Source organism: Anoxybacillus flavithermus, from assembly GCF_002742685.1.
Taxonomy (GTDB): domain Bacteria; phylum Bacillota; class Bacilli; order Bacillales; family Anoxybacillaceae; genus Anoxybacillus; species Anoxybacillus flavithermus_E.
This window is the reverse complement of sequence record NZ_PEDM01000001.1, coordinates 57,672-115,342: the sequence shown is the minus strand read 5'-3', so window position 1 is coordinate 115,342 and position 57,671 is coordinate 57,672. Positions and strand designations below refer to the sequence as shown.

61 protein-coding genes (2 of these 61 cut by a window edge) are annotated in these 57,671 nt (G+C 43.4%); 59 read left to right on the top strand and 2 right to left on the bottom strand.

Annotated features, from left to right (window positions below; genetic code table 11):
- Positions 1–257: the beginning of an Rqc2 family fibronectin-binding protein gene (locus tag CS060_RS00610; protein WP_035046615.1), read on the bottom strand. The gene continues 1,456 nt to the left of window position 1, outside the view; 257 of the gene's 1,713 nt are visible here — the first part of the coding sequence; its start codon is at positions 255–257; its stop codon lies off the left edge, out of view.
- A 101-nt stretch (positions 258–358) separates the two neighbouring features.
- On the opposite strand from CS060_RS00610, the gene CS060_RS00605 reads away from it, so the two are divergent.
- From CS060_RS00605 to spoVM, 16 genes are all read left to right on the top strand, one after another.
- Entirely contained in the window at positions 359–3,028 is a 2,670-nt protein-coding gene (locus CS060_RS00605; RefSeq protein ID WP_035046617.1) for a calcium-transporting P-type ATPase, PMR1-type, read from the top strand.
- A 102-nt stretch (positions 3,029–3,130) separates the two neighbouring features.
- Positions 3,131–4,009, top strand: coding sequence for a YicC/YloC family endoribonuclease (locus tag CS060_RS00600; protein WP_099668581.1), 879 nt, complete (start codon positions 3,131–3,133; stop codon positions 4,007–4,009).
- Between the two features lie 24 nt (positions 4,010–4,033).
- Positions 4,034–4,654 (top strand): guanylate kinase, encoded by a 621-nt coding sequence (gene gmk / locus CS060_RS00595; protein WP_180271030.1) that lies wholly within the window; start codon positions 4,034–4,036, stop codon positions 4,652–4,654.
- 1 nt (position 4,655) lies between these two features.
- Positions 4,656–4,865 carry a DNA-directed RNA polymerase subunit omega gene (gene rpoZ / locus CS060_RS00590; RefSeq protein ID WP_021094260.1) on the top strand — a complete coding sequence of 70 codons (210 nt, stop codon included), beginning with the start codon at positions 4,656–4,658 and terminating at the stop codon, positions 4,863–4,865.
- Between the two features lie 69 nt (positions 4,866–4,934).
- Positions 4,935–6,137 carry a bifunctional phosphopantothenoylcysteine decarboxylase/phosphopantothenate--cysteine ligase CoaBC gene (gene coaBC / locus CS060_RS00585; RefSeq protein ID WP_099668580.1) on the top strand — a complete coding sequence of 401 codons (1,203 nt, stop codon included), beginning with the start codon at positions 4,935–4,937 and terminating at the stop codon, positions 6,135–6,137.
- Positions 6,134–8,548 (top strand): primosomal protein N', encoded by a 2,415-nt coding sequence (priA, locus tag CS060_RS00580; RefSeq protein WP_099668579.1) that lies wholly within the window; start codon positions 6,134–6,136, stop codon positions 8,546–8,548. The genes coaBC and priA overlap by 4 nt, the downstream gene beginning before the upstream one ends.
- Before the next feature lie 17 nt (positions 8,549–8,565).
- Positions 8,566–9,039 (top strand): peptide deformylase, encoded by a 474-nt coding sequence (gene def, locus CS060_RS00575; RefSeq protein WP_035047149.1) that lies wholly within the window; start codon positions 8,566–8,568, stop codon positions 9,037–9,039.
- On the top strand, positions 9,036–9,980 hold the full coding sequence (gene fmt, locus CS060_RS00570; protein ID WP_035047143.1) for a methionyl-tRNA formyltransferase: 945 nt from the start codon (positions 9,036–9,038) through the stop codon (positions 9,978–9,980). Before def ends, fmt begins: the two co-directional genes overlap by 4 nt.
- Positions 9,973–11,319 carry a 16S rRNA (cytosine(967)-C(5))-methyltransferase RsmB gene (gene rsmB, locus CS060_RS00565; RefSeq protein WP_035047139.1) on the top strand — a complete coding sequence of 449 codons (1,347 nt, stop codon included), beginning with the start codon at positions 9,973–9,975 and terminating at the stop codon, positions 11,317–11,319. The genes fmt and rsmB overlap by 8 nt, the downstream gene beginning before the upstream one ends.
- Positions 11,316–12,365, top strand: coding sequence for a dual-specificity RNA methyltransferase RlmN (gene rlmN, locus CS060_RS00560; protein ID WP_035047134.1), 1,050 nt, complete (start codon positions 11,316–11,318; stop codon positions 12,363–12,365). The genes rsmB and rlmN overlap by 4 nt, the downstream gene beginning before the upstream one ends.
- A 55-nt stretch (positions 12,366–12,420) precedes the next feature.
- On the top strand, positions 12,421–13,170 hold the full coding sequence (locus tag CS060_RS00555; protein ID WP_035047130.1) for a Stp1/IreP family PP2C-type Ser/Thr phosphatase: 750 nt from the start codon (positions 12,421–12,423) through the stop codon (positions 13,168–13,170).
- Between the two features lie 6 nt (positions 13,171–13,176).
- Entirely contained in the window at positions 13,177–15,105 is a 1,929-nt protein-coding gene (gene pknB, locus CS060_RS00550) for a Stk1 family PASTA domain-containing Ser/Thr kinase (protein ID WP_035047127.1), read from the top strand.
- Positions 15,106–15,117: 12 nt separating this feature from the next.
- Positions 15,118–15,999 (top strand): ribosome small subunit-dependent GTPase A, encoded by an 882-nt coding sequence (gene rsgA / locus CS060_RS00545; RefSeq protein WP_035047125.1) that lies wholly within the window; start codon positions 15,118–15,120, stop codon positions 15,997–15,999.
- 2 nt (positions 16,000–16,001) lie between these two features.
- Positions 16,002–16,658 (top strand): ribulose-phosphate 3-epimerase, encoded by a 657-nt coding sequence (rpe, locus tag CS060_RS00540; RefSeq protein WP_035047122.1) that lies wholly within the window; start codon positions 16,002–16,004, stop codon positions 16,656–16,658.
- Between the two features lie 31 nt (positions 16,659–16,689).
- Positions 16,690–17,328, top strand: coding sequence for a thiamine diphosphokinase (locus tag CS060_RS00535; protein WP_035047120.1), 639 nt, complete (start codon positions 16,690–16,692; stop codon positions 17,326–17,328).
- Positions 17,329–17,401: 73 nt separating this feature from the next.
- Positions 17,402–17,482 carry a stage V sporulation protein SpoVM gene (gene spoVM, locus CS060_RS00530; RefSeq protein ID WP_003394991.1) on the top strand — a complete coding sequence of 27 codons (81 nt, stop codon included), beginning with the start codon at positions 17,402–17,404 and terminating at the stop codon, positions 17,480–17,482.
- A gap of 30 nt (positions 17,483–17,512) precedes the next feature.
- On the opposite strand, the gene rpmB is transcribed toward spoVM, so the two are convergent.
- Positions 17,513–17,698 carry a 50S ribosomal protein L28 gene (rpmB, locus tag CS060_RS00525; RefSeq protein WP_003394988.1) on the bottom strand — a complete coding sequence of 62 codons (186 nt, stop codon included), beginning with the start codon at positions 17,696–17,698 and terminating at the stop codon, positions 17,513–17,515.
- 220 nt (positions 17,699–17,918) lie between these two features.
- Between rpmB and CS060_RS00520 the strand changes: the two genes are divergently transcribed.
- From CS060_RS00520 to fliJ, 43 genes are all read left to right on the top strand, one after another.
- Positions 17,919–18,281, top strand: a complete 363-nt coding sequence (locus CS060_RS00520) for an Asp23/Gls24 family envelope stress response protein (RefSeq protein WP_032099757.1) — start codon at positions 17,919–17,921, stop codon at positions 18,279–18,281.
- 17 nt (positions 18,282–18,298) lie between these two features.
- Entirely contained in the window at positions 18,299–19,957 is a 1,659-nt protein-coding gene (locus tag CS060_RS00515) for a DAK2 domain-containing protein (protein WP_035047118.1), read from the top strand.
- Positions 19,958–20,040: 83 nt separating this feature from the next.
- Positions 20,041–20,703: an L-serine ammonia-lyase, iron-sulfur-dependent subunit beta gene (gene sdaAB / locus CS060_RS00510; RefSeq protein ID WP_035047116.1), complete on the top strand. Its 663-nt coding sequence runs from the start codon at positions 20,041–20,043 to the stop codon at positions 20,701–20,703.
- 24 nt (positions 20,704–20,727) lie between these two features.
- On the top strand, positions 20,728–21,615 hold the full coding sequence (sdaAA, locus tag CS060_RS00505; protein ID WP_035047115.1) for an L-serine ammonia-lyase, iron-sulfur-dependent, subunit alpha: 888 nt from the start codon (positions 20,728–20,730) through the stop codon (positions 21,613–21,615).
- On the top strand, positions 21,608–23,656 hold the full coding sequence (recG, locus tag CS060_RS00500) for an ATP-dependent DNA helicase RecG (RefSeq protein ID WP_099668639.1): 2,049 nt from the start codon (positions 21,608–21,610) through the stop codon (positions 23,654–23,656). Before sdaAA ends, recG begins: the two co-directional genes overlap by 8 nt.
- A 75-nt stretch (positions 23,657–23,731) precedes the next feature.
- Positions 23,732–24,316 carry a transcription factor FapR gene (gene fapR, locus CS060_RS00495; protein ID WP_035047113.1) on the top strand — a complete coding sequence of 195 codons (585 nt, stop codon included), beginning with the start codon at positions 23,732–23,734 and terminating at the stop codon, positions 24,314–24,316.
- A complete protein-coding gene (plsX, locus tag CS060_RS00490) occupies positions 24,313–25,302 on the top strand; it encodes a phosphate acyltransferase PlsX (RefSeq protein WP_035047111.1) in 990 nt (329 codons plus the stop codon). The genes fapR and plsX overlap by 4 nt, the downstream gene beginning before the upstream one ends.
- 11 nt (positions 25,303–25,313) lie before the next feature.
- A complete protein-coding gene (gene fabD / locus CS060_RS00485; protein WP_099668578.1) occupies positions 25,314–26,255 on the top strand; it encodes an ACP S-malonyltransferase in 942 nt (313 codons plus the stop codon).
- A 2-nt stretch (positions 26,256–26,257) separates the two neighbouring features.
- The gene (gene fabG / locus CS060_RS00480) at positions 26,258–26,995 is read left to right on the top strand and encodes a 3-oxoacyl-[acyl-carrier-protein] reductase (RefSeq protein WP_035047109.1); all 738 of its coding nucleotides are present in this window, start codon (positions 26,258–26,260) and stop codon (positions 26,993–26,995) included.
- Between the two features lie 58 nt (positions 26,996–27,053).
- Positions 27,054–27,290, top strand: coding sequence for an acyl carrier protein (acpP, locus tag CS060_RS00475; protein WP_003394967.1), 237 nt, complete (start codon positions 27,054–27,056; stop codon positions 27,288–27,290).
- 69 nt (positions 27,291–27,359) lie between these two features.
- Entirely contained in the window at positions 27,360–28,076 is a 717-nt protein-coding gene (gene rnc, locus CS060_RS00470) for a ribonuclease III (RefSeq protein ID WP_035047107.1), read from the top strand.
- Between the two features lie 60 nt (positions 28,077–28,136).
- The gene (gene smc / locus CS060_RS00465; RefSeq protein WP_099668638.1) at positions 28,137–31,697 is read left to right on the top strand and encodes a chromosome segregation protein SMC; all 3,561 of its coding nucleotides are present in this window, start codon (positions 28,137–28,139) and stop codon (positions 31,695–31,697) included.
- 6 nt (positions 31,698–31,703) lie between these two features.
- Positions 31,704–32,702: a signal recognition particle-docking protein FtsY gene (gene ftsY, locus CS060_RS00460; protein WP_035047105.1), complete on the top strand. Its 999-nt coding sequence runs from the start codon at positions 31,704–31,706 to the stop codon at positions 32,700–32,702.
- Between the two features lie 71 nt (positions 32,703–32,773).
- Positions 32,774–33,106 carry a putative DNA-binding protein gene (locus tag CS060_RS00455; RefSeq protein ID WP_035047103.1) on the top strand — a complete coding sequence of 111 codons (333 nt, stop codon included), beginning with the start codon at positions 32,774–32,776 and terminating at the stop codon, positions 33,104–33,106.
- Between the two features lie 12 nt (positions 33,107–33,118).
- Positions 33,119–34,459, top strand: a complete 1,341-nt coding sequence (gene ffh, locus CS060_RS00450) for a signal recognition particle protein (protein ID WP_035047101.1) — start codon at positions 33,119–33,121, stop codon at positions 34,457–34,459.
- Between the two features lie 95 nt (positions 34,460–34,554).
- Positions 34,555–34,827 carry a 30S ribosomal protein S16 gene (gene rpsP, locus CS060_RS00445; RefSeq protein WP_004891099.1) on the top strand — a complete coding sequence of 91 codons (273 nt, stop codon included), beginning with the start codon at positions 34,555–34,557 and terminating at the stop codon, positions 34,825–34,827.
- A 3-nt stretch (positions 34,828–34,830) separates the two neighbouring features.
- Complete coding sequence (locus CS060_RS00440) at positions 34,831–35,058, top strand: KH domain-containing protein (RefSeq protein ID WP_035047099.1); 228 nt, start codon at positions 34,831–34,833, stop codon at positions 35,056–35,058.
- A 48-nt stretch (positions 35,059–35,106) separates the two neighbouring features.
- Complete coding sequence (locus CS060_RS00435) at positions 35,107–35,490, top strand: YlqD family protein (protein ID WP_035047097.1); 384 nt, start codon at positions 35,107–35,109, stop codon at positions 35,488–35,490.
- Positions 35,490–36,011 carry a ribosome maturation factor RimM gene (rimM, locus tag CS060_RS00430; RefSeq protein ID WP_304413192.1) on the top strand — a complete coding sequence of 174 codons (522 nt, stop codon included), beginning with the start codon at positions 35,490–35,492 and terminating at the stop codon, positions 36,009–36,011. Before CS060_RS00435 ends, rimM begins: the two co-directional genes overlap by 1 nt.
- A complete protein-coding gene (trmD, locus tag CS060_RS00425; protein WP_035047092.1) occupies positions 36,008–36,745 on the top strand; it encodes a tRNA (guanosine(37)-N1)-methyltransferase TrmD in 738 nt (245 codons plus the stop codon). The genes rimM and trmD overlap by 4 nt, the downstream gene beginning before the upstream one ends.
- Positions 36,746–36,870: 125 nt before the next feature.
- Positions 36,871–37,215: a 50S ribosomal protein L19 gene (rplS, locus tag CS060_RS00420; RefSeq protein ID WP_003394943.1), complete on the top strand. Its 345-nt coding sequence runs from the start codon at positions 36,871–36,873 to the stop codon at positions 37,213–37,215.
- Positions 37,216–37,287: 72 nt separating this feature from the next.
- Positions 37,288–37,839, top strand: a complete 552-nt coding sequence (gene lepB / locus CS060_RS00415; protein ID WP_035047090.1) for a signal peptidase I — start codon at positions 37,288–37,290, stop codon at positions 37,837–37,839.
- A gap of 13 nt (positions 37,840–37,852) precedes the next feature.
- Complete coding sequence (ylqF, locus tag CS060_RS00410) at positions 37,853–38,707, top strand: ribosome biogenesis GTPase YlqF (protein WP_180271029.1); 855 nt, start codon at positions 37,853–37,855, stop codon at positions 38,705–38,707.
- A 57-nt stretch (positions 38,708–38,764) separates the two neighbouring features.
- Positions 38,765–39,544, top strand: a complete 780-nt coding sequence (gene rnhB, locus CS060_RS00405) for a ribonuclease HII (protein ID WP_180271028.1) — start codon at positions 38,765–38,767, stop codon at positions 39,542–39,544.
- 1 nt (position 39,545) lies between these two features.
- On the top strand, positions 39,546–40,712 hold the full coding sequence (locus CS060_RS00400) for a TP0910 N-terminal domain-containing protein (RefSeq protein ID WP_035047086.1): 1,167 nt from the start codon (positions 39,546–39,548) through the stop codon (positions 40,710–40,712).
- Positions 40,709–40,972, top strand: a complete 264-nt coding sequence (locus CS060_RS00395) for an EscU/YscU/HrcU family type III secretion system export apparatus switch protein (RefSeq protein ID WP_006323029.1) — start codon at positions 40,709–40,711, stop codon at positions 40,970–40,972. Before CS060_RS00400 ends, CS060_RS00395 begins: the two co-directional genes overlap by 4 nt.
- Before the next feature lie 121 nt (positions 40,973–41,093).
- Positions 41,094–42,254, top strand: coding sequence for an ADP-forming succinate--CoA ligase subunit beta (gene sucC / locus CS060_RS00390; RefSeq protein WP_035047085.1), 1,161 nt, complete (start codon positions 41,094–41,096; stop codon positions 42,252–42,254).
- A 19-nt stretch (positions 42,255–42,273) separates the two neighbouring features.
- Entirely contained in the window at positions 42,274–43,176 is a 903-nt protein-coding gene (gene sucD, locus CS060_RS00385; protein ID WP_035047083.1) for a succinate--CoA ligase subunit alpha, read from the top strand.
- A gap of 61 nt (positions 43,177–43,237) precedes the next feature.
- Complete coding sequence (gene dprA, locus CS060_RS00380; RefSeq protein WP_035047081.1) at positions 43,238–44,125, top strand: DNA-processing protein DprA; 888 nt, start codon at positions 43,238–43,240, stop codon at positions 44,123–44,125.
- 104 nt (positions 44,126–44,229) lie between these two features.
- Positions 44,230–46,299 carry a type I DNA topoisomerase gene (gene topA / locus CS060_RS00375; RefSeq protein ID WP_099668577.1) on the top strand — a complete coding sequence of 690 codons (2,070 nt, stop codon included), beginning with the start codon at positions 44,230–44,232 and terminating at the stop codon, positions 46,297–46,299.
- A gap of 45 nt (positions 46,300–46,344) precedes the next feature.
- Positions 46,345–47,643 (top strand): FADH(2)-oxidizing methylenetetrahydrofolate--tRNA-(uracil(54)-C(5))-methyltransferase TrmFO, encoded by a 1,299-nt coding sequence (gene trmFO, locus CS060_RS00370; RefSeq protein WP_099668576.1) that lies wholly within the window; start codon positions 46,345–46,347, stop codon positions 47,641–47,643.
- Between the two features lie 60 nt (positions 47,644–47,703).
- A complete protein-coding gene (gene xerC, locus CS060_RS00365) occupies positions 47,704–48,606 on the top strand; it encodes a tyrosine recombinase XerC (RefSeq protein WP_035047077.1) in 903 nt (300 codons plus the stop codon).
- Positions 48,607–48,620: 14 nt separating this feature from the next.
- Positions 48,621–49,163: an ATP-dependent protease subunit HslV gene (gene hslV / locus CS060_RS00360; RefSeq protein WP_035047074.1), complete on the top strand. Its 543-nt coding sequence runs from the start codon at positions 48,621–48,623 to the stop codon at positions 49,161–49,163.
- A 15-nt stretch (positions 49,164–49,178) separates the two neighbouring features.
- Entirely contained in the window at positions 49,179–50,561 is a 1,383-nt protein-coding gene (gene hslU, locus CS060_RS00355; protein ID WP_099668575.1) for an ATP-dependent protease ATPase subunit HslU, read from the top strand.
- A gap of 12 nt (positions 50,562–50,573) precedes the next feature.
- Positions 50,574–51,353 carry a GTP-sensing pleiotropic transcriptional regulator CodY gene (codY, locus tag CS060_RS00350; protein WP_035047072.1) on the top strand — a complete coding sequence of 260 codons (780 nt, stop codon included), beginning with the start codon at positions 50,574–50,576 and terminating at the stop codon, positions 51,351–51,353.
- Between the two features lie 141 nt (positions 51,354–51,494).
- Positions 51,495–51,875, top strand: a complete 381-nt coding sequence (gene flgB, locus CS060_RS00345; RefSeq protein ID WP_032099727.1) for a flagellar basal body rod protein FlgB — start codon at positions 51,495–51,497, stop codon at positions 51,873–51,875.
- Positions 51,876–51,878: 3 nt separating this feature from the next.
- Positions 51,879–52,316, top strand: coding sequence for a flagellar basal body rod protein FlgC (gene flgC, locus CS060_RS00340; protein ID WP_035047069.1), 438 nt, complete (start codon positions 51,879–51,881; stop codon positions 52,314–52,316).
- A gap of 12 nt (positions 52,317–52,328) precedes the next feature.
- Entirely contained in the window at positions 52,329–52,622 is a 294-nt protein-coding gene (fliE, locus tag CS060_RS00335) for a flagellar hook-basal body complex protein FliE (protein ID WP_035047067.1), read from the top strand.
- 29 nt (positions 52,623–52,651) lie between these two features.
- Positions 52,652–54,238: a flagellar basal-body MS-ring/collar protein FliF gene (fliF, locus tag CS060_RS00330; protein ID WP_099668574.1), complete on the top strand. Its 1,587-nt coding sequence runs from the start codon at positions 52,652–52,654 to the stop codon at positions 54,236–54,238.
- A 13-nt stretch (positions 54,239–54,251) separates the two neighbouring features.
- Complete coding sequence (gene fliG / locus CS060_RS00325) at positions 54,252–55,262, top strand: flagellar motor switch protein FliG (protein WP_006323055.1); 1,011 nt, start codon at positions 54,252–54,254, stop codon at positions 55,260–55,262.
- Positions 55,246–56,025, top strand: a complete 780-nt coding sequence (fliH, locus tag CS060_RS00320; RefSeq protein WP_035047065.1) for a flagellar assembly protein FliH — start codon at positions 55,246–55,248, stop codon at positions 56,023–56,025. The genes fliG and fliH overlap by 17 nt, the downstream gene beginning before the upstream one ends.
- The gene (gene fliI, locus CS060_RS00315; RefSeq protein ID WP_035047063.1) at positions 56,022–57,335 is read left to right on the top strand and encodes a flagellar protein export ATPase FliI; all 1,314 of its coding nucleotides are present in this window, start codon (positions 56,022–56,024) and stop codon (positions 57,333–57,335) included. The genes fliH and fliI overlap by 4 nt, the downstream gene beginning before the upstream one ends.
- 7 nt (positions 57,336–57,342) lie before the next feature.
- Positions 57,343–57,671, top strand: partial view of a flagellar export protein FliJ gene (gene fliJ / locus CS060_RS00310; protein ID WP_035047061.1) — the 5' portion only. Its footprint extends 115 nt past the window's final position; 329 of the gene's 444 nt are visible here — the first part of the coding sequence; it begins with the start codon at positions 57,343–57,345; its stop codon lies beyond the right edge, outside the window.

Here is a 57,671-nt window from a genome sequence, read left to right as displayed (position 1 = left end):
CCCCCTTCCATATGTTTGCGCAAAAGCATACAAAACATCGGCGGTTCAGGCGGGTTGTCGTACGTCTCATTTGTTAAATGAACGCGAGCGTAAGTCGGATGTGCACATAATAACAATTTATAGTTACGTCCGTACAAGCGAACATGAAATACTAATTCATATGAAGATGGTTGATAAATTTTAGAAATACGCCCCCCGACAAGCGTTCGTTGTAATTCTTTTGTCATCGCATATGTAAATACTCCATCAAACGACATGGAAAACACCTTTCTCTTTTTTCTTTTCATTATACCATATCATTTTTTTGTACATGCCTGAATAAGCTGTCATAGATAAGATAAGCGGAAGGGGGAAAGAAATGAGCTGGCACGGACTGCGTGTTGAACAAGTCGAACAACAAGTAAACACAACAATCGGTTTCGGATTAACGGAAAAAGAAGCGAAAAAGCGATTAAAACAATTTGGAAAAAATGAGCTGTCAGAAGAAAAAAAGCCGTCTGCGTTCAAACAATTTATCGGACAGTTTCAAGATTTTATGGTGCTCGTCTTATTGGCGGCAACGGCGATTTCTGCCGTATTAGGGGAATACATCGATGCGATCGCCATCGTAGCGATTGTGATCATTAACGCATGCTTAGGATTTATACAAGAGCGCCGAGCGGAAAAGTCGCTTGAGGCGTTAAAAAAACTATCTGCCCCTGAATCGCTCGTTTTGCGTGAAGGTGAATGGATGAAAGTGCCGTCCGCCGACCTTGTCGTTGGCGATATTGTTAAATTTACAAGCGGTGATCGCATCGGGGCTGATGTTCGCATCGTGGAAGCGAAAGGGCTGTATATCGAAGAATCGTCTTTGACAGGGGAGTCGCTTCCTGTTGAAAAACAGACGGCGCCACTTGCGCCAGACGTTCCGTTAGGCGATCGTACAAACATGGCGTTTATGGGGACGCTTGTGACAAAAGGAAGCGGGATTGGGATCGTTGTGGCGACAGGAATGCATACAGCGATGGGGCAAATTGCTCATTTAATCCAGTCGGCGCCAACGATGACGACACCGTTGCAGCGGAAGCTCGAACAGCTCGGCAAAATTTTAATCGTCATCGCTTTAGCGCTCACAGCGCTCGTTGTCGTGCTTGGCGTATGGCAAGGACATGCGGTATACGACATGTTTTTAGCCGGTGTGTCGCTTGCGGTCGCCGCCATTCCAGAAGGGTTGCCAGCGATCGTCACCGTTGTATTGGCGCTCGGTGTCCAACGAATGATGAAGCGAAACGCCATCGTGCGCAAACTGCCGGCCGTTGAAACGCTCGGTTGTGCCTCTGTCATTTGTTCTGATAAAACAGGAACGATGACGGAAAATCAAATGACCGTCACGCACGTATGGGTGAATAACCAGTTATGGACAGTAAGCGGGACGGGCTATGAACCGAAAGGAACGTTTTTATATAACGGCAAACAAGAAAGAATAGACACATCGTTGCAACAAATGTTACTGTTCGGTGCTTTATGCAATCATGCCGTGCTGAAGAAAAAAGGCAGAACATATATGATTGACGGCGACCCGACTGAAGGTGCACTCGTTGTCGCGGCAGCGAAAGCCGGATGGACAAAAGAAAAAATCGCCGCTGAGTTTACGATTGAACATGAATTTCCGTTTGATTCGACGCGCAAAATGATGACGGTCATCGTGAAAGATCGCGCGAGTCGGCGCTTTATTGTCACAAAAGGTGCGCCAGATATGTTGCTAGAACGTTGTCGTTTCATATATATCGACGGTCAGGCGAAACTTATGCGCGACCAAGAGCGGAAACTGGTGCAACAAACCGTCAATACGCTCGCCTCCCAAGCGTTGCGAACGATTGCGATCGCGTATCGTCCACTTCCGCTTACCGAAGCGATCAACGATGAAACGAAAGCGGAAAGCGACTTAACGTTTATCGGTTTACAAGGGATGATCGACCCGCCTCGAAAAGAAGTGAAACAAGCGATAGCCGAATGTAAAAAAGCAGGCATTAAAACAGTGATGATTACAGGGGACCATATTTTAACGGCGAAAGCGATTGCCCAACAACTGCACATGTTGCCGCCAAACGGAAAAGTGATGGATGGAAAGACGTTATCACAGCTGTCTGTCGATGAATTAGAAGACGTTGTGGAAGATGTGTATGTTTTTGCGCGCGTATCGCCAGAACATAAACTAAAAATCGTACAAGCGTTACAAAAAAGAGGACATATTGTCGCAATGACAGGCGATGGCGTCAACGATGCTCCGGCCATTAAAACAGCAAACATCGGCATCGCGATGGGAGTGACAGGAACAGACGTATCGAAAGAAGCTGCTTCGCTCGTTTTGTTAGACGATAACTTCGCGACGATTAAAGCCGCCATTGAAGAAGGACGAAACATTTACGAAAACATTCGCAAATTTATTCGCTATTTGCTTGCCTCGAACGTCGGGGAAATTTTAGTCATGTTATTTGCGATGATATTGGCGCTCCCTCTCCCGCTTGTACCGATTCAAATTTTATGGGTGAATCTCGTCACAGACGGACTACCTGCCATGGCGCTCGGATTAGACCCAGCCGAAGAAAACGTCATGAAACGGCCGCCGCGTCATCCGAAAGAGGGGGTTTTCGCCAGAGGGCTCGGCTGGAAAATCATTAGTCGCGGTTTTTTAATCGGCATAGTGACGTTGATCGCTTTTCTCGTCGTGCATACGAGACATCCGGAAAACTTAACGTATGCGCAGACGGTCGCCTTTGCGACACTCGTGCTCGCTCAACTCATTCACGTATTTGATTGCCGAAGCGAACGATCGGTGTTTGACCGCAATCCGTTTGAAAATATGTATTTAGTGCTCGCTGTGTTGTCGTCACTTTTATTGTTGCTTGTCGTCATTTACTATCCGCCGTTACAGCCGATTTTCCATACCGTTTCGCTGCCACTGACCGATTGGTTGTTGATTGTTGGCTTATCGGCTATTCCGACATTTTTACTGGCAGGTTCACTATTTACTCGCCGCCGTTCATGAAATGTTTTCGCCATATAGTGATATATGCTATAATGAGGGAAGGTAATGGAGCGAATCTATTACCTTCTTTTATTGTCGATAACACATAATGGATGTGAGAGTATGATCGTAAGTATGACAGGATTTGGACGGGGAAAAAAAGAAGGCGAAAACGTAAGCATTACGGTGGAAATGAAATCAGTCAATCACCGTTTTTGTGAAATTTCGATCCGCATGCCTAGACAGTGGATGATGTTTGAAGATAAAATAAAAAGAGTCATTACCGAACATATTGCACGTGGACGTGTCGAAGTGTTTATTACAATTGAAGGAGAACAGCTCGTTGAACGAACGCTTCACGTCGATTGGCAGCTTGTTGATGCGTATTACCGAATGCTTACCGATGTGCGTCGTCGCTTTCATTTTGCCGATGATGTATCGCTTCGAGATGTTGTACATATGCTGTCGGATGCGGTTGAAATGACGGAACAGCCGATCGAAAACGATGCGCTTCTTTCTTTACTTTTAGAAGCGACAAAAGAAGCGGTTGAACAGCTAAAATATATGCGCGAACAAGAAGGAAAAGCGCTATTAGCAGATATGCTTACACAACTTGAGACGATCGAAAAAAGTGTGCGTCGCATTGAACAGCTTGCACCAACGGTCGTCGCTTCTTATCGCGATCGCATACATAAACGAGTGCATGAATTTGTGCAAGGCATCGTCGATGAACAACGGCTATTGACGGAAGTCGCTCTATTTGCGGAAAAAGTCGATATTCATGAAGAATTAAAACGCATATATAGCCATATCGAGCAATTCCGTCGCATCGTTTCCGAAGGAGGATCTGTCGGACGAAAGCTCGACTTTCTCGTCCAAGAACTCAATCGCGAAATGAATACGATCGGTTCTAAAGCAAACGATAGCCACATCGCCTCTGAAGTCGTTAACATGAAAAGCGCCCTTGAAAAAATTAAAGAACAAGTGCAAAATGTGGAGTAGTTTGTTTATTATAGAAGGGTAGGGATGAACGTGAAAGAACGAGGGTTACTAATCGTTTTATCAGGACCGTCCGGTGTCGGAAAAGGGACGGTGCGAAAAGCTTTATTTTCACAACCAGATATTCAATTGCAATATTCCATTTCTGTCACAACGCGCAAACCGCGCGAAGGGGAAGTCGATGGCGTCGATTACTTTTTTAAAACGCGTGAACAGTTTGAAAAAATGATTCGTGAAAATGAGCTGTTAGAATGGGCAGAATATGTCGGGAACTACTACGGCACGCCAATTGCGTACGTGGAAAAAACGTTGCAAGAGGGAAAAGACGTCTTTTTAGAAATTGAAGTGCAAGGAGCGATGCAAGTTCGCAAAGTGTTCCCAGAGGCGCTCTTTATTTTCCTCGCTCCGCCAAGCTTAAGCGAATTGCGTAAACGAATTGAAATGCGCGGAACGGAATCAGAAGACTTAATTCGCGATCGTTTACAAGCGGCGAAAGAAGAATTAGAAATGATGGATGCATACGATTACGTTGTCGAAAACGATCAAGTAGAACTGGCATGCGAGCGCATTAAAGCGATTGTCATGGCGGAACATTGCCGACGTGAACGCGTGGCACAACGATATAAAAAGATGTTGGAGGTGGAGTAATATGTTATATCCTTCCATTGACTTGCTTATTACAAAACTCGATTCAAAATATACGCTCGTCACAGTTGCGGCGAAGCGCGCCCGCCAATTGCAAGTGAAAAATGACTTAACGATCGAAAAACCTGTGTCGAAAAAATTTGTCGGCAAAGCGTTAGAAGAAATTGCAGCGGGTCATATTGAAGTCGTTAGCGAAGAAGAAGCAGCGCAATAAACTATTTACGACAACCTAGTTTTTAGGTTGTTATTTTTTTACAAATACCGAACGAAAGGGGCAACGTCGATGCTTCAGCAAAAAAACATTTTATTATGTGTTACAGGGGGCATTGCTGTATATAAAGCAGCAGCGCTTACAAGCAAACTTGTGCAAGCGGGGGCGAATGTCAAAGTCGTCATGACGGAAGCTGCTTGCCAATTTGTTACACCTCTTACGTTTCAAGCGTTATCAAAAAATGAAGTATACATTGATACATTCGATGAAAAAAAGCCGAATGTCATTGCACACATTGATTTAGCTGATTGGGCACATGTCGTACTCGTTGCCCCTGCGACTGCAAACACGATCGCAAAGCTTGCGCATGGTTTAGCTGACAATATGGTGACAACGATTTTGCTTGCGACAAAAGCACCGGTGTGGCTTGCACCAGCGATGAACGTTCATATGTATGAGCATCCAGCCGTCCAACAAAATATGCGCGCGTTGCAATCGTTCGGTTATCGTTTCATTGAGCCAGCGGAAGGGATGCTTGCGTGTGGTTACGTTGGAAAAGGACGATTAGAAGAACCAGAAACGATCGTCACGTTGCTTGAACAACATTTTGCAACAAATCGCATATTAAAAGGAAAAAAAGTGTTAGTAACCGCTGGTCCAACACGTGAAAAACTTGACCCTGTCCGCTTTTTCAGCAATCATTCGACTGGAAAAATGGGCTATGCACTCGCAGAAGCCGCGCGTGATTTCGGTGCGAATGTCGTTCTTATTTCGGGTCCGACAACGCTTCCTAGCCCTGCGGGTGTACAGACGATTCGCGTTGAAAGTGCGCAAGACATGTACGAAGAAGTGATGAACCATTTTCACGATAGCGATATCGTCATTAAAACAGCAGCAGTGGCCGATTATCGTCCGAAATATGTTGCCGACAATAAAATAAAAAAGCAACAAGGGGACTATACGGTCGTTTTAGAACGAACGATCGATATTTTACAAACGCTCGGTGAACAAAAAACACATCAATTTTTAGTCGGTTTTGCGGCAGAGACGAACGATGTTGAACGATATGCAAAAGATAAGCTGGCACGCAAAAATGCAGATATGATCGTTGCAAATAACGTCGTGCAAGAAGGGGCGGGATTCGGGACGGATACAAACATTGTGACGCTATTGAAACGGGACGGAACCGTTAAACATCTCCCACTTTTACCGAAGTCGGAAGTGGCAAAAGAAATTTTACGTGAAGTTCATCGTGAAATTGAGGGACGCGTATGACAATTGCTTCTGTCATTGTTGATATTCCAGCTAGTCAAACGGATCGCCCGTTTGATTATATCATCCCGCCTGAGCTCGTTGGCGTCGTACAAGCAGGTATGCGCGTCGTCGTGCCATTTGGCACTAGACTTCTACAAGGATTTGTCATAGAAGTCAAAGAAACGACGGATATGTCTATCGAGCAACTAAAGCCGATTCATTCCCTTTTTGATGTTGTTCCTGTATTAAACGAGGAATTACTTCAATTAGGGAGATGGCTAACTGAAACGACACTCTGTTTCATGGTATCTGCCTTTCAAGCGATGTTACCTGCCGCGATGAAAGCGAAATATGAGAAGGATATTCGGCTCATCGAACAGCATATGCCGCTCGTCCACGAAAACGTGCGCGCGCTGTTTCGTGACCGTCTCATCATCCCATGGAGCGAGGTTGAACAAACGCCATACGTGCGCCTATTGCAAAAAGAAATTGCAAATGGTCATATTGAAGTCGTTTACCGAGTTGAAGAAAAAGGAAAAATAAAAACAGAAAAATGGGTCGAATTATGTGCAAATGACGAACACGTCACCCATGCACTCGCATCACTTTCAACGCGCGCAATCAAACAAAAGCAAGTGCTCGAACATTTGTTGACAGCACGAGCTTTGCCTTTAAAACAGTTGTTGAGCGAAACAAATAGCACATGGGCAACTGTTCAAGCGCTCATCAAAAAACAACTTGTCGCTGTGAAAGAAAAAGAAATATATCGTGACCCGTATGCGAATCGCTCATTTCCAAAAACAAAACCGCTCGCCCTAACAGATGAACAATGCCAAGCATTGCATGCGATCGGACAAGCCATTGAACAAAACGTACACGATGTTTTTTTAATGTACGGTGTCACAGGAAGTGGGAAAACAGAAGTATATATGCAAGCGATTGACCTTGTCTTAAAAAAAGGAAAAGAAGCAATTGTGCTCGTACCTGAAATTTCATTAACGCCACAAATGGTCAGACGGTTTAAAGAACGATTTGGCTCCAAGGTAGCTGTTCTTCATAGCGGATTATCACTCGGAGAAAAGTATGATGAATGGCGGAAAATTCAACGAAAAGAAGTGCAGCTCGTCGTTGGCGCTCGCTCCGCCATTTTCGCCCCGTTTGAAAACATCGGTATCATCATTATTGATGAAGAGCATGAAACGAGCTATAAACAAGAAGAATCGCCTCGCTATCATGCCCGTGACGTTGCTATTTTTCGCGGCTGTTATCATCGTTGTCCGGTTGTACTTGGCAGCGCTACGCCATCACTTGAATCGTTTGCGCGCGCGAAAAAAGGGGTATATAAGCAAGTCACGTTAACGAGACGAATGAACGATCATGCCCTTCCACCTGTTGAAATTGTCGATATGCGTGAAGAACTGCGTGCAGGGAACCGTTCGATGTTTTCCCGCCTTTTATTTGAAAAATTAACGGAACGTTTACAAAAAGGGGAACAATCTGTTTTGTTTTTAAATCGTCGTGGCTATTCATCTTTTGTCATGTGTCGCGATTGCGGTCACGTCATTCAATGCCCACATTGTGATATTTCGCTCACATATCATCGGGTGCAACAGCAACTGAAATGTCATTATTGTGGATACGAACAGCGCATGTCTTCGCATTGTCCTGCTTGTCAAAGTGAACATATTCGCTTTTTCGGAACAGGAACACAAAAAGTAGAAGAAGAATTAACAAAGCTTTTACCTCATGCGCGCGTTATTCGCATGGACGTCGATACGACGAGTCGAAAAGGGGCGCACGAACGGCTGTTAAACGAGTTTGGGGAAGGAAAAGCGGACATTTTACTCGGTACGCAAATGATTGCGAAAGGGCTTGATTTTCCGAACGTCACATTAGTTGGCGTATTAGCGGCAGACACGATGCTTCATGTCCCTGACTTTCGGGCGGCAGAAAAAACGTTTCAGCTATTAACGCAAGTAAGCGGCCGAGCGGGGCGGCATCATTTGCCGGGAGAAGTCGTTATTCAAACGTATACACCTGAACATTACAGTATTCAACTAGCAGCCGATCATCATTTTGAAGCATTTTATGAGCGCGAAATGATCACCCGAAAAAAACACGGGTATCCACCGTTTTATTATTTAACGCTCATTACGGTTTCGCATGTCGATGCGCTGAAAGGAATAAGCATCGCTGAAAAAATCGCTGCACATGTGAAAAAGCATTTGTCTGCTGAAGCGGTCGTATTAGGACCCGTTGCTTCGCCAATTGCGCGCATGAACGATAGATATCGTTACCAATGCATGATAAAATACAAGCGGGAACCGAACTTAACGACAGCGCTCCGCACAATTGTCGAACATTATCAGCGCGAGATGGTGCGTGGCGATGTGACGATTACAATTGATTTAAATCCATATATGATGATGTAAATAAGGGAGGAACCATTTTGGCTATTTTACCGATTGTGACATATCCTGCCCCGATTTTAGAAACCGTTTGCCAGCCGGTCACTATTTTTGACCGCAAGCTGGCGAAAATATTAAACGACATGTACGATACGATGATTGCGGCCGATGGAGTCGGATTAGCCGCTCCACAAGTCGGCATCGATCAACAAATTGCAATTGTTGACATTGGTGACCGTCATGGTCGTATTGAATTAATTAATCCGATCATCGTTGCACAAAGCGGTGAACAAATCGGTCCAGAAGGATGTTTAAGTTTTCCCGGTTTATTTGGGGAAGTGAAACGTTCTCAATATGTAAAAGTACGTGCGCAAAATCGCCGCGGTCGCCCGTTTGAAATCGAAGGCACCGGCTTTTTAGCGCGTGCGTTACAACATGAAATTGACCATTTACATGGCATATTATTCACATCAAAAGTGATTCGTTATTATGAAGAAGGAGAGTTCGAACAATGAACATTGTATTTATGGGAACACCTGATTTTGCTGTTCCGGTTTTGGAACAGTTGATCAAAGACGGATACAACGTCGTCGGCGTCGTTACGCAGCCAGATAAACCGAAAGGGCGAAAACAACAATTGACGCCACCACCTGTCAAAGTGACAGCGGAATCGTACGGCATTCCGGTACTCCAACCGACGAAAATTCGTGAGAAAGAACAATACGAGCAAGTCATCGCTCTACAGCCTGATTTGATTGTGACCGCTGCATTTGGACAAATTTTACCGAAACCGCTCCTTGAAGCACCAACGTACGGTTGCATTAATGTGCACGCGTCGCTCTTGCCAGAATTGCGCGGAGGAGCTCCGATTCATTACGCTATTTTACAAGGGAAGAAGAAAACGGGCATTACGATTATGTATATGGTTGAAAAACTAGATGCAGGCGATATATTAACGCAAGTGGAAGTGCCAATTGATGAGCGCGATACGGTCGGAACATTGCACGACAAATTGAGCAAAGCGGGGGCGCAACTTCTTTCTGAGACGCTTCCAAAATTGCTTCGTGGGGAGTTGACACCAATCAAACAAAATGATGAACAAGCGACATTTGCATATAACATTAAACCTGAACAAGAGCGAATTGATTGGACAAAAACAGGGGAAGACATTTACAACCATATTCGCGGCATGAATCCGTGGCCTGTCGCTTATACGACATATGGCGATGAACGTTGGAAAATTTGGTGGGGGGAGAAAGTACAGGCTTCATCACAAGCGAACCCAGGTACCATTGTCGCCGTTGAGCAAGACGGCATCATCGTTGCGACAGGGAATGACACGGCGATTAAAATTACTGAATTGCAGCCAGCAGGGAAACGGAAAATGAGCGCTACTGACTTTTTACGCGGTGCAACGATTGAAATCGGGAAAGTATTAGGAGGAACGAATGAGTAAGAAAAACGTACGAAATTTAGCATTAGATGTGCTAATCGATATCGAAAAAAAACGAGCATATAGCAATTTATCATTACATCATGTGATCGAAACGAACGAATTATCCGCCCAAGACGTTGCGCTTTTAACAGAGATAGTGTACGGCACGATCCAACGACGCGATACGCTTGATTACTATTTACAGCCGTTTGTGAAAGGAAAAATTGAGCCGTGGGTGCGCCTGTTGCTCCGAATGTCGCTTTATCAAATGGTATTTTTAGACCGGATTCCTGATCGCGCGGTGTTATTTGAAGCGGTAGAAATAGCAAAACGTCGTGGCCATCGCGGCATCGCTTCGCTCGTCAACGGCATATTACGTTCCGTTCAGCGTCAAGGATTGCGCTCATTTGATGACATAGAAGATGAAAGCGAGCGTTTAGCCATCGCGACAAGCCACCCGTTTTGGCTTGTGCGGCGCTGGATCGAACAGTTTGGCTTCGATGAAACGAAGCAGATGTGCGAAGCAAACAACTTTCCACCAGAACAAACAGCACGAGTAAACGTGATGCGCGCGACCGTTGGAGAAGTTATCGATCGTCTAAAAGAAGAGGGAATAGAAGCTATCCCTTCTTCCGTCGTTCCGATTGGCATTAAAATGACAAAAGGAAATGCAGCGAAAACGAGCGTGTTTCAAGAAGGGCTTGTGACGATTCAAGACGAAAGCTCGATGCTTGTTGCTTACGCCCTTTCTCCAACCGAAACAGACGTTGTGTTAGATTGTTGCGCGGCACCGGGCGGAAAGACGACGCATATGGCTGAACGAATGAACAACAAAGGTCGTATCGTTGCGCTAGATATTCACGATCATAAAGTAAAACTGATTGAGCAGCAGGCAAAGCGTTTAGGTTTGTCGAATATAGAAGCGAAACAACTCGATAGCCGTCAAGCACATACGCAATTTGCTCCTGAAACGTTTGATCGTATATTAGTTGATGCGCCTTGTTCAGGGCTTGGCGTCATTCGGCGAAAGCCGGAAATTAAATATGAGAAAAACGAAAAAGATATTGCGCAACTTGCTGCTATTCAGCGAAATATTTTACGGGCGGTCGCTCCGCTTTTAAAACGTGGCGGAACGCTTGTATATAGCACATGTACCGTTGATCGCGAAGAAAATGAGCAAGTCATCGCCCAATTTTTAGATGAGCATCCCGAATATGATCGCGACGAAACGCTCGCTTCGCGCCTGCCATCGTCAGTTGCATCCTATGTGCATGACGGCATGTTACAATTGCTTCCACATCACGTATTTAGCGACGGATTTTTTATCGCAACATTGAAAAAGAAAGGTGAAATGACATGAAACCATCCATTTACTCGATGCGTTTAGAAGACTTGCAAAGTTGGGTGGAACAGCAAGGAGAAAAGCCGTTTCGCGCCACACAAATTTTTGAATGGCTATATAAAAAACGAGTGACGTCGTTTGAAGATATGACGAATATTCCGAAAGCGCTACGCGAGCGGTTAGATGAACATTTTGTCATCACGACATTAAAAACGCTTGTACAGCAAACTTCCAAAGACGGAACGATGAAGTTTTTATTTGAGCTTCATGACGGTTATTCGATTGAAACAGTGCTTATGCGCCATGATTACGGAAATTCGATTTGTGTCACGACACAAGTCGGCTGTCGGATTGGTTGTACGTTTTGTGCTTCGACATTAGGTGGATTAAAGCGCAATTTACAAGCAGGTGAAATTGTTGCCCAAGTTGTCAAAGTGCAAAAGGCGCTCGATGAAACGAATGAACGCGTAAGCAGTATCGTCGTGATGGGAATAGGTGAACCGTTCGATAACTATGATGAGCTAATCAAGTTTTTAAAAACTGTTAACCATCCGAAAGGGCTGCATATTGGCGCGCGTCACATCACCGTATCAACGAGCGGCATCATCCCAAAAATTTATCAATTTGCCGATGAAAATATGCAAATTAACTTCGCGATTTCGCTTCATGCGCCAAATACGGAATTGCGCTCGAAGTTAATGCCGATTAACCGCGCTTATAAATTGCCAGAGCTGATGGAAGCGGTGCGATACTACATTGAAAAAACAGGGCGGCGCGTGACATTTGAATACGGTTTATTTGGCGGTGTGAACGATCAAATTGAACATGCCGAAGAGCTTGCGGAGCTCATTAAAGGATTGAAATGCCATGTCAATTTAATTCCAGTCAACTACGTACCTGAACGCAACTACGTTCGTACACCGCGTGAACAAATTTTTGCGTTTGAGAAAACATTAAAAAAACATGGCATTAATGTCACGATTCGCCGCGAGCAAGGGCACGATATTGATGCCGCATGCGGACAGCTACGTGCGAAAGAGCGAAAAGAAGAAACGAAAGCGTAAACGGGATACACATACAGAAGGGAGGAAGCGATACTCGCATGAGTGTCGTGCGTGTATGAAGGCGGTGTTTCAAACGGATGTCGGCAAAATCAGGTCGCATAATGAAGATAACGGAGGTGTTTTTATCAATCAAGCAGGCAACTATTTAGCCGTTGTTGCTGATGGAATGGGTGGTCATCTTGCTGGCGACGTGGCGAGTGAAATGACGATGACACAATTAAAACAATTTTGGGAAGAAACTGATGAAATGACATCACCACAACAAGCAGAAACGTGGCTAAAAGAACATGTCATGAAAGTAAACGAATCGCTCTTTCATCATTCGCAAACGAACGATCATTGTCAAGGAATGGGGACGACAATTGTTGCCGCTATTTGTACAAAACAGTTTGCGACGATCGGCCACATCGGCGATAGTCGTTGTTATTTGTTAAACGCAAGCGGATTTCAACAAATGACAGAAGACCATTCCCTTGTTAATGAATTAGTGAAAAGTGGACAACTATCAAAAGAAGATGCGGAATATCATCCGCGTAAACATGTGCTATTGCGCGCGCTCGGAACAGAGCAAGTAATTGAACTCGATGTAAAAACGGTCGCTGTCGATGAAGGAGATATGTTATTGCTTTGCTCTGACGGCCTTTCGAATAAAGTGCCTGAACAGACGATGGTAGACGTATTAACGTCTGATCGATCACTTGAAGAGAAAGCGCAAGCGCTTATCGACGTCGCAAACGAGCACGGTGGTGAAGATAATATTACGTTAGCGATCGTACAATTTGTAGATGTGGATGAAAGTAGGTGATCGCTCGTGCTCATCGGCAAACGATTAAACGGTCGCTATAAATTGTTGCAACTCATCGGCGGCGGCGGAATGGCGAATGTTTATTTAGCTAGGGATATGATTTTAGACCGCGACGTTGCCGTCAAAGTGTTACGTTTAGATTTTGTAAACGATGAATCATTTATTAAACGGTTTCGCCGTGAAGCACAAGCAGCAACAAGTTTAAATCATGAAAATATTGTCACGATTTACGATGTTGGAGAAGATGACGGCATTTATTACATGGTCATGGAATATGTGCGCGGCTGTACGTTAAAACAGTATATTCAACAACATGCCCCTCTTCCTGTTCAAGAGGCGTTACGCATGATGGATGAATTAACAGGGGCGATTGCTCACGCTCATCAAAACGGAGTCATTCATCGTGACATTAAGCCACAAAATATTTTAGTGGCAGAAGACGGAACATTAAAAATAACAGATTTTGGTATCGCTATTGCGTTAAGTTCAACAACGATTACGCAAACGAATTCGGTATTAGGATCTGTCCATTATTTATCACCAGAACAAGCAAAAGGCGGAATAGCGACAGAAAAATCGGATATTTATTCACTCGGCATCGTCATGTTTGAGTTGCTGACCGGTCAATTACCTTTCTCTGGTGAATCAGCTGTAGCCATTGTGCTAAAACATTTGCAAACGGAGACGCCGTCTGTGCGGCGCTGGAATCCGAATATTCCACAAAGCGTAGAAAATATTGTGTTAAAAGCGACAGCAAAAAATCCGTTGCATCGTTACAATAGCGCATTAGATATGCAAAAACATATTCGCACCGCTCTTTTGCCTGAGCGCATAAACGAACAAAAATTTACGTTGCCGACCGAAGATGACGACGAAGAAACGAAAATTATCCCGATTGTGAAACCGACCGCTTCTGCACCGTCAGAAAAGAAAGAGGACGTGCCTCCTCCAAAAGAAAAGCGTTCAAAAAAATGGCTCATTTTATGGGCGACATTTCTTTTCTTGCTCGTCGGCGCTGGGGTGAGCGCAGTCACATGGATTCCTGATTTATTTTTCCCAAAAGATGTGACGGTGCCTGATGTGACAAACAAAAATTATACAGATGCGGTGACGGAATTAACGTCGTTAGGTTTAAAAATCGAAAAAACGGTCGAGGAAGAACATGATGACATCGCAGAAGGATTTGTCATTCGTACGAATCCGCAAGCCGGAAAAGTCGTGAAAGCAGGTACAGCGGTAACGATTTATAAAAGTATAGGGAAGAAAAAAGTGGAGTTTCAAAATTATGTTGGCGAGCCAATCGATGACGTCGAGCGACAATTGCGATCGGCAAACTATTTACTCATCGATAAAAAACAAGTGTATAGTGACGAACCAGCAGGTACGATTATCGAACAATTCCCGCTTCCAGGCGAAAAAGTTGTACCGGAAGAAACAGAAGTGCGTTTTACCGTCAGCCTTGGGCCAGAAAAAATTGTTTTAAAAGATTTAACAGGATATACAGAAAAAAGTGTGCGCGATTATGCTGCAGACCAACAACTGTACGTCATCGTCAAACAGCAATATTCAGATACGGTCGAAAAAGGGCTCGTCATTTCTCAAACGCCACAAGCGAACGCAAAATTAGACAAAGGAGCAACTGTAACGGTCGTCATTTCTCTTGGAAAAGAACCAGTATTAACAAAGAAAGTCATCCAAGAAATTAGCATTCCGTACGAACCGCCTGTTGATGTAAACGAACCAGTCATGGCAGAATTATATATAGAAGACGAAAACTATTCGTTTGCTCAACCGTACAAACGTTATCGTTTAACAAGTGATGTGAAAGAGCGTGTAGAATTTGTCATTCAACAAGGAAAACAAGGGCGTTATCGCGTCGTCGTCAACGGCACGACGGTGCGTGAAGGCATCGTGCCATATCCAACAACACCTTAAAGGAGGGAAGGCATGGCGGAAGGAAAAATTATTAAAGCGTTAAGCGGTTTTTATTACGTGTTAAGCGAAGGTCGAGTGTATCAATGTCGTGGTCGCGGGGTGTTTCGCAAGCGGAAAGTGACGCCGCTTGTCGGCGACTACGTTTCCTTTCAAGCGGAAAATGAACGAGAAGGGTATATATTAGACGTATTTGAGCGGAAAAATGAACTTGTTCGACCGCCGATTGCAAATATCGACCAAGCGATTTTAGTGTTTTCAGCGGTAGAGCCAGATTTTAACCCAGCATTGCTCGATCGATTTCTCGTCTTAATTGAAGCAAAGCACATTCGCCCAATTATTGTTGTGAGTAAAATGGATTTAGTCGACGATGAAACGAAGCCACGCATCGAACAATATATTCGCGATTATCGTCAAATCGGATATGATGTGTTAGAAGTGTCGACGAAAACGCGGGCAGGGGTTGAATCATTACTCCCTTACTTTGAAGGAAACGTATCCGTCTTTGCAGGGCAGTCAGGTGTCGGAAAGTCGTCTTTATTAAATGCGTTACGTCCGGACTTACAGTTAAAAACGGGCGATATTTCCCACCATCTTGGACGAGGAAAACATACGACAAGACATGTTGAATTAATTGAAATCGGAGGCGGTTTCGTCGCAGATACGCCGGGCTTTAGTGCGCTAGAATTTGATGAAATCGAACTCGAACAATTGCCACTTTGTTTTCCTGAGTTTGTTGCTAGAAGCGGCGGTTGTAAATTCCGCGGTTGTACGCATACAGCGGAGCCGAAATGCGCGGTGAAAGAGGCGTTCGCATCGGGAGACATTCCTTCTTACCGTTATGAACATTACGTGAACTTTATCGAGGAAATAAAAGAACGAAAGCCGAGGTATTGAACATGATTAAAATTGCGCCATCGATTTTATCTGCGAATTTCGCCAAACTTGGCGAAGAAATTGTAGACGTAGAACGCGGGGGAGCGGATTATATTCATGTTGATGTCATGGACGGTCATTTCGTTCCGAACATTACCATCGGTCCACTAATCGTGGAAGCGATTCGTCCGGTGACGACACTCCCGCTTGACGTTCATTTAATGATTGAACAACCCGATCGTTATATCCCGACATTTGCGAAAGCAGGAGCAGACTATTTAACGGTACACGTTGAAGCGTGTCCGCATTTACATCGCACGATCCATCTCATTAAAGAACATGGTGTGAAAGCAGGAGTCGCGTTAAATCCGCATACACCGATTTCGATGATTGAGCATTTGATTGAAGACCTCGACCTTGTTTTATTTATGACGGTCAACCCAGGTTTTGGTGGGCAATCGTTTATTCCAGCAGTACTCCCAAAAATTCATGCGTTTTCAACACTCGTTCGAGAACGCGGGATTTCTGTTGAAATTGAAGTAGATGGCGGCATTCAAGCTGAAACAGCAAAACTTTGTGTCGAAGCTGGGGCAAACGTTCTCGTTGCGGGATCAGCCATCTATAATCAAAAAGATCGTGCCAAAGCGATTCGCACCATTCGTGAGGGTGTGTCATCTTGACACATCCTTCTTTCTTAGGGAGGTGAACATATTGATTATTCATCTTGTAGCAGGTGGTCCGCCAAGCTTCTTACCTCATTTACAAGCATATGACGGGGAAAATGTATGTTGGGTAGGAGTAGATCGCGGTGTTTTAGCGCTGCTTGATGCGGGAATCATGCCAAATCGGGCATTTGGCGATTTTGACTCGATTGATGAACTAGAGTTACAACAATTGAAAAACAGATTACCTCACATCGACATATGGCCATCGGAAAAAGATCAAACGGATACAGACATTGCGCTTGATTGGGCACTTGCACAACAAGCGACAAACATTCGCGTGTTCGGAGGAACAGGGGGACGACTTGATCATTTATTCGGCAACGTTCAGCTTTTGTTTAAAGGAAAAGATGGACAAATTGAATTAATTGATCGTCAAAACGTCGTTACGCTTTATCGAAGTGGAAAACATGTCGTTGAAAAAAAAGATGAATACCGATACATTTCATTTATTCCTATGACCCCGGTGCGTGCTTTAACGCTTCGTGGATTTAAATATCCGCTTGATGCACAAGATATACCGCTTGGATCAACATTATGCGTAAGTAATGAACTCATCCATCATTTTGGTACTTTTTCATTCACTGAAGGCATATTAATGATGATAAGAAGCAAGGATGAAAAATAACGCTTCGAGGTACGATTTGTGCGGAGATGAATATAATAGGAGAAGAGTGTGCACAGTAGGGGAGGGAATCATAGTGAAATTTTATACGATTAAGTTGCCGAAGTTTTTGGGTGGAATTGTGCGAGCGATGTTAAACTCGTTCAAAAAAGGATAAAAAGCACCAAATGATTGGTGCTTTTTTCTATTACACACGTTCTACTTTTCCGGATTTTAATGCGCGAGCAGAAACCCAAACGCGCTTTGGTTTTCCGTCAACTAAAATGCGAACTTTTTGAAGGTTTGCTTTCCATGTACGGCGGCTCGCATTCATTGCGTGAGAACGAGCGTTTCCGAATGATTTTTTCTTACCAGTCACAAAGCATTTTGCCATTTTGTTTCCCTCCTCACTTGCCAAACTACGTGCTCAAAACACTACTATAATTTATCATACATAAAAACGGATTGCAATACTTCCGACATACTCTTTCAAGAAAATAACCTTGACATCTGTTTTCTATTTCGGGTAAATATACTATGGGTAGGAACTTTTAAAAATAAGCCGAGTATAGTACAATGGCGTTAGCTACCTAACAAGAAAGGGGACTTGAGCGATGTCCATTGAATTACAAACGAAATACGGTCGTGTTGAAATTAGTAACGATGTCATTGCAGCAATTGCTGGAGGAGCGGCGGTCGATTGCTACGGCATTGTCGGGATGGCATCAAAAAATCAATTGAAAGATGGAATTGCTGAAATTTTACGTCGTGAAAATTTCGCAAAAGGTATTGTTGTTCGTCAAGAAAACGACGAGGTACACATCGATTTATACGTCATCGTTAGCTACGGCACGAAAATTTCTGAAGTTGCACATAACGTACAAACGAAAGTGAAGTATACGTTAGATCAAACGTTAGGTTTATCTGTTCATTCTATTAACATCTATGTTCAAGGGGTTCGTGTCACGAATCCGTAGTGAGGAGGAACTAGTCTGTGACAATGACAACATTAGATGGGAAACGCTTTGCACAAATGGTGTTGCAAGGCGCGACACATTTAGCGAACAATGCAAAAACAGTAGATGCATTAAACGTCTTTCCCGTTCCGGATGGGGATACAGGAACGAACATGAATTTATCGATGACGTCCGGTGCAAAAGAGGTAAAAAATCACGTATCCGACCATATTGGAAAAGTGGCAAGCGCGTTAGCGAAAGGGTTATTAATGGGGGCGCGTGGAAACTCGGGCGTTATTTTATCACAGTTATTCCGCGGATTTGCGAAAGCGGTTGAACAAAAAAGTGAAATCAATAGCAAAGAGTTTGCGGCAGCGCTGGAAGCGGGTGTGCAAACAGCATATAAAGCGGTCATGAAGCCGGTTGAAGGCACGATTTTAACGGTTGCAAAAGATGCAGCGAAGCGGGCAGTGGCTGTGGCGAAAAAAGAAGTGGACATCGTCGTTTTGATGACAGAAGTATTAAAAGAAGCAAAAGCGTCGCTAAAGCGCACGCCAGATTTACTTCCTGTATTAAAAGAAGTAGGCGTCGTTGACAGCGGCGGACAAGGTCTCGTTTTCGTATACGAAGGTTTTTTAGCGGCATTAAAAGGAGAAACGATTGCGGAATCAGAAACGTTGTCGATGGAACAACTCGTCCGCACCGAACATCACCGTAACGTGCAAAGCCATTTGAGCGCAGATGACATTGAGTTTGGATATTGTACAGAATTTATGGTGAAATTCGAGCAAGATAAAGTGGCGAAACATCCGTTTCAAGAAGAAACGTTCCGCCAAGATTTAAGCCGCTTCGGCGATTCGCTTCTCGTGATTGCAGATGACGAATTAGTAAAAGTGCACATTCATGCGGAACAACCAGGTGAAGTGCTCACCTATGCACAACGTTACGGAAGTTTAATTAACATTAAAATTGAAAATATGCGCGAACAGCATGCGAATATCGTTCACCAAGATGTGCAGCCGCCGAAAAAGAAAGAGCGCATGCCATACGGCATCGTTGCGGTAGCGATGGGGAATGGTATTGCTGAATTACTTAAAAGCATCGGTGCCCATGCGGTCATTGAAGGTGGGCAGACGATGAATCCGAGTACAGAAGACATCGTAAAAGCAATTGAAGAAGTAAATGCCCAAACGGTATTTGTTTTACCAAATAATAAAAACATTATTTTAGCAGCTCAACAAGCCGCTTCTGTCGCATCATGCGATGTAGTTGTCATTCCATCAAAAACCGTCCCACAAGGAATGACAGCGTTGCTTTCATTTAATCCTTCTGCCACAAAAGAAGAAAACGAGAAAGCAATGACCGACGCGCTTGCTCGCGTGAAAACAGGACAAGTAACGTTTGCTGTACGCGATACAAATATTGATGGTGTCGAAATTGAAAAAGACGATTATATGGGAATTGCCGATGGAAAAATTGTCGTATCTCATAAAGAGCTTACTCATGTGATCGAGACGTTACTTACGCATATGATTGGCGAGGAAGATGAAATTGTAACGATTCTCGCTGGTGAAGATGCGACCGAAGAACAAATGTCACACGTCCTTCAGTTTGTTGAACAACAGTTCCCGCACGTCGAAGTTGAAACGCATCATGGCGACCAACCGCTATATCCATTTATTTTTGCTATTGAATAAAGCAGATCGCTATCATTCACATACGATGAAAGAAGGGGAGTGTTCCCCTTCTTTTTCATGAAGATGACAAAGGGGAGAAACAAATGAAATATCGCAGTGTATTTGACATTATCGGTCCGATTATGATTGGTCCGTCAAGCTCACATACGGCAGGAGCGGTACGGATTGGCAAAGTAGCGCGCAATTTATTTGGGAGAAAACCAGCATGGGCGGATATTTTCTTTTACGGTTCATTCGCTGAAACGTATAAAGGACACGGGACAGATGTTGCCATCGTTGGCGGCTTGTTAAACTTTGATACGTTTGATGAGCGAATGAAAACATCGTTACACATCGCCAAGCAAGAAGGCATTCGCATCACGTTTCATGAAGAAGAAGCCATTCCGCCTCACCCCAATACAGCAAAAATTCGTCTCGGTGATGAAAAAGGGGAGCTCGAGCTTGTCGGCATTTCAATTGGCGGTGGAAAAATTGAAATCATTGAGTTAAACGGTTTCGAGCTAAGGCTTTCCGGTCATCACCCTGCCCTTTTAATTATGCATAACGACCGTTACGGTGCCATTGCAGGAGTAGCTAGCGTGTTAGCGAAATATGCGATCAACATCGGTCATATGGAAGTCTCGCGGAAAGAAAAAGGAAAACAAGCGTTAATGACAATTGAAGTCGATCAAAATATTGACGATGCGATTGTCGAACAATTAAAAGCGCTACCACATATTATTGACGTAACAAAAATTGTCGAGTAAAAGCGGCGCAAAGGGGAGATCACCATGTTTCGAAATGTAGCGGAACTCGTCGAACGAGCAGAACGAGAACAAATGAAAATTGCAGAAGTGATGATTCGTCAAGAAATGGAAGTGACTGAGCGCAGTCGGGAGGACATCATTGCGCAAATGGAGAAAAACTTACAAGTGATGGAACAAGCTGTCATACGCGGATTAGCTGGCGTTCGTTCGCATTCTGGATTAACAGGCGGCGATGCGACACGCTTGCAACAATATATTGCGCGTGGACAATTTTTATCAGGGGAAACGATTTTAGATGCGGTCAGTAAGGCGATGGCAACGAACGAAGTAAACGCAGCGATGGGAATGATTTGTGCAACGCCAACAGCAGGATCGGCTGGTGTCGTTCCAGGGACGTTATTTGCAGTAAAAGAAAAACTGCAACCGACGCGCGAACAAATGATCGAGTTTTTATTTACAGCTGGTGCGTTCGGATTTGTTGTCGCAAACAACGCCTCCATTTCTGGTGCGGCAGGAGGTTGCCAAGCGGAAGTTGGCTCGGCAGCAGGCATGGCAGCAGCAGCGCTTGTCGAAATGGCTGGTGGTACGCCAAGACAAGCGGCAGAAGCGATGGCGATCGCTTTGAAAAATATGCTTGGGCTCGTTTGTGATCCCGTTGCAGGGTTAGTGGAAGTACCGTGTGTCAAACGAAATGCAATCGGAGCAGCAAATGCGATGATCGCTGCCGACATGGCGCTTGCTGGCATACAAAGTCGCATTCCGTGCGATGAGGTCATTGAAGCAATGTTCCGTATCGGTCAGACGATGCCAGTAGCATTAAAAGAAACAGCACAAGGAGGGTTAGCGGCGACGCCGACCGCTCGCAAATTCGAAGCGGACATTTTCGGCAAGCCGAAGAATGAACGTGAGTGACGTACTACAACAAACAGTCACAGCGATTAAAGGAATTGGAGAAGAAACGGCGGCTGCGCTTCATGAGATGGGGATTGATACAATTGAACAACTGTTGTATCATTTCCCTTTTCGTTATGAAGATTATCGCATATGTGCGTTAGAAGAAGCAAAGCACGATGAAAAAATAACGATCGTTGGCAAAGTGTATAGTGAGCCTGTGCTGACGTATTATAGCCGCAAAAAGTCACGCTTAACGTTTCGTGTACTTGTTGACCGATTTTTAGTGACCGCCGTTTGTTTTAATCAACCTTATTTGAAAAAGAAACTGACTTTACATGAAACGGTAACGATTACAGGGAAGTGGGATAAGCATCGCCAAACGATAACCGTACAGCAGCTTCATATCGGTGAAATGAAACAACAAAAGGAGATTGAACCGGTCTATTCAACGCGTGGTGATTTAACAGTGAAAGGCATGCGTCGATTTATTGCGCTTGCTTTGCAACAATACAGTCATGCGATTGTCGACCCGTTGCCGAACGAGCTGCTCGAAACATATCGGCTCATATCAAAACGTGATGCGATACGAGCCATTCATATGCCGCTTTCGCACGAGCAGCTGAAACAAGCACGACGCCGTCTCGTTTATGAAGAGTTTTTACTTTTTCAATTAAAAATGCAAGCGTTAAAAAAATATCGCCGTGAACAGTCACCGGGCATTGCACATCGCTTTTCAGATGAACGGCTTCAAACGTTTATTCAGTCGCTTCCATTTCCGCTCACGAACGCACAACAGCGGGTTGTCCGTGAAATTGTTCAAGATTTAAAGTCGCCATATCGAATGAATCGGTTATTACAAGGTGATGTCGGGTCAGGAAAAACCGTCGTTGCGGCCATTGTATTGTATGTAGTATATGTTTCAGGATATCAAGGGGCATTAATGGTGCCGACCGAAATTTTAGCCGAACAGCACGCCGAATCGCTTCGTGCGCTCCTTGAACCGATGGGCATTCGTGTCGAGCTGTTGACGAGTTCAGTAAAAGGAAAAAGGCGGAAACAGCTCCTTGAACAATTGGTAGCGGGAGACATTCATGTTGTTGTTGGCACGCATGCCCTCATTCAAGACGATGTGAATTTTGCGAAACTTGGCGTTGTCATCACAGACGAGCAACATCGCTTTGGGGTAGAACAGCGCCGTATTTTACGTGAAAAAGGCCAATCACCTGATGTATTATTTATGACGGCGACACCCATTCCGCGCACGCTTGCGATTACGGCATTTGGAGAAATGGACGTGTCTGTCATTGATGAAATGCCAAAAGGAAGAAAAAAAATTGAAACGTATTGGGTTAAACACGACATGCTTGAACGCGTATTTCAATTTATTGCAAAACAAGTGGATGCAGGTCATCAAGCATACGTCATTTGCCCGCTTATTGAAGAATCAGAAAAACTTGATGTTCAAAACGCCATTGATGTTCATGCGATGCTGACGAACTATTATAAAGGACGATATCGTGTCGGACTGATGCACGGTCGTTTATCTTCAGAAGAAAAAGAAGAAGTGATGCGTGCATTTAGCGCCAATAATATTCATATTTTAGTGTCAACAACGGTTGTAGAAGTTGGCGTAAACGTCCCAAACGCAACGATCATGGTCATTTATGATGCAGACCGATTCGGTTTAGCACAACTTCATCAGTTGCGCGGACGAGTTGGGCGCGGACAAGCGCAATCGTACTGCATTTTAGTCGCCGATCCAAAATCAGAAACCGGAAAAGAGCGGATGCGCATTATGACGGAAACGAACGACGGTTTTGTGCTGTCTGAAAAAGATTTAGAACTGCGCGGGCCGGGCGACTTTTTTGGCACGAAACAAAGCGGCATGCCCGAGTTTCGCCTTGGTGATCTCGTTCACGACTATCGCATTTTAGAAGTGGCACGACAAGATGCAGCGCGCCTCATCGCTTCGCGTTCGTTTTGGCGCGATGAAACATATGCACTACTTCGCGAACATTTACAGCAATCAGGTGTTTTAAACGGTGAAAAATTAGATTAAAAGTTGTTGAAATGTGATTCTGGGTGTTATATACTACTATTAGTACCTAGTAATAATTCGGATGGTGGATCGAAAATGAGAAGAAATAAACGGGAACGGCAACGATTACTGCAAGCAACGATCGAAGAAAATCCTTTTATTACCGACGAACAGCTTGCCGAAAAATTTTCAGTCAGCATTCAAACGATCCGCCTCGATCGCTTAGAACTATCGATTCCGGAGTTGCGTGAGCGCATTAAACATGTCGCTGAGCGCACATTTGCTGACGAAGTGAAGTCGTTGCCTATTGAAGAAGTCATTGGAGAAATCATCGATATACAGTTAGATGAGAGTGCAATTTCCATTTTTGACGTAAAACAAGAACATGTGTTTAAACGTAATCAAATTGCCCGAGGACATCATTTATTTGCGCAAGCGAATTCGCTCGCAGTAGCAGTCATTAACGATGAACTCGCATTAACGGCAAAGGCAAACATTCGCTTTATGCGTCCTGTCAAAGAAGGTGAGCGCGTCGTCGCCAAAGCAAAAGTGAAAAATTTAAACGAAAACGGGCGCACAGTTGTCGAAGTAAATAGCTACGTAGGGCAAGAACTTGTCTTTCAAGGAGAATTTCATATGTACCGTTCAAACGTTGTTAAAAAGGATGGAGAAGAAAGATGAAAATCGCAATGGATGCCATGGGAGGCGATCACGCACCAAAAGAAGTCGTGATCGGTGCACAAAAGGCGATTGAGCATTTTCCCGATATTGAAATTACACTTGTCGGGAACGAGACGCTCATTCGCCCATACATAACAAATGACGAACGACTGTCTATTATCCATACCGAACAAGTCATTGAAGCAACAGATGAGCCTGTCCGCGCTGTTCGCCGTAAAAAAGAGGCGTCCATGGTATTAATGGCAAACGAAGTAAGCGAAGGACGTGCAGATGCTTGCATTTCCGCAGGCAATACAGGCGCTTTAATGGCTGCAGGCCTGTTTATCATTGGTCGGATCGACGGCATTGATCGTCCTGCACTTACCCCAACGTTGCCAACGATTGATGGAAAAGGATTTGTATTGTTAGACGTTGGCGCGAACGTTGATGCCCGCCCGGAACATTTATTGCAATATGCGCTCATGGGTGCGGCATATGCGGAAAAAGTGCGCGGTGTTGCTCGTCCGCGTATCGGCTTATTAAATGTCGGAACAGAGGATCAAAAAGGAAATGAACTAGCGAAAAAAGCGTTTCAACTCATACAACAGACGTCGTTAAACTTTGTCGGAAACGTAGAAGCGCGCGATTTATTAGAAGGAGTAGCTGATGTCGTTGTTACTGACGGGTTCACCGGCAACGTCGCGCTAAAAACGATCGAAGGAACGGCAATCGCTGTTTTCTCGATGTTAAAGTCAGCATTGACAAGCAATGTTGTAAGCAAAATGGCGGCGCTTGCGTTAAAGCCACAGCTTATGCAATTAAAGAAAAAAATGGATTATGCAGAATATGGTGGTGCAGCACTGTTCGGTTTACGGGCACCTGTCATTAAAGCGCACGGTTCATCGGATGCTCACGCCATTTTTCATGCGGTGCGCCAAGCGCGTGAAATGGTCGCAAACGACGTTATACAAACGGTGAAACAATCCGTAGCGGAAATAAAACAATAAGAGGTGACATGATGGGAAAAATCGCATTTATTTTTCCAGGACAAGGCTCACAAACGGTCGGCATGGGAAAAGAATGGGCGGAAAAAGATGAAAAAGTAGCATCTATTTTTCGCCAAGCGGATGAACGATTGCAAGTTTCTTTGTCACAACTCATTTTTGAAGGTCCACAAGACGTATTAACAAAAACAGAAAATGCTCAACCTGCATTACTCACGACAAGCATCGCGTTTTTGCAAAAGGTAAAAGAAGCAGGTATTGCTCCGCATTATGTCGCAGGACATAGCCTCGGGGAATATAGTGCACTTGTTGCAGCATCTGTGCTGTCATTTTCTGATGCCGTATATGCGGTGCGTAAGCGCGGAGAATTCATGGAAAAAGCAGTACCGTCAGGACAAGGAACGATGGCTGCAGTGCTTGGAATGGATGAGGCTTTATTACAACAAGTTGTTGATGAAGCTTCAACACAATCATCGCCTGTTCAATTAGCGAACTTAAACTGTCCGGGACAAATTGTCATTTCAGGGGAAAAAGAAGCGGTTGAGCGAGCGTCACAACTGGCGAAAGAAAAAGGAGCGAAGCGGGTCATTCCGCTTGAAGTGAGCGGACCGTTTCATTCCGTTTTAATGAAGCCTGCAGCGGACCAGTTTTCAGCGGTGCTTGACACATTGTCGTTTCAAGAAAGTGCTGTGCCAGTCATTTCGAACGTGACGGCTGAGCCGATGACAGATCCAACGGAAATCAAACGTCGTCTCGTTGAACAATTGTATTCGCCTGTTCGTTGGGAGCAATCTGTTCAGACGATGATTGATTTAGGCGTAAATACGTTTATCGAAATCGGTCCTGGAAAAGTATTAAGCGGTCTCGTAAAAAAAATAAACCGTCATGTCAACGTCTATTCGATTTTTGATGAAGCTTCGTTTATAGCGACGGTGGCTGCGGTGAAAGGGGAATAGAGATGGAAGGAAAAGTAGCGATTGTGACAGGGGCGTCACGCGGCATTGGGCGTGAAATTGCTTTGCATCTCGCTCGTCTTGGTGCAAAAGTGGTGGTCAATTATGCAGGGAGCGAAGCGAAAGCAAACGAAGTTGTCGCTCAAATTGTTGAACATGGTGGAGAAGCGTTTGCTGTACAAGCGGATGTTGCAAATAGCGAGGCAGTAGAGCGCATGGTGAAAGAAGTGCTTGAGCGTTGGGGACGCGTCGATATTTTAGTAAACAACGCAGGCATTACGCGCGACAACTTGCTTATGCGCATGAAAGAAGAAGAATGGGATGCGGTCATCAATACGAACTTAAAAGGGGTCTTTTTATGTACAAAAGCCGTTACACGTCCGATGATGAAACAACGATACGGTCGAATCGTGAACGTAGCGTCCATTGTCGGTGTAAGCGGTAATCCAGGGCAAGCAAACTATGTTGCTGCAAAAGCAGGTGTGATCGGACTAACGAAAACAGCAGCAAAAGAACTCGCCAGTCGAAACATTACGGTAAATGCCGTTGCGCCTGGATTTATTACGACAGATATGACAGACCAATTAAGCGAAGATGTGCGCCAAGCGATGCTGCAACAAATTCCGCTTGCCCGCTTCGGGAATCCAGAAGATATTGCCCATGTCGTTGCGTTTCTCGTCTCAGATGGGGCAAGCTATATAACAGGCCAAACGATTCATGTCGATGGCGGCATGGTTATGTAAAAATTCGTTTTATTTTCGGATATAATTCATTATAATAGCTTGAGGGGAGGTGAATAAAATGGCAGACGTATTAGAGCGTGTGACGAAAATTATCGTTGATCGCCTTGGTGTTGAAGAGTCACAAGTGACGCTTGAATCTTCATTCAAAGAAGATTTAGGAGCAGATTCACTTGATGTTGTTGAGCTTGTTATGGAATTAGAAGATGAGTTTGATATGGAAATTTCAGATGAAGAGGCGGAGAAAATTGTGACTGTCGGCGACGCAGTTAACTACATAAAAAGCCGTCTATCATAATAAGCAAAGTCCCGTTTTGTAAGCGGGGCTTTCTATGCTTTTTACGTTTATAGTTGGGGGTTCATATGCATGTCGAAGCAACGACCGTACATGAAATTTAAACAGTTTCAAGAGCAAATTGGTATTTTTTTTCACGATGAAAAATTGCTCATCCAAGCATTTACCCATTCATCATATGTGAATGAGCATCGAAAGCGGCTACATGAAGATAATGAGCGCCTTGAATTTTTAGGAGATGCTGTTCTTGAATTGACCGTTTCTCAATATTTATTTAAACATTTTCCGCAAATGAGCGAAGGGGAATTAACGAAACTGCGGGCAGCGATCGTTTGCGAACCGTCGCTTGTTACGTTTGCCCACGCATTATCGTTTGGTGATCTCGTTTTGCTTGGAAAAGGGGAAGAACTAACAGGAGGGCGCATGCGTCCATCGCTGTTAGCGGACGTGTTTGAAGCTTTTATCGGGGCGCTTTATTTAGATCAAGGGATCGAGGCAGTCGAGCAATTTTTAGAGAAAACGATGTTCCCGAAAATTCGCGAAGGTGCTTTTTCTCATGTGATGGATTACAAAAGTCAACTACAAGAACTTGTACAACGTGATGGCAGCGGAATTTTAGAATATAAAATTTTACAAGAGCGAGGTCCTGCTCATAATAAAGAGTTCGTATCGCGCGTATCGTTAAATGGCGAAGAGCTCGGCATCGGAGTCGGACGTTCGAAAAAAGAAGCAGAGCAACGCGCCGCACAAATGGCATTAGCTAAGCTAAAACAATCACAACAAGGCTGATCCAGTGCGAAAGGACAGCCTTGCTTATTGTTACATCTTTTAGATAAAGGGGGATATATGTTGTTCCTCAAACGTTTAGAAGCTATCGGATTTAAATCTTTTGCGGATCGCATTTCCATTGATTTTGTTCCAGGTATGACGGCGATCGTCGGTCCGAACGGAAGTGGAAAAAGCAACATTACAGATGCGATTCGTTGGGTGCTCGGGGAGCAATCGGCCAAATCGCTTCGCGGAGCAAAAATGGAAGACGTCATCTTCTCCGGAAGTGAATCGCGTAAACCGTTAAACGTTGCTGAAGTGACATTGACGCTCGATAATAGCGATCAATTTTTGCCGCTTGAATACGAAGAAGTAAGCGTCACAAGACGCGTCTATCGTTCAGGCGATAGCGAATTTTTTATTAATAAACAGCCTTGCCGCTTAAAAGATATTGTTGATTTATTTATGGATTCGGGTGTTGGACGAGAGGCATTTTCGATCATTAGCCAAGGAAAAGTAGAAGAAATTTTAAGCAGTAAAGCGGAAGATCGGCGCATGATTTTTGAAGACGCGGCAGGCGTATTAAAATATAAAATGAGGAAAAAAAAGGCTGAGCAAAAACTAAACGAAACAGAAGATCATTTGCAGCGCGTGCAAGATATTTTACACGAATTAAATCAACAGCTCGAACCGTTGAAACAACAAGCATCGATTGCAAAAGAATATATGGAGAAAAAAGAGCAATTGCAGACGTATGAAGTCGGTCTAATTGTCTATGAAATTGAGCAACTACATGAAAAATGGGAAGCACTAAAAGAGCAGCTCGCTTTACATCAACAAAGCGAAATGGAATTAGCGGCAACGTTGCAAAAAGAAGAAGCGCACATCGCTCAGTTGCGTCATGAATTGACAGCGCTTGATGAATCAATTGACGGCTTGCAGCAAGTATTATTGCTTGTGAGCGAAGAACTAGAAAAAATGGAAGGAAAAAAACAAGTATTAAAAGAGCGAAAAAGCAACGCGCATAAGCAACAGCAACAAATGGAACAAACGATGAAGCAACTTGCTGAGCGCGAACGTGTACTTGAAGCGACGATTGCCGAAAAAAAACAGCTGCTGCAACAGCTTCAAACAGATATGCGAACGCTTCAAGCACAATTAAAAGAACAAAACAACGTCCTTTCCGCTTACGGTCCGAAAGCGGAGGCAGAAATCGAACGATTAAAAAGTGAATACATTGACCTCGTTCATGAGCAAGCGACGTTAAAAAATGAACGGACGCACATCGAAGTCCAGTTGCAAAAAAATGAAGAAAAACAACGAAAGCTTATCGCCGCAAACGACGAGCATATTCGGGTATACGAGCAAATCGTTCAACAATGGGAACAAAAGCAACAACTCATTCAACAATTGCAAGGGCGCATCAATAAACAAGAACAAACGCTTCAAACAGAAGAGCAACAACTAACGGTGCGAAAAGAGCAATATCGAAAAAAAGAAACAACGTTATACGAAGCATATCAATACGTACAAAAAATGAAATCAAAAAAAGACATGCTTGAAGCGATGCAACAAGAGTACGCTGGATTTTTCCAAGGCGTAAAAGAAGTGTTAAAAGCGAAAGATCGCCTCTCAGGCATTCACGGGGCGATTGTTGAATTGATGACAGTACCATCTGAGCTAGAGACGGCCATCGAAGTAGCGCTCGGAGGATCGGCGCAACATATCGTTGTGAAAAATGAACAAAGTGCACGCGAAGCGATTCAGTTTTTAAAGCAAAATAAATATGGTCGAGCGACATTTTTACCACTCGACGTTATCGAGCGAAAGACGCTTCCTGCATCCGTTCGAGAAAACATTGCGAAACATCCAGCTTACGTTGGCATTGCTTCTGAATTAGTTTCGTATGAAGCAACATACGAAAATGTGATGACAAACATTCTTGGGACGGTCATTATTACGCGCGATTTAAAAGGGGCAAATGAGCTTGCTCGTCAATTGCAATACCGCTATCGTCTCGTTACGCTTGAAGGAGATGTAGTGAATCCTGGTGGAGCGATGACGGGAGGAACGGTAAACAAACAAACGAGTTCATTATTAAGCCGCACGCGTGAACTTGAAGAAGCGATAGCAAACTGGCGTCATGCTGAGCGAAAAACACTTGAACTTGAGCAGCTTGTGCAACGCGAAAAAGAGGCAATTGCACAAGCTGAGCAAAAACGAACAGCGCTTTATACCGAACTAGAGGCAAGTCGTATGGAGCTACAAGAAGAAAAAAGCGCATGGACCGAGCTTGATCTTCGCAAAAAGCATATGGACGAGCGACTCGCTGTATATCGTTACGAACGACAAACGCTTGAAGAAGAAAAGCAGGAGTTGACAGTTCGCCTTCACGATGTTGTGCAGTCGCTTCATAAACTTGAGAAAAAAATTGCCGACATTGATGAACAAGTAAAGGAATGGACAGAAAAAAAACAGCTCGAGCAACAATCAAAAGAACAACTGCAAGAACAGCTAACCGCCTTGAAAGTGGCGCTTGCTGAAAAGCAAGAACACGTAAGAAACGAAGAGCAGCATGTGCGTCGATTAATAGAAGAATGGGAAGAAACGAAGCAAGCGCGCACACAAATGACAGAGGAGCGCAATCAGCTTGTTCATCATATGAACAAACAAACGGAAGATGAACAACAGCTCGAGCGAATATGCGAAGAAAAAACGAAACAAAAAGAAGAAACGATTCAACTCATTGCTAGCCGACGCAAACAGCGGCTACATTATCAAACAAAGCTTGAGCAACTCGAAAAAGAAATAAAAGAATTGAAACGACAACATAAACAACTCACAGATACGTTAAAAGACGAGGAAGTGAAGCTTGCTCGTTTTGATACGGAACTCGATCACTTGTTAAACCGCCTTCGCGAAGAATACAAGTTGTCATTTGAAGCGGCGAAAGAAGCGTTCCCGCTCCATATCCCTGCCCAAGAAGCGCGAAAAAAAGTAAAGCTCATCCAACTTGCCATTGATGAGCTTGGAACGGTGAACCTTGGGGCGATCGAAGAATATGAACGTGTCTCCGAACGCCATCGCTTCTTAACGGAACAAAAAGAAGATTTACAACGAGCGAAAGATACATTGTATCAAGTCATTGACGAAATGGATGATGAAATGAAACGAAGATTTGTAACGACATTTGAACAAATTCGCACGCAATTTGCGCGCGTGTTCATCGAATTGTTTGGGGGAGGAAAAGCAGATTTACAACTGACCGATCCGAACGATTTGCTTCATACGGGTGTCGATATCGTCGCACAACCGCCAGGAAAAAAACTGCAACATTTAAGTTTATTATCAGGCGGCGAACGGGCGTTGACGGCGATTGCCCTTTTATTTGCCATTTTAAACGTTCGACCTGTTCCGTTTTGCGTGCTTGATGAAGTAGAAGCCGCACTAGATGAAGCAAATGTGCAACGATATGCGCAATATTTAAAGAAATTTAGCCACGAAACACAATTTATCGTCATTACTCATCGAAAAGGAACGATGGAAGAAGCCGATGTATTATATGGAGTAACGATGCAACAATCAGGCGTATCGAAACTTGTTTCTGTTCGACTGGAAGAAGCAGCTGGAAAGAAAGGATGAGAAACGGTGAGTTTTTTTAAAAAATTAAAAGAAAAAATTGCAAAACAAGCGGATACAGTAACGGAAAAGTTTAAGCGCGGATTAGAAAAAACGCGCGACTCTTTTGCGGGAAAAGTGAATGACTTAATCGCCCGCTATCGAAAAGTGGACGAAGAGTTTTTTGAAGAACTAGAAGAAATTTTAATTGCGTCAGATGTTGGTGTGGCAACGGTCATGGATTTCATCGATGAGCTAAAGATGGAAGTGAAGCGTCGCAACATTCAAGACCCAAAAGAAATGTATAGCGTCATTTCTGAAAAACTCATTGATATATATCAAGCGAGCGGCGATGAAACGACAGAATTAAACATTCAGCCAAACGGCTTAACGGTTATTTTATTCGTCGGTGTAAACGGCGTCGGAAAAACGACGACAATTGGAAAACTCGCGTATAAATTAAAAAACGAAGGAAAAAAAGTGATGCTTGCCGCTGGCGATACGTTCCGTGCGGGTGCGATTGAACAGCTTGAAGTATGGGGCGAGCGTGTTGGCGTTGAAGTGATTAAGCAATCGGCTGGCTCAGATCCGGCTGCGGTGATGTACGATGCCATTCAAGCGGCGAAATCGCGCAACGTCGATATTTTGCTGTGTGATACAGCTGGACGCTTACAAAATAAAGTGAATTTAATGAAAGAGCTTGAAAAAGTGAAGCGTGTCATTGAACGTGAAGTACCGGGCGCACCGCATGAAGTATTGCTCGTGTTAGATGCGACGACGGGACAAAATGCGATGAGCCAAGCGAAAACGTTTAAAGAAGCGACGAACGTCACCGGCATTGTACTTACAAAACTGGATGGAACAGCAAAAGGTGGCATTGTGTTAGCGATCCGCCATGAGTTAAACATTCCGGTGAAGTTTGTCGGCTTAGGAGAGAAAATGGACGATTTAGAACCGTTTAACGCCGAACAATTCGTGTATGGGTTATTTTCCTCGTTTATGGAACGAGAAGAGACGCAAGGAGAATGACTTGACAGTATCGGATAAAACATATACACTAAAGTCATGTAAAGGCGTTTCACTTAACAGGGGGGAGTTTCATGCTAGAAAAAACAACGAGAATGAACTATTTATACGATTTTTATCAATCGTTGTTAACGCCGAAGCAACGGAACTATATGTCCCTTTATTACTTAGACGATTACTCCCTCGGTGAAATTGCCGAAGAGTACGAAGTGAGTCGTCAAGCTGTATATGATAACATTAAACGAACGGAAGCGATGTTAGAAGATTATGAGCAAAAGCTATTGCTCTTTCAAAAGTTTCAACAGCGGCAAAAATTATTAGATGTATTAAAGACGCATATTGCCGAACGCTATCCGAACGATGAAGAGCTGATGAGGCTCGTTATGGAGTTGGAGAAATTAGAGTAGGGGGCGGTAACGATGGCATTTGAAGGATTGGCCGACCGTCTGCAACATGTCATGAATAAAATTCGTGGCAAAGGCAAAGTCACGGAAGCCGATGTAAAAGAAATGATGCGCGAAGTGCGGCTAGCGCTATTAGAAGCGGACGTCAATTTTAAAGTTGTCAAAGACTTTGTGAAAAAAGTAAGCGAGCGGGCTGTCGGACAAGAAGTGTTAAAAAGTTTGACCCCAGGGCAGCAAGTCATTAAAGTAGTGAAAGAAGAATTGACGGAGCTGATGGGGGGAGAAAATAGCAAAATTGCCGTAGCGAGCCGTCCGCCAACCGTCGTCATGATGGTTGGTTTGCAAGGAGCAGGAAAAACGACAACAACGGGAAAATTAGCTAATTTATTACGTAAAAAACATAATCGCAAACCGTTGCTTGTTGCAGCTGACATTTATCGTCCAGCAGCGATTAAACAGCTTGAAACGTTAGGTAAACAACTGAACATCCCTGTGTTTTCGCTCGGCGATCAAGTGAGCCCGGTTGAAATTGCTAAGCAAGCGATCGAAAAAGCGAAAGAAGAACATTATGATTACGTATTAATCGATACGGCAGGGCGTCTGCACATCGATGAAGCGCTCATGGATGAATTGAAACAAATCAAAGAAGTGACGAAACCCGATGAAATTTTCCTTGTCGTCGATGCGATGACAGGACAAGATGCGGTCAACGTCGCGCAAAGCTTTAACGAACAGCTTGGCTTAACGGGCGTCATTTTGACGAAGCTCGACGGCGATACGCGCGGTGGAGCAGCATTATCGATTAAAGCGGTCACGAACACGCCAATTAAATTTGTTGGTATGGGTGAAAAACTCGATGCCCTTGAGCCGTTTCATCCGGAGCGGATGGCGTCGCGCATTTTAGGTATGGGCGATGTGTTGACGCTCATCGAAAAAGCGCAAGCGGCTGTCGATGAAGAAAAAGCAAAAGAACTCGAGCAAAAAATGCGTACGGCATCGTTTACACTTGACGACTTTTTAGAACAGCTTGGGCAAGTACGTAAACTCGGCCCGCTCGATGAAATTTTAAAAATGTTGCCGGGCGCAAACAAAGTGAAAGGCCTCAACAACTTACAAATTGACGAAAAACAAATTAGCCGCGTCGAAGCGATCATTCGCTCGATGACAAAAGAAGAAAAAATGAATCCGGAAATCATCAACTCGAGCCGCAAAAAGCGGATTGCAAAAGGAAGCGGAACGACGGTTCAAGACGTCAACCGCTTATTAAAACAGTTTGACGAAATGAAAAAAATGATGAAAATGATGACAACCATGCCAAAAGGGAAAAAGAAAGGGTTCCGGTTCCCGTTCATGTAAACAAAATAACAGTGTTAAGAAAAAACACTTTACAAACAAAACGTTTATTGCTAATATACTATCTTGTGTGAAATATTTTCGGAGGTGCTACAATTATGGCAGTAAAAATTCGTTTAAAACGTATGGGTGCAAAAAAATCACCATTTTATCGTATCGTTGTTGCAGACTCTCGTTCTCCACGTGACGGTCGTTTCATCGAAACAATCGGCACATACAATCCGTTAACAGAGCCTGCAGAAATTAAAATTAACGAAGAACTTGCATTGAAATGGTTGCAAAACGGTGCAAAACCATCTGACACGGTGCGCAACTTGCTTTCAAAACAAGGAATTTTAGAAAAATTCCACAATTTAAAGTACGGAAAGTAATATATGAAAACGTTGCTTGAGACAATTGTTCGGTCACTTGTCGATCATCCGGAATGCGTCGTCATTCGCGAAACGGAACAACAACAATCGATCACATATTCGATTGCGCTTCATCACGAAGACGTTGGAAAAGTGATCGGAAAAAACGGGCGAATGATTCAAGCGATTCGCACCGTTGTTCAAGCAGCAAATGAGTCAAAGAAGCGAATAGACGTACGCATCGAAGAGTAAGGGAGAGGGAGACACCTCCCCTTTTTTCGTTCAGAAAGGCGGTGCGCCATGAAAATCATTCAAACGGTTGAAGTAAGACAGCGGTTGACAGAAAAAAGCAAGCAACAACTCACTCAACAATTTATCGTACAGAAACAGCAGCTCGAACAACAATGTGAGCAGCTTATCTTCGAACAAAAACGAATGGAAAAACAAACATCGTTTTCATCGAAACAAATTAAAGAAAAGTTTGAACGGGAAATGCAAGTTCGACGCCAAAAAATAGCGGAACTTGATTTCCTTCTTGAACAATTGCGCATATTACCGATAGGAAGCGAAATTAAAGAACGAGAAGTCGAGGCGATTATCGACGTTCACATTGGTGCGCGTTGGTCGTCTCAAAAAACGATTATTATTGAAGACGGAATCGTTGTTGATATACGCGAGGGGTGATCGTTGTGAAATGGTTTCATGTCGGAAAAATTGTCAATACGCACGGCATTCGCGGTGAAGTGCGCGTCATTTCACGCACAGATTTTGCGGAAGAACGGTATAAAATCGGAAATGTGCTATATATTTTTATGGAAAATAAGCCGCCAGTGGAAGTCAAAGTAGCAAGCCATCGAGTTCATAAGTCGTTTGATTTATTAACGTTCGAAGGATACGACAACATTAACTTAGTCGAACCGTTTAAAGGGGCGATCATTAAAATACCAGAAACGCAATTGCAACCGCTTAACGAAGGAGAATATTATTTTCATGAGATTATTGGCTGCGCGGTTGTGACAGAAGATGGTGAAACGATTGGAGAAGTAAAAGAAATTTTAACGCCAGGTGCAAATGACGTATGGGTCGTCAAACGAAAAAAAGGCGGAGATGTGTTAATCCCTTACATTGATGATGTTGTCAAACAAGTCGATGTTGAAAACAAAACGGTTACGATTCATGTGATGGAAGGATTGCTTGACGAATGAAAATTGACGTGCTCACCTTATTTCCAAACATGTTTACTGGCGTGTTGAACGAGTCGATTTTAAAGCGAGCACAAGAAAAAGGGGCCGTTACGTTCCAGCTCGTCAATTTCCGCGAATTTGCTGATAATAAACATCAGACGGTAGACGACTATCCTTATGGTGGTGGGGCTGGGATGGTATTAAAACCACAGCCAATTTTCGATGCGGTCGACCATTTGACGAAACAAAGTGAACATCGCCCGCGTGTGATTTTACTTTGTCCACAAGGGGAACGATACACGCAGAAAAAAGCAGCACAACTCGCCAAAGAAAAACATATCATTTTTATTTGTGGACATTATGAAGGATATGACGAACGCATTCGGGAACATCTTGTAACAGACGAAATTTCCATTGGAGATTACGTCTTAACGGGTGGAGAACTGGCAGCGATGGTCGTCATTGATAGTGTTGTTCGTTTGCTTCCGGGCGTGCTTGGTAACGAACATTCCTCTATCCTTGATTCATATAGCTCGGGCTTACTTGAACATCCGCATTATACGCGTCCTGCGGATTTTCGCGGCATGAAAGTACCAGACGTTCTTCTTTCTGGCAACCATCGTTTAATTGAAGAGTGGCGTCAAAAAGAATCATTGCGTCGTACGTGGTTGCGACGACCGGATTTACTTGAGACGTATGAACTAACGGAACAGCAAAAAAAATGGATTGAACAATGGGAAAAAAATGAGCGGTAACTCTTGCATCCGGTACATCTTTATGCTAGTATAAACGTTGTGACTTACGTCGCACGTAAAACGATGTTCCGCTGCTATGAACGATAAACATAAGCATGAGCATCTGTTGGAAGGAGATGAAGATGATGCATCATTTAATTCAAGAAATTACAAAAGAACAACTACGTAACGATCTTCCTGAATTCCGCCCTGGTGACACAGTACGCGTTCACGTAAAAGTTGTCGAAGGAAACCGTGAGCGTATCCAAGTATTTGAGGGCGTTGTCATCAAGCGTCGTGGTGGTGGAATTAGCGAAACATTTACAGTGCGTAAAGTATCTTACGGTGTAGGTGTTGAGCGTACATTCCCATTACACACGCCGAAGATTGCGAAATTAGAAGTTGTTCGTCGCGGTAAAGTTCGTCGCGCGAAATTGTACTACTTGCGTCAACTCCGCGGTAAAGCAGCACGCATCAAAGAAATCATCTAACAAAAGAAGTGATTGCGAGGAGCTTGATCATCAAGCTCCTTTTTCAACATTCATCATATAGGTGGGAGACGGATGGAAAAACAAAAAAACGAATGGTTTGAATGGCTAAAAGCAATTGTTATTGCGGTGGCATTAGCAGGAGGTATTCGCTATTTTATTTTTGCCCCGATTATCGTTGAAGGGGAATCGATGATGCCGACGTTACATAATCAAGACCGAATGATTGTGAATAAAGTGGCATACAAAATTGGCGAACCAGAACGGTTTGATATTATTGTGTTTCATGCTGAAGAAGGAAAAGACTATATTAAACGCGTCATTGGATTGCCTGGTGATCGGATCGAATATAAAAATGATACGTTATACGTCAACGGAAAGCCGTATAAAGAGCCTTATTTAGACGAAGAGAAAAAGCAAGTATTTGATGGGCCGCTAACAGAATCGTTTACACTTGAAGAACTATGGGGACGAAAAACGGTTCCAGAAGGCCATTTATTCGTGCTTGGAGATAATCGTCGGTATAGTAAAGATAGTCGCCATATTGGATTTATTCCGATGGAAAAAGTCGTAGGCAAAACGTCGGTCGTCTATTGGCCTCTTTCTGATGCTCGCATTGTTGAATAACATAATAAAGTAGGTGGCAACGATGACGATTCAATGGTTCCCCGGCCACATGGCAAAAGCGAAACGGGAAGTAACAGAAAAATTAAAGCTCATTGATATCGTATTTGAACTAGTGGATGCGCGTATCCCTATTTCATCGCGCAATCCGCTCATTGATGAGATTGTCGCAAATAAACCGCGCATCATGTTATTAAATAAAGCCGATATGGCTGATCCTGATGTGACAAAACAATGGATCGACTTTTTCGCTGCACAACAAATCGAAGCGCTTGCGATCGACTCACAAAGCGGAACAGGTGTCAAACAAATTGTAACCGTAGCAAAAGAGCGATTACGCCCAAAATTTGAAAAAATGATGGCGAAGGGAATTAAACGTCCTCGCGCGATGCGTGCGCTCATTGTCGGCATTCCAAACGTCGGGAAATCGACGCTCATTAACCGACTCGCTGGAAAACATATCGCGAAAACAGGCGATACACCAGGAGTGACGAAGGCGCAACAATGGATTAAAGTCGGCAAAGAGCTTGAACTACTTGATACTCCAGGAATTTTATGGCCGAAGTTTGAAGATGAAGAAGTCGGATTAAAGCTTGCGACGACGGGAGCGATTAAAGATACGATTTTAAATTTACAAGACGTTGCTGTATATGCGTTACGCTTTCTAGCTATTTATTATCCTGATCGTTTAAAAGAACGATATGCGCTTGCGGACATTCCAGAAGACATCGTCCAATTGTTTGATGACATCGGAAAAAGACGAGGCTGTTTAGCTGCTGGAGGCGTCGTAGATTACGATAAAGTAGCTGAGCTTGTGTTGCGCGATATTCGTACAGAAAAATTAGGCCGACTTAGTTTTGACCGCCTGTAAGGTTCGCATAAGCGAGCCTTTATTTTTTTGTTTATTTGTCGATATAAAGGGTAAGGAGTGATGACGGTGAATATACAGGAAATAAAAAAAAGACTACAAACGATTCACGATGAAACGGATGAATGGTTTCAACAACTTTTGTATGATGAACGAAAAGGCGTCCAACGCCTCGTTCAACAATGGTATAAACAAAAAGAAACAGAAAAACGCGAACGGGAACGTTTTTCGCATATGTTGCAATATGAGCAGGCGCTATATGAAAAAGGCGTGCGCTACATCGCTGGCGTAGATGAAGTGGGACGCGGTCCGCTCGCTGGCCCAGTTGTTGCCGCTGCGGTCATTTTGCCGAAAGACGTTTTTTTACCTCATTTGGACGATTCGAAAAAACTATCGGAAACGAAGCGAGAGCAATTGTTTTCTGTCATTCAGCAAACGGCGCTTGCGATTGGCATCGGCATAGTGAGCGCCCGTGAAATTGACGAGCTAAACATTTACGAAGCGACGAAAAAAGCGATGGTGCAAGCCGTCCAAGCGCTTGCGATCGCTCCTGAACATTTGCTTATTGATGCGATGCCCATTCCGCTATCGATTCCGCAAACATCGATCATTAAAGGAGATGCGCATAGTGCATCCATTGCGGCAAGCTCCATTATAGCGAAAGTGACGCGCGATCGAATGATGAAACAGCTAGGTGAGAAATATCCGCAATATGGATTTGAGAAACATATGGGATACGGAACGAAAGCGCATATCCAAGCGATTGAACGATATGGTGTCATTGAAGAACATCGTCGTTCGTTTGCCCCGATTCGCGAGCGATTAAAGCGAGGGGAATGAGATGAACGTTCAATGGTTGCGCACGTTATTTCAAGATGCACAAACGATACGTTTACCCAAGGCACCGACGCTCCAAGTTGGTGACATCATTTATGGAAAAATCGAAAAAATAAACGAAGATCGAACAGCGCTCGTTCGGATCGGCAGTCATACGCTGACAGCCGAACTGCAATCGCCTGTCAAAGAAGGTGGCGCATATACGTTTCACGTACAAAAAACATCTCCGCTTGAGCTAAAAATATTGCAACATACAGCAAAGCTGACAGATGAAGAAAGCGTCAGCCGTTATTTTCGTTTACCGATGAATGAACGAACGAAGGCGCTCGTTCGTTGGATGATGGATGAATCTTTTACATTTAAAAAACATGACATGTCCCTCATTCGACAATGGTTGCAAACAGGAGGAGAAAAAGAAGCGCAAGCAATCAAATGGCTGTTTATGCACGATTTGCCGCTTCGTGATGATATATTTCGTGCGTTCGTTGCTTTGCAAGATGATCGACCGCTATATGAACAACAACTCACGCTGGCGATGATGATCGATCGCTTTCACCCGAAAGGAACGTTAGCAAAACTTTCTTCTTATTTGCGCCATATGCCGACGCTTTCTTCTTTTTCGCCTGAACATATTCAACAACTGCTTGAAGAGACGATGAAACAACAAGATGAATGGCTCGTTTTATTGCAAACAGCAGCAGAAGAAGCGCCAGGTGAGTTAAGAGCGGAGATTATCTCATTACTTGATCGAGTGAAAGCATATCAGTTGTTATCAACAAACAACGATTCGCTCCAACATATATTTACTCAATTTCCGCTATTCATCGGGACGCATACAACAGATGTGACAATTCAATGGCGCGGAAAACAACGAGAAAACGGAAAAATGGATACAGACTATTGCCGCATTTTATTTTATTTGACGCTTGCGACGTTAAAAGAAACGATTGTAGACGTTCATATTCAACAACGTATCGTTCATATTTCGATCATCAATGACACGCCTCGTGTGGAACTGTATGCGTCCGCCCTTGAGCCGTCACTAAAGGAGAAGCTTGCTGAACATGGCTACACGCTTTCTTCTATTTCCGTTAAAACGCCGATGAACAAGCGAAGTGACCGTTTACTTGTTGAACCATTTTCTTATAAAGGAGTCGATTATCGCATATGAAACGAAAGCGCGCCGTTGCTTTATCGTACGACGAACAACATATTGCCCCTGTCGTTGTAGCAAAAGGAGAAGGAGCTGTGGCTGATCGCATCATTGAACGCGCGAAACAATACGACGTCCCCATTTATGAAGATGAAACGCTCGCGACGATGCTCGGTCAATTACAATTAAACGAAACGATTCCAGAAGAACTGTACAAAGTTGTTGCTGAAGTATTTGCATTTATTTATCAAGTCGAAAAAAAGGTGGAGGGGCGATGACAACGATCGCTGCTTTTTCTCTTGTTAAAGAATTTTCTGTCTAAATGGTAGACAACTGACAAAGTATCATTATACAATGAAAGCGCTAGTACTTTTATTTTTATACATAGGAGGATGGGGTATGAATATTCATGAGTATCAAGGAAAAGAGATCCTCAGAAGCTACGGAGTGAGCGTGCCGAATGGCCGTGTGGCGTTCACGGTTGAAGAAGCGGTTGAGGCGGCGAAAGAGCTCGGCAGTAGCGTTTGTGTCGTGAAAGCGCAAATTCATGCCGGCGGTCGCGGAAAAGCAGGGGGAGTAAAAGTCGCAAAAAGTTTAGAAGAAGTTCGTACATATGCGAGTGAGCTGTTAGGGGAAGTGCTTGTCACACATCAAACAGGTCCAGAAGGAAAAGAAGTAAAGCGTCTTTTAATCGAAGAAGGATGCGACATTAAAAAAGAATATTACATCGGGCTTGTTGTGGATCGTGCGACGTCCCGCGTCGTTTTAATGGGCTCAGAAGAAGGCGGAACAGAAATTGAAGAAGTCGCAGCAAAAACGCCAGAGAAAATTTTTAAAGAGTACATCGACCCAGCTGTCGGCTTACAAGCGTTTCAAGCGCGTCGCATGGCGTTTAATATCAACATTCCGAAAGAGCTTGTCAATCAAGCGGTCAAATTTATGTTAGGCTTATATCAAGTATTCGTCGAAAAAGACTGCTCGATCGCTGAAATTAACCCGCTCGTTGTGACAGGCGACGGAAAAGTCATGGCGCTTGATGCAAAGCTCAACTTTGATTCTAACGCGCTATATCGTCATAAAGACATTTTAGAATACCGCGATTTAGATGAAGAAGATCCAAAAGAAATTGAAGCATCAAAATATGATTTAAACTACATTTCTCTTGACGGAAACATCGGCTGCATGGTAAACGGTGCGGGCTTAGCGATGGCTACAATGGACATTATTAAATATTATGGCGGCGAACCAGCGAACTTTTTAGATGTCGGTGGCGGTGCGACAACAGAAAAAGTAACGGAAGCATTTAAAATCATTTTATCTGACTCGAAAGTAAAAGGCATTTTCGTTAATATTTTCGGTGGCATTATGAAATGCGACGTCATCGCAAACGGCATTGTTGAAGCGACAAAACAAGTTGGCTTAAACCTTCCGCTTGTCGTTCGTTTAGAAGGAACGAACGTCGAATTAGGGAAAAAGATTTTAGAAGAGTCTGGACTAAACATTACAGCCGCTGAATCGATGGCAGACGGCGCGCAAAAAATCGTTTCGCTAGTAAGCTAATAGAAGGGATGGGAGAAACGTGAGCGTTTTTGTTAATAAAGAGACGAAAGTAATCGTGCAAGGAATTACAGGTTCACAAGGATTGTTCCATACAAAACAAATGATCGAATACGGTACAAACATCGTTGGTGGAGTGACCCCAGGAAAAGGTGGTACAGAAGTAGAAGGTGTGCCTGTGTTTGATACGGTGTCTGAAGCGGTTGAAAAAACAGGAGCGAACGCTTCTGTCATCTATGTTCCGCCGGCATTTGCGGCAGATGCCATTATGGAAGCTGTCGATGCAGAAATCGACTTAGTTGTTTGTATTACAGAAGGCATTCCTGTATTAGATATGGTGAAAGTGAAGCGCTATATGGAAGGAAAGAAAACGCGCCTCATCGGTCCGAACTGCCCTGGCATCATCACGCCAGAAGAATGTAAAATCGGTATTATGCCAGGCTATATTCATAAAAAAGGGCATGTCGGCATCGTTTCGCGTTCTGGTACGTTAACGTATGAAGCGGTACATCAATTAACGCAAGCGGGCATCGGTCAATCAACAGCAGTTGGTATCGGCGGTGACCCAGTCAACGGCACAAACTTCATCGACGTACTAAAAGCGTTTAATGAAGATGAAGACACATATGCCGTCATTATGATCGGTGAAATTGGTGGAACAGCGGAAGAAGAAGCAGCTGAATGGGTCAAAGCGAACATGACAAAACCGGTTGTTGGCTTTATCGGTGGCCAAACTGCTCCTCCAGGAAAACGCATGGGACATGCCGGTGCGATCATCTCTGGCGGAAAAGGAACAGCAGCAGAAAAAATTAAAACGATGACAGCATGCGGCATTAAAGTTGCGGAGACGCCAGCAGTGATCGGCGAGACGCTCATTTCTGTACTAAAAGAGCGTGGCTTATACGAAAAATGTAAAACGCATTAATCGTCCAATCGTCCTAAGGAACGAACCTTAGGGCGATTTTTATAAAAAAGGAGGGGTACGGGTGTACGATACAACTCGCGAACGACTCATTCATTTACATCATTGCCGTGGGATTGGATGGAAAAGTATCGCACGACTGCTTCATGTTGACCCATCACTAGCCTCCATTTTTCATCTTTCGTCACATCAACTCCAACGATTACTTCCGATCCCCCAAAAACATTTCACTGCTTTTTTCCACGATTTGCATTGTCACAAGTTGAAACGTATGATAAAAACATATGAGGAACAAAACATTCATATTGTAACAATAAAGGATGATGGCTATCCGGAGTGGCTCAAACATATATATGATCCACCGTGGGTACTATATGCGAAAGGCAATGTGGCGTTGCTTAAGCGAAAAAAAATGATTAGCGTCGTTGGAACAAGAACACCGACTCGCCAAGGGGTGACAGCGATGAGCATCGTACTTCCGCCGCTTATTCAAAACGGCTGGGTCGTGGTGAGCGGGTTAGCCAAAGGCATCGACGCCGAAGCGCATCGCTTATGTTTGCAACATTGTGGTGAAACGATTGCGGTCATTGCGGGCGGATTGCGCTATATGTACCCACGTGAAAATGAATCATTATTTCGACAATTAGCGACAACGCAATTAATTATTTCAGAATATCCACCGTTTGTTCGCCCACAAACGTGGCATTTTCCGATGCGCAATCGCATCATTAGCGGTTTGTCTGTTGGCACGGTTGTCGTACAGGCGAAAGAGCGAAGCGGTTCTCTTATTACTGCTCATTTTGCGCTCCAACAAGGCAGAGAAGTGTTTGCGATTCCTGGTGACATCACAACAAAAGAAGCGCTTGGGACGAATCGATTAATTCAACAAGGAGCGAAATTAATATTGTCAAGCGACGATATCGAAGAGGAATTTCGACATCTTTTTACATGAGCGAAAGAAAAAATCGAAAAATGATGTTTGACAAATGAACGAATCATCATTAATAATAATGAAGATTTTACTTTACGAATTACCTCTTAAGGGAGGACAAAATGATGTCAGACTACTTAGTCATTGTAGAGTCGCCAGCAAAGGCGAAAACGATTGAAAGATACTTAGGAAAAAAGTATAAAGTAAAAGCATCGATGGGGCATGTGCGCGATTTGCCAAAAAGTCAAATGGGCGTTGATATACAAAACGATTATGAACCGAAGTATATTACGATTCGTGGAAAAGGCTCCGTGATTAAAGAATTAAAGGCAGCTGCAAAAAAAGCAAAAAAAGTATTTCTTGCTGCCGACCCGGATCGCGAAGGGGAAGCGATCGCTTGGCATTTAGCACATTTGCTTGATTTAAATACCGACTCTCCATGTCGCGTTGTATTTAACGAAATTACGAAAGATGCGATTAAACAGTCGTTTGAACAGCCTCGTGCTATTAATATGCATTTAGTTCACGCTCAACAAGCGCGACGTGTGCTTGATCGCCTTGTCGGCTACAACATTAGCCCATTGCTTTGGAAAAAAGTAAAAAAAGGGTTAAGCGCAGGGCGGGTGCAATCTGTTGCGCTTCGCTTAATTATTGATCGAGAAAAAGAAATTCAATCGTTTCAACCTGAAGAATATTGGACGATTCAAGGGACGTTTACAAAGGGCAATGACACATTTGAAGCGCAATTTTACCGCCTAGATAACGAAACGTTCGATTTAAAGACGGAACAAGACGTTCAACATGTGTTAAACCATGTGGAAGGCAATGAATTTGTCGTCACAGCGGTAACGAAAAAAGAGCGTAAGCGCAATCCCGTTGCCCCGTTTATTACGTCGTCATTACAACAAGAGGCGGCACGGAAGTTGAATTTCCGCACGAAAAAAACGATGATGGTTGCCCAACAACTATACGAAGGAATTGACCTTGGAAGCGAAGGAACGGTCGGTTTAATTACATATATGCGTACAGACTCGACGCGCGTATCAGAAAGCGCCAAACAAGAGGCGATGCAGTATATTGAACAGACGTTCGGTACATCATATGTAGCAACAGAAAAAAGAAAAGAAAAACAAAAAGCGAATGCGCAAGATGCACACGAAGCGATTCGACCAACGTCCGTTTGGCGTCATCCTAGCGCAATTAAACCGTATGTGACACGCGATCAATATCAGCTATACAAACTGATTTGGGAGCGCTTTATCGCGAGCCAAATGGCGCCCGCTGTGCTCGATACGGTCGCGGTCGAGCTTTCAAACGGCTCAGTCGTCTTTCGCGCGACAGGTTCGACAGTCAAGTTTCCGGGCTTTATGAAAGTGTATGTCGAAGGAACGGATGATCCGAAAGATGAACAACAGCGACTATTGCCAGATTTCGCCGAAGGAGAGCGCGTGTTTAGTAAAGATATCGAAGGAAAACAACATTTTACGCAGCCTCCACCACGTTATACGGAAGCTCGCCTTGTGAAAACGTTAGAAGAGCTCGGCATCGGTCGCCCATCGACATATGCGCCAACGCTTGATACGATTCAAAAGCGCAATTACGTGGCGCTTGAAAATAAGCGATTCGTTCCAACCGAACTCGGTGAAATTGTGCTTGATTTAATCATGCAATTTTTTCCGGAAATTTTAGATGTCGAATTTACAGCTAAAATGGAAAAAAATTTAGACGACATCGAAGAAGGAAAAGTCGAATGGGTGCGCATCATCGATGAATTTTATCGCGAGTTTGAAAAACGGCTAAAAATTGCTGAGGTTGAAATGGAAAAAGTTGAAATAGCCGATGAATCAGCTCATATCGATTGCGAAGTATGCGGAAGTCCGATGGTATATAAAATGGGGCGATTTGGAAAGTTTATCGCTTGTTCGAACTTCCCACAATGTCGCCATACAAAAGCGATCGTCAAAGACATCGGTGTGAAATGTCCACGCTGTCACGAAGGAAACATCGTGGAACGAAAAAGCAAAAAGAAGCGCATGTTTTATGGATGCGATCGTTTTCCAACATGTGATTTCGTTTCGTGGGATAAACCGATCAGTCGCCCATGCCCAAAATGCGGCGGCATGCTTGTTGAGAAAAAAGGGAAAAAGAGCGTGCACATTCAATGTACGCAATGTGAATATAACGAACAACAGTAAGGTGAGGCGCATACCCTCACCCATTTTATCGAGGAGGGAATATCAATGGAAGTAACAGTAATTGGAGCAGGATTGGCAGGAAGTGAAGCTGCATGGCAACTTGCCAAGCGCGGCATTCGTGTAAAATTGTATGAAATGCGTCCGGTCAAACAAACGCCAGCTCATCATACAGACAAATTTGCTGAGCTTGTGTGCAGTAACTCGCTACGGGCGAATACGTTAACGAATGCGGTTGGTGTGTTGAAAGAAGAAATGCGCCGATTAGATTCTGTCATTATGAAAGCAGCGGACTCTTGTTCCGTGCCAGCTGGTGGAGCTTTAGCTGTTGACCGTCATGAATTTGCTGCCAAAGTAACAGAAATGGTAGCGAATCATCCGAATGTGACCGTTGTGCGCGAAGAAGTAACAACAATCCCAACCGGTCCGACGATTATTGCGACAGGTCCGTTAACATCGCAGCCCCTTTCCGCGCAACTTCAAGCGTTAACAGGGGAAGAATATTTATATTTTTACGATGCCGCAGCACCAATTGTCGAAAAAGAAAGTATCGATATGGAAAAAGTGTATATCAAATCTCGCTATGACAAAGGCGAAGCGGCGTATATTAACTGTCCGATGACAGAAGAGGAATTTGAGCGGTTTTATGATGCGCTCATTTCTGCTGAAACCGTTCCTTTAAAAGAGTTTGAAAAAGAAATTTATTTTGAAGGATGTATGCCGATTGAGGTGATGGCACGACGTGGGAAAAAGACGTTGCTGTTTGGTCCAATGAAACCCGTTGGCTTAGAAGATCCGCGTACAGGTAAACGTCCTTTTGCGGTTGTGCAGCTTCGTCAAGATGATGCCGCTGGAACGTTGTACAATATTGTCGGTTTTCAAACACATTTAAAATGGGGCGCACAAAAAGAAGTCATTCGGCTCATCCCTGGACTTGAACAAGCTGAAATTGTCCGCTACGGTGTTATGCACCGCAATACGTTCATTAATTCGCCGAAACTATTAAAATCAACGTATCAATATAAGGAAAGAGAAGATTTATTTTTTGCAGGACAAATGACCGGTGTCGAAGGATATGTTGAGTCAGCCGCATCAGGACTTGTGGCAGGGATTAACGCCGCGCATTATGTGCTTGGAAAAGAACTTGTTGTGTTTCCGCAAGAAACAGCAATCGGCAGCATGGCGCACTATATTACATCAGCGAATCCGAAACATTTTCAACCGATGAATGCAAACTTTGGCCTTTTCGCTCCGCTTGATGAGACGATTAAAGACAAAAAGATAAAAAATGAACGGTATGCACAACGGGCATTAGAAACGATTCAGAATTTTTTAAAAAAGTTGTAAAATTCATTGCAAGAGCTACTAAATTATGCTACTATTTAGTAGCTCTTATGGGGTGATCGAATGGAAAATGTGAATTTTACGTTAAATTTGTTCATTGAATATTTACAAATAGAAAAAAATTATTCAGAATATACAATTGCGTGTTATAAGCATGATATTGGTGAATTTTTTGAATTTATGGAGCGCGAACAAATTGCAACATTGCAACAAGTATCTTATAGCGACGTCCGTTTGTTTTTAACAGAGCTTCATCAACGAAAGCAATCAAGCCGTTCGATTGCCCGGAAAATGTCGAGTTTGCGTAGCTTTTATAAGTTTTTGTTGCGAGAAAAAATCGTTTCAGAAAATCCATTTGCGCTTGCATCGTTGCCGAAAAAAGAACAGAAAATTCCACATTTTTTGTATCCAGATGAATTAGAACAGCTGTTTGTTGTCAATGATTTAAATACAGCGATCGGTCAACGAAACCAAGCGCTCATCGAACTATTATACGCAACAGGTATTCGTGTAAGTGAATGTTGTAACATTCGTTTATCACACATTGATTTTTCTGTATGTACGATTTTAATTTATGGAAAAGGAAATAAACAGCGATATGTCCCGTTTGGTACGTATGCAAAAGAAGCGCTTGAACGATATATACAAGACGGACGTCAGCAACTAGCAAGTAAAGCGAAGACACCGACTGATATACTTTTTTTAAATGCGCGCGGTGGAGCGTTGACGCCAAGAGGTGTGCGCCACATTTTAAATGAAATGGTCGAACGAGCGGCACTTTCTTTAAAAGTAAGTCCTCATGTGTTTCGCCATACGTTTGCGACGCATTTATTAAATGAGGGTGCTGATTTACGTTCTGTGCAAGAATTGTTAGGTCATGCGCATCTTTCATCAACGCAAGTGTATACACATGTAACGAAAGATCATTTGCGTTATGTTTATTTACATTCCCATCCGCGTGCATAAAAAGGAGGATGTTTATGAGTCAATTTCATGCGACGACGATATTTGCTATTCGCCATCAAGGAAAAGGAGCGATGGCGGGCGATGGTCAAGTGACATTTGGCAATGCCGTAGTGATGAAACATACAGCCCGAAAAATTCGTAAACTTTTTCATGGCAAAGTGTTAGCTGGTTTTGCAGGAGCAGTAGCGGATGCATTTACACTATTTGAAATGTTTGAAGGAAAGTTAGAGGAATATAATGGGAATTTACAGCGTGCAGCGGTGGAGTTAGCGAAAGAATGGCGAAGCGACAAAGTGTTGCGGCGGTTAGAAGCGATGTTAATCGTCATGGATGCCACGCATTTACTGCTCATTTCTGGAACGGGTGAAGTCATTGAGCCAGATGATGGCATTTTAGCAATCGGTTCAGGTGGCAACTATGCGCTAGCGGCTGGTAGAGCGTTAAAAACGTATGCGGGTGAACATTTAACAGCAAAGCAAATTGCACAAGCAGCATTGAAAGTAGCGAGCGACATTTGTGTGTACACAAACGATTGCATTATTGTCGAAGAGCTGTAGAGGGAGGGGAGCGGCATGTTAACACCAAAACAAATTGTTGAAAAGCTTGATCAATTTATCGTCGGTCAGCATGAAGCGAAAAAAGCGGTGGCGATTGCGCTAAGAAATCGTTATCGTCGCAGTTTATTAGATGAAAAGTTACGCGATGAAGTCGTGCCGAAAAATATTTTAATGATTGGACCAACAGGTGTCGGAAAAACCGAAATTGCTCGGCGATTAGCGAAACTTGTTGGTGCTCCATTCGTAAAAGTAGAGGCGACGAAATTTACGGAAGTCGGTTATGTTGGACGTGACGTTGAGTCAATGGTACGCGATCTTGTTGAAACGTCTGTGCGCATCGTAAAAGAGAAAAAAATGAACGAAGTAAAAGAACAAGCAGAGCAATTAGCAAACAAAAGGCTTGTTGAACTGCTTGTACCAGGGAAAACAAAACAACCGATGAAAAATCCGTTTGAACTTTTGTTTGGTGGTGCAGCCGAACAACAAACGACGAACGTAAGTGACGATCAACAACTTGCCGAAAAACGAAGACAAATCGCTTGGCAATTGGCAAATGGGCAGTTAGAAGATGAAATCGTGACGGTTGAAATCGAAGAGCAACAACCGCTCATGTTTGACTTATTCCAAGGCGCAGGCATGGAACAAATGGGCGTCAACATGCAAGATATGCTCAGTAGTTTTATGCCGAAAAAGCGAAAAAAACGAAAATTAAAAGTAAAAGAAGCTCGTCATGTACTGACAAACGAAGAAGCACAAAAACTCATTGATATGGACGAAGTGACACAAGAAGCGATTCGTCTAGCGGAACAATCTGGCATCATTTTTATTGATGAAATTGATAAAATTGCTCGAAAAGGGCAGGTTGGTTCATCAGCTGATGTTTCTCGTGAAGGTGTGCAACGTGACATTTTGCCGATTGTTGAAGGTTCAACCGTCATGACGAAATATGGACCAGTCAAAACAGACTATATTTTATTTATTGCTGCTGGGGCGTTTCATATGGCGAAACCGTCCGACTTAATTCCAGAATTGCAAGGGCGTTTTCCGATTCGCGTGGAACTGACGAAGCTCACCGTCGATGATTTCGTCAAAATATTAGTTGAACCGAATAATGCGCTTTTGAAACAATATGTTGCTTTACTTGCGACAGAAGGTATACAACTTGAATTTTCTGACGATGCTATTCGTAAAATTGCGGAAGTCGCTTTTGAAGTGAATCAACAAACAGATAACATTGGTGCACGTCGTCTTCATACGATTATGGAAAAATTGTTAGAAGATTTATTGTATGAAGCACCAGATGTTCATTTAGAAAAAGTTGTTATCACCCCACAATACGTCGAGAAGAAACTAGGAAACATTGTACGAAATAAAGATTTAAGCGAGTTTATTTTATAAGGAGGATGCGATATGAATTTACTTGAAAAAACGAGAAAAATTAATGCGATGTTACAAAACGCCGCTGGAAAGCCTGTGAACTTTAAAGAGATGGCAGAAACGCTCTGCGAGGTCATCGAGGCGAACGTCTTCGTCGTCAGCCGTCGTGGAAAATTGCTCGGTTTTGCGATTAAACAAACGATTGAAAATGAACGAATGAAAAAAATGTTAGCGGATCGTCAATTCCCAGAAGAGTATACGAAAAATTTATTTAATATTACAGAAACATCACCAAACCTTGATATTAATAGTGAGTATACGGCATTTCCAATTGAAAATAAAGACTTATTTAAAAATGGTTTGACGACGATTGTGCCGATTATCGGTGGTGGTGAGCGATTAGGAACGCTCATTTTATCTCGCTTAGATAAAGAGTTTCATGATGACGATTTAATTTTAGCTGAATACGGAGCGACAGTTGTCGGAATGGAAATTTTACGAGAAAAAGCGGAAGAAATTGAAGAAGAAGCGCGCAGTAAAGCAGTCGTTCAAATGGCGATCAGCTCGCTTTCATATAGTGAATTAGAGGCCATCGAACATATTTTTGAAGAGTTAGATGGGACAGAAGGCTTGCTTGTGGCAAGTAAAATTGCTGACCGCGTCGGGATTACACGCTCAGTCATTGTCAATGCGCTTCGCAAACTAGAAAGTGCCGGGGTCATCGAATCCCGTTCGCTTGGCATGAAAGGAACGTACATTAAAGTATTAAACGATAAGTTTTTAACTGAGCTCGAGAAATTAAAACACCATTAAAAACAAGAAGGCATCTTTCTCGTAAAGATGCCTCTTTTGCTAAAGTATGTGAAAAATAGTCCAATGTTCCCTATATACATTATGTAAATAATTTTTTACAATAAAGGTGTCGAACGGTGTCTCAATGGGGAGGAATATGTCGTGAAATTGTTTTCAAATACATTCCAAATACTAGAACAAGGATTAAATTATTCATCGTTGAAACAAAAAGTAATCGCAAACAATATTGCGAATGTCGATACACCAAACTTTCAAGCAAAAGATGTTCAGTTTCGTACCGAATTTCAGCAAGCGTTACAAGCGTATCGTACCGATCCACGCCATTTTGAGTTCAAAGGAAGTACAAACAAATTTTTCGTGACAACTAAAAACGATCTCGTTTACAATCATAATAACAACAATGTCGATTTAGATAAAGAAATGTCGGATTTAGCGCAAAACCAAATTTATTATAATGCTTTAGTTGAACGATTAAACGGGAAGTTTAACTCTTTGAAAACGGTCATTAAGGGAGGAAAATAATACATGTTTCAAAGTTTCAATGTGTCTGCCTCTGCGTTAACTGCTCAGCGGTTGCGCATGGATGTCATTTCAGCGAATATGGCGAATGTCGATACGACACGAGCGAAAATGGTCGATGGGAAGTGGCAGCCATATCGTCGTAAAATGGTTGTGATGCAGCCGAACGAATCGTTTTCTTCCTTCTTGAATCAAGCAATGAACGAGCGCTCATCAGGTGGAGTAAAAGTAACGAAAATCGTTGAGGATCAAACACCATTTAAACTTGTATATGACCCGTCTCATCCGGATGCAGATGAAAACGGATATGTACAATTGCCGAACGTTGATCCATTAAAAGAAATGGTCGATTTAATGAGCGCTACACGCTCGTACGAAGCGAACGTGACCGTGTTAAATGCGACGAAAGGGATGTTAATGAAGGCGTTAGAAATCGGAAAATAGGAGGGGTAAGGGATGATTGATCGCATTCAACGTGCAGCTTTATCGCCAACGGTACAGCCGCAAGCGGCAAAACCAGCTGAAGTGCAACGGGCTTTTTCACAATTTTTAAAAGAAGCGATTGATGAAGTCAATAAACAACAAATCGCATCAGACCAGTTGACAACGAAGCTAGCAAAAGGAGAAAACGTTGATTTGCACAATGTGATGATTGCTTCACAAAAAGCAAGCGTTTCGCTTCAATTAGCAATTGAAGTGCGCAATAAAGTCATTGAGGCATATCAAGAAGTGATGAGAATGCAAGTATAATGGACCTCAAGAGATAGCGGAGGAAGCATATGAACGAGCGATTAAAACAAGCGATAGAACGATTGAAATTGTTTTGGAGCGAGAGAACAAAACAGCAAAAAGTGATGGCTTTAGGACTTGTTGGGCTGTTGATCGTTGCCGTTGCGCTTACCGCTTTTTTTGCGACGCGAACGAATTTTGTTCCTCTCTACAGCAATTTATCGCCGCAAGAAGCCGGGCAAATTAAAGCGACGCTTGATCAACGGGGAATTAAGTCGCAAATTACCGATAACGGAACGACGATTTTAGTGCCTGAACAGCTTGTCAACACATTAAAAGTGGAATTAGCTGCAGAAGGCATTCCGGATAGCGGAAGTATTGATTATTCGTTTTTTGGGAAAAACGCTGGTTTCGGGATGACGGATAATGAATTTAACGTGTTGAAAATTGAGGCGATGCAAACAGAGCTCGCCAATTTAATAAAAAGTATCGACGGGGTAGAAGATGCGAAAGTGATGATTAATCTACCCCAACCGACAATCTTTGTTGGTGACCAACAGGAAGAGGCATCCGCATCTATCGTTTTGAAAACAAAAGCGGGATATAAATTTAATGAGCAGCAAATTAAATCACTATATCACCTTGTTTCCAAAAGCGTGCCGAACCTTCCTACTGAAAATATCGTCATTATGAATCAATATTTTGAGTACTTTGACTTAAAAAATGAAGAAAATTTTTCGTCCGGCAAAACATTTGCTGAACAGTATGAAATAAAACAACAAATTGAACGCGACATTCAACGCCGCGTTCAACAAATGTTAGGAACGATGATTGGACAAGATAAAGTCGTCGTTTCTGTGACAGCAGACGTGGATTTTACGCAAGAAAATCGCCAAGAAGAGCTTGTTGAGCCAGTAGATAAAGAAAATATGGAAGGCATCGCTGTAAGTGTACAGCGAATTACGGAGACGTTCTCCGGCAAAGGTGCTCAACCAGGTGGTACGACAGGAACAGGAGAAAACGCTGTACCGGGCTATCAAGGAACAAATGGCGAGACAAACGGGGATTATGAGCGAATTGAGGAAACAATTAATAACGAGGTTAATAGAATAAAAAGAGAGATTGTTGCAAGTCCTTATAAAGTGAAAGACTTAGGTATTCAAGTCATGGTTGAGCCACCAAAACCGAACGATCCAAACTCAATTCCTGCTCAAACGGTTGATGATATTACAAAAATTTTAGGAACGATTGTGCGGACGTCAGTCGATAAAGACATTGCTGGACAATGGACGGATGCTGATTTACAAAACCGCGTCGTCGTTTCTGTGCAGCCGTTTAACGGAAAAGTGCAGTTTAACGAACAAACATCAACTATTCCGACATGGGCATATATTGCAGGTGGCGGTGTGCTTGTTGTGCTCCTTGCGCTCATCGTCTTTTTATGGTTGCGCAAACGGAAAAAAGAAGAAATGGACGAACTGTCATTACAAGAAGAACAAGTGGCAGTACAAATTCCAGATGTAAACGAAGAAGTGGAAACAGAAGCAACGTTGCGCCGCAAGCAGCTTGAAAAGCTCGCAAAAGAAAAGCCAGAAGAGTTTGCGAAATTACTACGAACATGGCTTGCAGAGGAATAAGGGGGGGGATCGTATGGCGAAAAAAGGCGAATTAACAGGAAAACAAAAAGCGGCCATTCTCCTCATTTCATTAGGACCAGACGTTTCAGCATCTGTATATAAACATTTGTCTGAAGAAGAAATTGAAAAATTGACGCTCGAAATTTCAAACGTTCGCCAAGTGGATGCCGAGAAAAAAGAAACGATTTTAGAAGAGTTTCATCAAATTGCGTTAGCGCAAGATTACATTTCACAAGGCGGTATTGCTTATGCGAAACAAGTGCTTGAAAAAGCACTTGGACCAGAGCAGGCGATGAACATTATTAATCGTCTCACGTCTGCGCTGCAAGTGCGTCCGTTTGATTTCGCACGCAAGGCGGATCCGGCGCAAATTTTAAACTTTTTGCAAAATGAACATCCGCAAACGATTGCACTTGTATTGTCGTATTTAGAACCAACGCAAGCCGGTCAAATTTTATCAGCGCTGCCACAAGAAATGCAAGCGGACGTTGCTCGTCGCATCGCTTTGATGGATCGTACCTCACCAGAAATGATTAATGAAGTTGAACAAGTGCTCGAGCGGAAGCTGTCGACAACGGTTGTACAAGATTACACGCAAACAGGTGGTATTGAAGCTGTTGTCGAAGTGTTAAATGGTGTCGATCGGGCAACTGAACGAACGATTTTAGACGCGCTTGAAATTCAAGACCCAGAATTAGCAGAAGAAATTAAAAAGCGTATGTTTGTCTTTGAAGATATTGTTACGCTTGATAATCGCGCCATTCAACGTGTTATTCGCGAAGTGGACAATGCCGACTTGTTGCTTGCGTTGAAAGTATCTAGCGATGAAGTGAAAGAAGTTGTATTCCGCAACATGTCTTCTCGTATGGCGGAAACGTTCAAAGAAGAAATGGAATTTATGGGTCCTGTTCGTCTTCGCGACGTAGAAGAAGCGCAATCGCGTATTGTCGCAGTGATTCGTCGTCTCGAAGAAGCGGGTGAAATTGTCGTCGCTCGTGGCGGAGGAGATGATATTATTGTCTAAAATCATTAAAGCCCCATTTGCTCGGACGTGTACCGAGCAACGAGCAGTCATCGAAGTAAAAAAATTGATGCCTGATATGCAGCAAGAAGAGCATGAGCCACATGATGAAACGACGATACAGCATGTGCAGATGATCATCGAGCAGGCAGAACAGCAAGCCGCACACATTCGTCAAGAAGCGGACATGTACTACGCATCTGTTCAACAACAAATTGCTGAAGAGCAAAGACAATGGGAAGAACAACGAAGTGAATGGATAAACGAAGCGCGTCAAGAAGGATATGAGATCGGTTTGGAGCAAGGGCGCCAAGAAGGATTTCAGCAATATATGGAGGCGATTCGTGAGGCGAAGAAAATCGTACAATCAGCTAATGAGCAGTTTTATCATATACTTGAATCAGCTGATGAAACAATTTTACTTGTCGCGTGCAAAGTAGCGGAGCGAATTATCGGTGAGCGTCTTGATGAAAATAAGGAACATTTTCTTGGGCTTGTGAAACAAGTAATTAAAGAAGTTCGTGAACATGAAGAAGTAAAAATGTACGTGCATCCAACGTACTACGATGTCGTTGTTCGCCAAAAAGATGAGTTAAAAGCATTATTTAGTCAAGACATTCATTTATTTATTTATCCAGATGAAACATTAGCTGAAACAAGTTGTATTGTCGAAACACCGTTTGGGCGCATTGATGCAAGCGTTGATACGCAGCTCGAGCAATTGAAGCTACAATTGCTTGAGCGGATCGAGGGGGCAAGCGGATGAACTGGCAAACACTCATCAATGAAATTGAGTTGCTCGACCCATATAAACGATTTGGCAAAGTCACACGCGTCATCGGTTTGATGATCGAAGCAAAAGGACCAGAAAGCTCGATTGGCGATGTGTGTTACATTCATATCGGTCATAAAAAGAAGAAAAAAATTCAAGCGGAAGTCGTCGGTTTCCGCGACGAATATGTACTTTTAATGCCTTATGCAACCGTTCAAGACATTGCTCCGGGTTGCATTGTAGAAGCAACGGGAGCGCCACTTGAAATGAAAGTCGGTTCAGCGCTTGTCGGGCGTGTCATTGATGCATTAGGAGCGCCACTTGACGATCAACCGCTTCCGAAAGGATTGACGGCCGTTCCAATCGACCGTCAACCGCCAAATCCAATGACGCGTCCTCCCATTTCAGAACCAATTGAAGTCGGGGTAAAAATGATTGACAGTTTATTAACGGTAGGGAAAGGACAACGTGTCGGCATTTTTGCTGGCTCGGGCGTTGGGAAAAGTACGTTAATGGGGATGATTGCCCGCAATACAAATGCGGATTTAAACGTTATCGCACTCATCGGCGAACGCGGACGCGAAGTGCGCGAGTTTATTGAACGCGATCTCGGTCCCGAAGGATTAAAACGCTCTATCGTCGTTGTCGCGACATCTGATCAGCCAGCTCTCATGCGCATTAAAGGGGCATATACAGCAACAGCCATTGCGGAATATTTTCGTGATCAGGGACTAAACGTCATGTTTATGATGGACTCGGTCACCCGTGTGGCGATGGCGCAACGTGAAGTCGGATTAGCGGTCGGTGAGCCACCGACAACGAAAGGATATACACCTTCTGTTTTTGCCATTTTACCGAAATTGCTTGAGCGAACGGGGACGAATGAGCACGGAACGATTACTGCTTTTTATACGGTGCTCGTTGACGGTGATGATATGAATGAACCGATCGCTGATACAGTAAGGGGCATTTTAGATGGTCATTTTGTATTAGAACGCCAACTAGCAAATAAAGGTCAATATCCAGCGATTAACGTATTAAAAAGCGTCAGCCGCGTCATGAACTACATTGTGACGCCAGAACATCGAAAAGTGGCAGAAAGATTGCGCGAGTTGTTGGCGACATATATTCAATCAGAAGATTTAATTCAAATCGGTGCTTATAAACGAGGATCGTCACGTGAAATCGACGAAGCGATTCGTTATTATCCAAAAATTATTTCGTTTTTAAAACAAGATGTTCATGAATCGTACACAATAAACGAAAGTGTTCAACAGTTGTTTCAACTTATTGAACAAGGGTGAGTAAACAATGACACCATTTCAATTAAAAAAAATTTTAAACTTAAAAGAACATGAAAAACAAAAAGCGCTGCACGAATATGAAGAAGCGCGCCATCGATTTGAAGAAGTGGCGGAAAAACTATACCACTTTTTAAAACAAAAAGAAGAGTACGAAGAACAACATAAACAACAATTACAGTCGGGGCTAGCGATTCAACATATTCGTTCGTTTCAGCAATTTATGAACAATTTGCAGCGTGTCATCGATCACTATCAGCATCTTGTTATGCAAGCCCGTCAACAAATGGAGTTGAAACAACGAAAGTTAGTTGAATTGAATGTAGAAGTGAAAAAATA

Bases quoted from the DNA above. Each gene is read 5' to 3' on its own strand.
- CS060_RS00605 (WP_035046617.1), top strand. From the start codon at position 359: ATGAGCTGGCACGGACTGCGTGTTGAACAAGTCGAACAACAAGTAAAC.
- codY (WP_035047072.1), top strand. From the start codon at position 50,574: ATGAATTTACTTGAAAAAACGAGAAAAATTAATGCGATGTTACAAAAC.
- fliF (WP_099668574.1), top strand. From the start codon at position 52,652: ATGAACGAGCGATTAAAACAAGCGATAGAACGATTGAAATTGTTTTGG.
- fabG (WP_035047109.1), top strand. From the start codon at position 26,258: ATGGAAGGAAAAGTAGCGATTGTGACAGGGGCGTCACGCGGCATTGGG.
- gmk (WP_180271030.1), top strand. From the start codon at position 4,034: ATGAACGTGAAAGAACGAGGGTTACTAATCGTTTTATCAGGACCGTCC.
- CS060_RS00400 (WP_035047086.1), top strand. From the start codon at position 39,546: ATGAACGTTCAATGGTTGCGCACGTTATTTCAAGATGCACAAACGATA.
- rnc (WP_035047107.1), top strand. From the start codon at position 27,360: ATGTCGAAGCAACGACCGTACATGAAATTTAAACAGTTTCAAGAGCAA.
- xerC (WP_035047077.1), top strand. From the start codon at position 47,704: ATGGAAAATGTGAATTTTACGTTAAATTTGTTCATTGAATATTTACAA.
- coaBC (WP_099668580.1), top strand. From the start codon at position 4,935: ATGCTTCAGCAAAAAAACATTTTATTATGTGTTACAGGGGGCATTGCT.
- trmD (WP_035047092.1), top strand. From the start codon at position 36,008: ATGAAAATTGACGTGCTCACCTTATTTCCAAACATGTTTACTGGCGTG.
- hslU (WP_099668575.1), top strand. From the start codon at position 49,179: ATGTTAACACCAAAACAAATTGTTGAAAAGCTTGATCAATTTATCGTC.
- CS060_RS00555 (WP_035047130.1), top strand. From the start codon at position 12,421: ATGAAGGCGGTGTTTCAAACGGATGTCGGCAAAATCAGGTCGCATAAT.
- trmFO (WP_099668576.1), top strand. From the start codon at position 46,345: ATGGAAGTAACAGTAATTGGAGCAGGATTGGCAGGAAGTGAAGCTGCA.
- acpP (WP_003394967.1), top strand. From the start codon at position 27,054: ATGGCAGACGTATTAGAGCGTGTGACGAAAATTATCGTTGATCGCCTT.
- sucC (WP_035047085.1), top strand. From the start codon at position 41,094: ATGAATATTCATGAGTATCAAGGAAAAGAGATCCTCAGAAGCTACGGA.
- fliE (WP_035047067.1), top strand. From the start codon at position 52,329: ATGATTGATCGCATTCAACGTGCAGCTTTATCGCCAACGGTACAGCCG.
- priA (WP_099668579.1), top strand. From the start codon at position 6,134: ATGACAATTGCTTCTGTCATTGTTGATATTCCAGCTAGTCAAACGGAT.
- rpmB (WP_003394988.1), bottom strand. From the start codon at position 17,698: ATGGCAAAATGCTTTGTGACTGGTAAGAAAAAATCATTCGGAAACGCT.
- plsX (WP_035047111.1), top strand. From the start codon at position 24,313: ATGAAAATCGCAATGGATGCCATGGGAGGCGATCACGCACCAAAAGAA.
- rplS (WP_003394943.1), top strand. From the start codon at position 36,871: ATGCATCATTTAATTCAAGAAATTACAAAAGAACAACTACGTAACGAT.
- ffh (WP_035047101.1), top strand. From the start codon at position 33,119: ATGGCATTTGAAGGATTGGCCGACCGTCTGCAACATGTCATGAATAAA.
- hslV (WP_035047074.1), top strand. From the start codon at position 48,621: ATGAGTCAATTTCATGCGACGACGATATTTGCTATTCGCCATCAAGGA.
- CS060_RS00455 (WP_035047103.1), top strand. From the start codon at position 32,774: ATGCTAGAAAAAACAACGAGAATGAACTATTTATACGATTTTTATCAA.
- CS060_RS00520 (WP_032099757.1), top strand. From the start codon at position 17,919: ATGTCCATTGAATTACAAACGAAATACGGTCGTGTTGAAATTAGTAAC.
- rpsP (WP_004891099.1), top strand. From the start codon at position 34,555: ATGGCAGTAAAAATTCGTTTAAAACGTATGGGTGCAAAAAAATCACCA.
- topA (WP_099668577.1), top strand. From the start codon at position 44,230: ATGTCAGACTACTTAGTCATTGTAGAGTCGCCAGCAAAGGCGAAAACG.
- rsmB (WP_035047139.1), top strand. From the start codon at position 9,973: ATGAGTAAGAAAAACGTACGAAATTTAGCATTAGATGTGCTAATCGAT.
- sdaAB (WP_035047116.1), top strand. From the start codon at position 20,041: ATGAAATATCGCAGTGTATTTGACATTATCGGTCCGATTATGATTGGT.
- lepB (WP_035047090.1), top strand. From the start codon at position 37,288: ATGGAAAAACAAAAAAACGAATGGTTTGAATGGCTAAAAGCAATTGTT.
- rsgA (WP_035047125.1), top strand. From the start codon at position 15,118: ATGGCGGAAGGAAAAATTATTAAAGCGTTAAGCGGTTTTTATTACGTG.
- CS060_RS00395 (WP_006323029.1), top strand. From the start codon at position 40,709: ATGAAACGAAAGCGCGCCGTTGCTTTATCGTACGACGAACAACATATT.
- fapR (WP_035047113.1), top strand. From the start codon at position 23,732: ATGAGAAGAAATAAACGGGAACGGCAACGATTACTGCAAGCAACGATC.
- rpoZ (WP_021094260.1), top strand. From the start codon at position 4,656: ATGTTATATCCTTCCATTGACTTGCTTATTACAAAACTCGATTCAAAA.
- fliG (WP_006323055.1), top strand. From the start codon at position 54,252: ATGGCGAAAAAAGGCGAATTAACAGGAAAACAAAAAGCGGCCATTCTC.
- CS060_RS00440 (WP_035047099.1), top strand. From the start codon at position 34,831: ATGAAAACGTTGCTTGAGACAATTGTTCGGTCACTTGTCGATCATCCG.
- fmt (WP_035047143.1), top strand. From the start codon at position 9,036: ATGAACATTGTATTTATGGGAACACCTGATTTTGCTGTTCCGGTTTTG.
- rlmN (WP_035047134.1), top strand. From the start codon at position 11,316: ATGAAACCATCCATTTACTCGATGCGTTTAGAAGACTTGCAAAGTTGG.
- sdaAA (WP_035047115.1), top strand. From the start codon at position 20,728: ATGTTTCGAAATGTAGCGGAACTCGTCGAACGAGCAGAACGAGAACAA.
- CS060_RS00600 (WP_099668581.1), top strand. From the start codon at position 3,131: ATGATCGTAAGTATGACAGGATTTGGACGGGGAAAAAAAGAAGGCGAA.
- rpe (WP_035047122.1), top strand. From the start codon at position 16,002: ATGATTAAAATTGCGCCATCGATTTTATCTGCGAATTTCGCCAAACTT.
- fliI (WP_035047063.1), top strand. From the start codon at position 56,022: ATGAACTGGCAAACACTCATCAATGAAATTGAGTTGCTCGACCCATAT.
- fliH (WP_035047065.1), top strand. From the start codon at position 55,246: ATGATATTATTGTCTAAAATCATTAAAGCCCCATTTGCTCGGACGTGT.
- fabD (WP_099668578.1), top strand. From the start codon at position 25,314: ATGGGAAAAATCGCATTTATTTTTCCAGGACAAGGCTCACAAACGGTC.
- CS060_RS00435 (WP_035047097.1), top strand. From the start codon at position 35,107: ATGAAAATCATTCAAACGGTTGAAGTAAGACAGCGGTTGACAGAAAAA.
- flgC (WP_035047069.1), top strand. From the start codon at position 51,879: ATGTTTCAAAGTTTCAATGTGTCTGCCTCTGCGTTAACTGCTCAGCGG.